Annotated in this window: 59 protein-coding genes and 1 riboswitch (2 of these 60 running past the window's edge); of the genes, 35 read left to right on the forward strand and 24 right to left on the reverse strand. The window is 71.4% G+C overall.

Features of this window, described 5'->3' with window-relative positions:
* A protein-coding gene (locus ABD987_RS14105) for a glycosyl hydrolase family 18 protein (protein WP_345391953.1) crosses the window boundary here: on the reverse strand, positions 1 to 453 show its beginning. The gene continues 1,803 nt to the left of window position 1, outside the view; 453 of the gene's 2,256 nt are visible here — the first part of the coding sequence; the start codon lies at positions 451 to 453; the stop codon falls past the left edge of the window.
* Positions 454 to 619: 166 nt separating this feature from the next.
* Between ABD987_RS14105 and ABD987_RS14110 the strand changes: the two genes are divergently transcribed.
* The 5 genes from ABD987_RS14110 to ABD987_RS14130 are packed head-to-tail and all read left to right on the forward strand — an operon-like array spanning position 620 to position 3,703.
* On the forward strand, positions 620 to 1,243 hold the full coding sequence (locus ABD987_RS14110; protein ID WP_345391956.1) for a TetR/AcrR family transcriptional regulator: 624 nt from the start codon (positions 620 to 622) through the stop codon (positions 1,241 to 1,243).
* 11 nt (positions 1,244 to 1,254) lie between these two features.
* On the forward strand, positions 1,255 to 2,223 hold the full coding sequence (locus ABD987_RS14115) for an oxygenase MpaB family protein (protein ID WP_345391959.1): 969 nt from the start codon (positions 1,255 to 1,257) through the stop codon (positions 2,221 to 2,223).
* A gap of 42 nt (positions 2,224 to 2,265) precedes the next feature.
* Positions 2,266 to 2,757: a hypothetical protein gene (locus ABD987_RS14120; protein WP_345391962.1), complete on the forward strand. Its 492-nt coding sequence runs from the start codon at positions 2,266 to 2,268 to the stop codon at positions 2,755 to 2,757.
* Positions 2,736 to 3,230 carry a hypothetical protein gene (locus ABD987_RS14125; RefSeq protein ID WP_345391964.1) on the forward strand — a complete coding sequence of 165 codons (495 nt, stop codon included), beginning with the start codon at positions 2,736 to 2,738 and terminating at the stop codon, positions 3,228 to 3,230. Before ABD987_RS14120 ends, ABD987_RS14125 begins: the two co-directional genes overlap by 22 nt.
* A complete protein-coding gene (locus ABD987_RS14130; RefSeq protein WP_345391967.1) occupies positions 3,227 to 3,703 on the forward strand; it encodes a hypothetical protein in 477 nt (158 codons plus the stop codon). Before ABD987_RS14125 ends, ABD987_RS14130 begins: the two co-directional genes overlap by 4 nt.
* Here the strand turns inward: ABD987_RS14130 and ABD987_RS14135 are convergent.
* Positions 3,690 to 4,475 (reverse strand): enoyl-CoA hydratase/isomerase family protein, encoded by a 786-nt coding sequence (locus tag ABD987_RS14135; protein WP_345391970.1) that lies wholly within the window; start codon positions 4,473 to 4,475, stop codon positions 3,690 to 3,692. The genes ABD987_RS14130 and ABD987_RS14135 overlap by 14 nt on opposite strands.
* A gap of 2 nt (positions 4,476 to 4,477) precedes the next feature.
* Positions 4,478 to 5,344, reverse strand: coding sequence for a PaaX family transcriptional regulator (locus ABD987_RS14140; RefSeq protein ID WP_345391973.1), 867 nt, complete (start codon positions 5,342 to 5,344; stop codon positions 4,478 to 4,480).
* Between the two features lie 157 nt (positions 5,345 to 5,501).
* Here ABD987_RS14140 and ABD987_RS14145 point away from each other — a divergent pair, with 157 nt between their 5' ends.
* A complete protein-coding gene (locus ABD987_RS14145) occupies positions 5,502 to 7,139 on the forward strand; it encodes an ABC-F family ATP-binding cassette domain-containing protein (RefSeq protein WP_345391976.1) in 1,638 nt (545 codons plus the stop codon).
* Positions 7,140 to 7,142: 3 nt separating this feature from the next.
* Here the strand turns inward: ABD987_RS14145 and ABD987_RS14150 are convergent, their stop codons facing one another.
* The 6 genes from ABD987_RS14150 to ABD987_RS14175 form a co-directional block, all read right to left on the reverse strand.
* Positions 7,143 to 8,744, reverse strand: coding sequence for a hypothetical protein (locus ABD987_RS14150; protein ID WP_345391979.1), 1,602 nt, complete (start codon positions 8,742 to 8,744; stop codon positions 7,143 to 7,145).
* 49 nt (positions 8,745 to 8,793) lie between these two features.
* On the reverse strand, positions 8,794 to 9,618 hold the full coding sequence (locus ABD987_RS14155) for a carbohydrate ABC transporter permease (RefSeq protein WP_345391982.1): 825 nt from the start codon (positions 9,616 to 9,618) through the stop codon (positions 8,794 to 8,796).
* On the reverse strand, positions 9,615 to 10,586 hold the full coding sequence (locus ABD987_RS14160; protein WP_345391985.1) for a carbohydrate ABC transporter permease: 972 nt from the start codon (positions 10,584 to 10,586) through the stop codon (positions 9,615 to 9,617). Before ABD987_RS14160 ends, ABD987_RS14155 begins: the two co-directional genes overlap by 4 nt.
* Positions 10,568 to 11,839, reverse strand: coding sequence for an extracellular solute-binding protein (locus tag ABD987_RS14165; RefSeq protein ID WP_345391988.1), 1,272 nt, complete (start codon positions 11,837 to 11,839; stop codon positions 10,568 to 10,570). The genes ABD987_RS14160 and ABD987_RS14165 overlap by 19 nt, the downstream gene beginning before the upstream one ends.
* Before the next feature lie 128 nt (positions 11,840 to 11,967).
* Positions 11,968 to 14,058: an alpha-galactosidase gene (locus ABD987_RS14170; RefSeq protein WP_378214030.1), complete on the reverse strand. Its 2,091-nt coding sequence runs from the start codon at positions 14,056 to 14,058 to the stop codon at positions 11,968 to 11,970.
* A gap of 78 nt (positions 14,059 to 14,136) precedes the next feature.
* Positions 14,137 to 15,084, reverse strand: coding sequence for a methionyl-tRNA formyltransferase (locus ABD987_RS14175; RefSeq protein WP_345391991.1), 948 nt, complete (start codon positions 15,082 to 15,084; stop codon positions 14,137 to 14,139).
* 134 nt (positions 15,085 to 15,218) lie between these two features.
* Here ABD987_RS14175 and ABD987_RS14180 point away from each other — a divergent pair, with 134 nt between their 5' ends.
* On the forward strand, positions 15,219 to 16,559 hold the full coding sequence (locus ABD987_RS14180; protein ID WP_345391994.1) for a lysine N(6)-hydroxylase/L-ornithine N(5)-oxygenase family protein: 1,341 nt from the start codon (positions 15,219 to 15,221) through the stop codon (positions 16,557 to 16,559).
* 127 nt (positions 16,560 to 16,686) lie between these two features.
* Here the strand turns inward: ABD987_RS14180 and ABD987_RS14185 are convergent, their stop codons facing one another.
* From ABD987_RS14185 to ABD987_RS14195, 3 genes are all read right to left on the reverse strand, one after another.
* On the reverse strand, positions 16,687 to 18,432 hold the full coding sequence (locus ABD987_RS14185) for an ABC transporter ATP-binding protein (protein ID WP_345393369.1): 1,746 nt from the start codon (positions 18,430 to 18,432) through the stop codon (positions 16,687 to 16,689).
* A 14-nt stretch (positions 18,433 to 18,446) separates the two neighbouring features.
* Positions 18,447 to 20,129 (reverse strand): ABC transporter ATP-binding protein, encoded by a 1,683-nt coding sequence (locus tag ABD987_RS14190; protein ID WP_378273123.1) that lies wholly within the window; start codon positions 20,127 to 20,129, stop codon positions 18,447 to 18,449.
* Positions 20,130 to 20,253: 124 nt separating this feature from the next.
* Positions 20,254 to 21,123 carry a DMT family protein gene (locus ABD987_RS14195; RefSeq protein ID WP_345392000.1) on the reverse strand — a complete coding sequence of 290 codons (870 nt, stop codon included), beginning with the start codon at positions 21,121 to 21,123 and terminating at the stop codon, positions 20,254 to 20,256.
* 193 nt (positions 21,124 to 21,316) lie between these two features.
* Between ABD987_RS14195 and ABD987_RS14200 the strand changes: the two genes are divergently transcribed.
* The 7 genes from ABD987_RS14200 (at position 21,317) to ABD987_RS14230 (ending at position 27,903) form a co-directional block, all read left to right on the forward strand.
* Positions 21,317 to 21,844, forward strand: a complete 528-nt coding sequence (locus ABD987_RS14200; protein WP_345392003.1) for a DinB family protein — start codon at positions 21,317 to 21,319, stop codon at positions 21,842 to 21,844.
* Positions 21,845 to 22,051: 207 nt separating this feature from the next.
* Positions 22,052 to 23,170, forward strand: a complete 1,119-nt coding sequence (gene srmL / locus ABD987_RS14205) for a PheS-related mystery ligase SrmL (protein ID WP_345392006.1) — start codon at positions 22,052 to 22,054, stop codon at positions 23,168 to 23,170.
* Between the two features lie 9 nt (positions 23,171 to 23,179).
* Entirely contained in the window at positions 23,180 to 23,890 is a 711-nt protein-coding gene (locus ABD987_RS14210; protein ID WP_345392009.1) for an MBL fold metallo-hydrolase, read from the forward strand.
* Between the two features lie 330 nt (positions 23,891 to 24,220).
* Positions 24,221 to 25,042: an ABC transporter permease gene (locus ABD987_RS14215; protein ID WP_345392011.1), complete on the forward strand. Its 822-nt coding sequence runs from the start codon at positions 24,221 to 24,223 to the stop codon at positions 25,040 to 25,042.
* Positions 25,027 to 25,743, forward strand: coding sequence for an ABC transporter ATP-binding protein (locus ABD987_RS14220; protein WP_345392014.1), 717 nt, complete (start codon positions 25,027 to 25,029; stop codon positions 25,741 to 25,743). Before ABD987_RS14215 ends, ABD987_RS14220 begins: the two co-directional genes overlap by 16 nt.
* Positions 25,730 to 26,752 (forward strand): ABC transporter substrate-binding protein, encoded by a 1,023-nt coding sequence (locus ABD987_RS14225; protein ID WP_345392017.1) that lies wholly within the window; start codon positions 25,730 to 25,732, stop codon positions 26,750 to 26,752. Before ABD987_RS14220 ends, ABD987_RS14225 begins: the two co-directional genes overlap by 14 nt.
* Positions 26,749 to 27,903 (forward strand): LLM class flavin-dependent oxidoreductase, encoded by a 1,155-nt coding sequence (locus ABD987_RS14230; protein ID WP_345392020.1) that lies wholly within the window; start codon positions 26,749 to 26,751, stop codon positions 27,901 to 27,903. The genes ABD987_RS14225 and ABD987_RS14230 overlap by 4 nt, the downstream gene beginning before the upstream one ends.
* A 41-nt stretch (positions 27,904 to 27,944) precedes the next feature.
* Here ABD987_RS14230 and ABD987_RS14235 read toward each other — a convergent pair whose 3' ends face one another.
* Complete coding sequence (locus tag ABD987_RS14235) at positions 27,945 to 29,471, reverse strand: FAD-dependent oxidoreductase (protein ID WP_345392023.1); 1,527 nt, start codon at positions 29,469 to 29,471, stop codon at positions 27,945 to 27,947.
* A gap of 82 nt (positions 29,472 to 29,553) precedes the next feature.
* On the opposite strand from ABD987_RS14235, the gene ABD987_RS14240 reads away from it, so the two are divergent.
* Entirely contained in the window at positions 29,554 to 30,165 is a 612-nt protein-coding gene (locus ABD987_RS14240; protein ID WP_345392026.1) for a TetR/AcrR family transcriptional regulator, read from the forward strand.
* A 21-nt stretch (positions 30,166 to 30,186) separates the two neighbouring features.
* Here the strand turns inward: ABD987_RS14240 and ABD987_RS14245 are convergent, their stop codons facing one another.
* Positions 30,187 to 30,933 carry an IclR family transcriptional regulator gene (locus tag ABD987_RS14245; RefSeq protein ID WP_345392029.1) on the reverse strand — a complete coding sequence of 249 codons (747 nt, stop codon included), beginning with the start codon at positions 30,931 to 30,933 and terminating at the stop codon, positions 30,187 to 30,189.
* A gap of 41 nt (positions 30,934 to 30,974) precedes the next feature.
* On the opposite strand from ABD987_RS14245, the gene ABD987_RS14250 reads away from it, so the two are divergent.
* Positions 30,975 to 31,871, forward strand: coding sequence for an acetaldehyde dehydrogenase (acetylating) (locus ABD987_RS14250; protein WP_345392032.1), 897 nt, complete (start codon positions 30,975 to 30,977; stop codon positions 31,869 to 31,871).
* Positions 31,868 to 32,908: a 4-hydroxy-2-oxovalerate aldolase gene (gene dmpG, locus ABD987_RS14255; protein ID WP_345392035.1), complete on the forward strand. Its 1,041-nt coding sequence runs from the start codon at positions 31,868 to 31,870 to the stop codon at positions 32,906 to 32,908. Before ABD987_RS14250 ends, dmpG begins: the two co-directional genes overlap by 4 nt.
* Here the strand turns inward: dmpG and ABD987_RS14260 are convergent.
* Positions 32,902 to 33,498 (reverse strand): TetR/AcrR family transcriptional regulator, encoded by a 597-nt coding sequence (locus ABD987_RS14260; protein WP_345392038.1) that lies wholly within the window; start codon positions 33,496 to 33,498, stop codon positions 32,902 to 32,904. The genes dmpG and ABD987_RS14260 overlap by 7 nt on opposite strands.
* Positions 33,499 to 33,589: 91 nt before the next feature.
* On the opposite strand from ABD987_RS14260, the gene ABD987_RS14265 reads away from it, so the two are divergent.
* Together ABD987_RS14265 and ABD987_RS14270 are read left to right on the forward strand one after the other, a co-directional pair.
* The gene (locus ABD987_RS14265; protein ID WP_345392041.1) at positions 33,590 to 34,516 is read left to right on the forward strand and encodes an oxygenase MpaB family protein; all 927 of its coding nucleotides are present in this window, start codon (positions 33,590 to 33,592) and stop codon (positions 34,514 to 34,516) included.
* Between the two features lie 11 nt (positions 34,517 to 34,527).
* Entirely contained in the window at positions 34,528 to 35,553 is a 1,026-nt protein-coding gene (locus ABD987_RS14270; protein ID WP_345392044.1) for an LLM class F420-dependent oxidoreductase, read from the forward strand.
* A gap of 13 nt (positions 35,554 to 35,566) precedes the next feature.
* Here the strand turns inward: ABD987_RS14270 and ABD987_RS14275 are convergent, their stop codons facing one another.
* Positions 35,567 to 36,031 (reverse strand): DUF2599 domain-containing protein, encoded by a 465-nt coding sequence (locus ABD987_RS14275; RefSeq protein ID WP_345392047.1) that lies wholly within the window; start codon positions 36,029 to 36,031, stop codon positions 35,567 to 35,569.
* A gap of 198 nt (positions 36,032 to 36,229) precedes the next feature.
* On the opposite strand from ABD987_RS14275, the gene ABD987_RS14280 reads away from it, so the two are divergent.
* Positions 36,230 to 37,540: an MFS transporter gene (locus ABD987_RS14280; protein WP_345392050.1), complete on the forward strand. Its 1,311-nt coding sequence runs from the start codon at positions 36,230 to 36,232 to the stop codon at positions 37,538 to 37,540.
* Positions 37,541 to 37,607: 67 nt separating this feature from the next.
* Here the strand turns inward: ABD987_RS14280 and ABD987_RS14285 are convergent, their stop codons facing one another.
* The 4 genes from ABD987_RS14285 to mrf are packed head-to-tail and all read right to left on the reverse strand — an operon-like array spanning position 37,608 to position 40,376.
* On the reverse strand, positions 37,608 to 38,693 hold the full coding sequence (locus tag ABD987_RS14285) for a GTP-binding protein (protein WP_345392053.1): 1,086 nt from the start codon (positions 38,691 to 38,693) through the stop codon (positions 37,608 to 37,610).
* Positions 38,690 to 38,848, reverse strand: a complete 159-nt coding sequence (rpmF, locus tag ABD987_RS14290; protein ID WP_345392056.1) for a 50S ribosomal protein L32 — start codon at positions 38,846 to 38,848, stop codon at positions 38,690 to 38,692. The genes ABD987_RS14285 and rpmF overlap by 4 nt, the downstream gene beginning before the upstream one ends.
* The gene (locus ABD987_RS14295; RefSeq protein ID WP_345392059.1) at positions 38,848 to 39,111 is read right to left on the reverse strand and encodes a type B 50S ribosomal protein L31; all 264 of its coding nucleotides are present in this window, start codon (positions 39,109 to 39,111) and stop codon (positions 38,848 to 38,850) included. Before ABD987_RS14295 ends, rpmF begins: the two co-directional genes overlap by 1 nt.
* Entirely contained in the window at positions 39,108 to 40,376 is a 1,269-nt protein-coding gene (gene mrf / locus ABD987_RS14300) for a ribosome hibernation factor-recruiting GTPase MRF (protein ID WP_345392062.1), read from the reverse strand. The genes ABD987_RS14295 and mrf overlap by 4 nt, the downstream gene beginning before the upstream one ends.
* A gap of 92 nt (positions 40,377 to 40,468) precedes the next feature.
* Here mrf and rpmB point away from each other — a divergent pair, with 92 nt between their 5' ends.
* The 6 genes from rpmB (at position 40,469) to cobA (ending at position 43,249) form a co-directional block, all read left to right on the forward strand.
* Positions 40,469 to 40,705, forward strand: a complete 237-nt coding sequence (gene rpmB, locus ABD987_RS14305; protein WP_345392065.1) for a 50S ribosomal protein L28 — start codon at positions 40,469 to 40,471, stop codon at positions 40,703 to 40,705.
* Entirely contained in the window at positions 40,705 to 40,872 is a 168-nt protein-coding gene (gene rpmG, locus ABD987_RS14310) for a 50S ribosomal protein L33 (RefSeq protein WP_345392068.1), read from the forward strand. The genes rpmB and rpmG overlap by 1 nt, the downstream gene beginning before the upstream one ends.
* Positions 40,872 to 41,177 (forward strand): 30S ribosomal protein S14, encoded by a 306-nt coding sequence (rpsN, locus tag ABD987_RS14315; protein ID WP_345392071.1) that lies wholly within the window; start codon positions 40,872 to 40,874, stop codon positions 41,175 to 41,177. Before rpmG ends, rpsN begins: the two co-directional genes overlap by 1 nt.
* The gene (rpsR, locus tag ABD987_RS14320) at positions 41,174 to 41,425 is read left to right on the forward strand and encodes a 30S ribosomal protein S18 (RefSeq protein WP_345392074.1); all 252 of its coding nucleotides are present in this window, start codon (positions 41,174 to 41,176) and stop codon (positions 41,423 to 41,425) included. The genes rpsN and rpsR overlap by 4 nt, the downstream gene beginning before the upstream one ends.
* Before the next feature lie 136 nt (positions 41,426 to 41,561).
* Complete coding sequence (locus ABD987_RS14325) at positions 41,562 to 41,966, forward strand: ankyrin repeat domain-containing protein (RefSeq protein ID WP_345392077.1); 405 nt, start codon at positions 41,562 to 41,564, stop codon at positions 41,964 to 41,966.
* A gap of 53 nt (positions 41,967 to 42,019) precedes the next feature.
* A complete protein-coding gene (cobA, locus tag ABD987_RS14330; RefSeq protein ID WP_345392080.1) occupies positions 42,020 to 43,249 on the forward strand; it encodes a uroporphyrinogen-III C-methyltransferase in 1,230 nt (409 codons plus the stop codon).
* Here the strand turns inward: cobA and ABD987_RS14335 are convergent.
* Positions 43,237 to 44,112, reverse strand: a complete 876-nt coding sequence (locus ABD987_RS14335) for an alpha/beta fold hydrolase (RefSeq protein ID WP_345392083.1) — start codon at positions 44,110 to 44,112, stop codon at positions 43,237 to 43,239. The two genes, cobA and ABD987_RS14335, sit on opposite strands and share 13 nt — an antisense overlap.
* A gap of 117 nt (positions 44,113 to 44,229) precedes the next feature.
* Between ABD987_RS14335 and ABD987_RS14340 the strand changes: the two genes are divergently transcribed.
* The gene (locus tag ABD987_RS14340; protein ID WP_345392086.1) at positions 44,230 to 45,072 is read left to right on the forward strand and encodes a crotonase/enoyl-CoA hydratase family protein; all 843 of its coding nucleotides are present in this window, start codon (positions 44,230 to 44,232) and stop codon (positions 45,070 to 45,072) included.
* Between the two features lie 16 nt (positions 45,073 to 45,088).
* Here ABD987_RS14340 and ABD987_RS14345 read toward each other — a convergent pair whose 3' ends face one another.
* Together ABD987_RS14345 and ABD987_RS14350 are read right to left on the reverse strand one after the other, a co-directional pair.
* Positions 45,089 to 45,451, reverse strand: coding sequence for a hypothetical protein (locus ABD987_RS14345; RefSeq protein ID WP_345392089.1), 363 nt, complete (start codon positions 45,449 to 45,451; stop codon positions 45,089 to 45,091).
* A gap of 62 nt (positions 45,452 to 45,513) precedes the next feature.
* Complete coding sequence (locus ABD987_RS14350; protein ID WP_345392092.1) at positions 45,514 to 46,041, reverse strand: hypothetical protein; 528 nt, start codon at positions 46,039 to 46,041, stop codon at positions 45,514 to 45,516.
* A gap of 311 nt (positions 46,042 to 46,352) precedes the next feature.
* On the opposite strand from ABD987_RS14350, the gene ABD987_RS14355 reads away from it, so the two are divergent.
* The 6 genes from ABD987_RS14355 to ABD987_RS14380 all read left to right on the forward strand — a co-directional run bounded on the left by ABD987_RS14355 (position 46,353) and on the right by ABD987_RS14380 (position 49,863).
* Positions 46,353 to 46,580, forward strand: a complete 228-nt coding sequence (locus tag ABD987_RS14355) for a hypothetical protein (RefSeq protein WP_345392095.1) — start codon at positions 46,353 to 46,355, stop codon at positions 46,578 to 46,580.
* A gap of 119 nt (positions 46,581 to 46,699) precedes the next feature.
* Positions 46,700 to 47,302: a cardiolipin synthase ClsA gene (gene clsA / locus ABD987_RS14360; RefSeq protein ID WP_345392098.1), complete on the forward strand. Its 603-nt coding sequence runs from the start codon at positions 46,700 to 46,702 to the stop codon at positions 47,300 to 47,302.
* Positions 47,303 to 47,404: 102 nt separating this feature from the next.
* Positions 47,405 to 47,788: a glycine cleavage system protein GcvH gene (gcvH, locus tag ABD987_RS14365; RefSeq protein ID WP_345392101.1), complete on the forward strand. Its 384-nt coding sequence runs from the start codon at positions 47,405 to 47,407 to the stop codon at positions 47,786 to 47,788.
* A 149-nt stretch (positions 47,789 to 47,937) separates the two neighbouring features.
* Positions 47,938 to 48,402 (forward strand): glycogen accumulation regulator GarA, encoded by a 465-nt coding sequence (gene garA / locus ABD987_RS14370; protein WP_345392104.1) that lies wholly within the window; start codon positions 47,938 to 47,940, stop codon positions 48,400 to 48,402.
* On the forward strand, positions 48,402 to 49,163 hold the full coding sequence (gene ftsR, locus ABD987_RS14375) for a transcriptional regulator FtsR (RefSeq protein WP_345392107.1): 762 nt from the start codon (positions 48,402 to 48,404) through the stop codon (positions 49,161 to 49,163). The genes garA and ftsR overlap by 1 nt, the downstream gene beginning before the upstream one ends.
* A gap of 226 nt (positions 49,164 to 49,389) precedes the next feature.
* Positions 49,390 to 49,863: a bifunctional nuclease family protein gene (locus ABD987_RS14380; RefSeq protein ID WP_009078856.1), complete on the forward strand. Its 474-nt coding sequence runs from the start codon at positions 49,390 to 49,392 to the stop codon at positions 49,861 to 49,863.
* Positions 49,864 to 49,962: 99 nt separating this feature from the next.
* Here ABD987_RS14380 and ABD987_RS14385 read toward each other — a convergent pair whose 3' ends face one another.
* Positions 49,963 to 50,604 (reverse strand): TetR/AcrR family transcriptional regulator, encoded by a 642-nt coding sequence (locus tag ABD987_RS14385; RefSeq protein WP_345392111.1) that lies wholly within the window; start codon positions 50,602 to 50,604, stop codon positions 49,963 to 49,965.
* Positions 50,605 to 50,907: 303 nt separating this feature from the next.
* Here ABD987_RS14385 and ABD987_RS14390 point away from each other — a divergent pair, with 303 nt between their 5' ends.
* Together ABD987_RS14390 and gcvP are read left to right on the forward strand one after the other, a co-directional pair.
* Positions 50,908 to 51,486, forward strand: coding sequence for a MerR family transcriptional regulator (locus ABD987_RS14390; RefSeq protein WP_345392114.1), 579 nt, complete (start codon positions 50,908 to 50,910; stop codon positions 51,484 to 51,486).
* Positions 51,487 to 51,532: 46 nt separating this feature from the next.
* Positions 51,533 to 51,636: riboswitch (glycine riboswitch) on the forward strand.
* A 429-nt stretch (positions 51,637 to 52,065) separates the two neighbouring features.
* Positions 52,066 to 54,376, forward strand: the 5' portion of a protein-coding gene (gcvP, locus tag ABD987_RS14395) for an aminomethyl-transferring glycine dehydrogenase (protein ID WP_345392117.1). 569 nt of this gene lie beyond the right edge of the window; 2,311 of the gene's 2,880 nt are visible here — the first part of the coding sequence; its start codon is at positions 52,066 to 52,068; its stop codon lies off the right edge, out of view.

The raw sequence follows: 54,376 nt of genomic DNA on the forward strand, positions 1-54,376 counted from the left end.
CGTCGTCTTCGTGACCACAGTCAGCTTCGACGGCGCGGTCGGCGGGGTGTCCGGCGAGCCGTCGCAGTTGGCGTCGTCGATCCGGCACTGGGCGGGTTGAGCCGCCGAGCTGAGCCGGAAGGTCGGGTTGTACGGGAACGTGGAGGCGCCCGGCTGCAGGGTGGCGATGTAGAACGCGGGGGTGAGTGTGACGAGGTTGCCCGCCTGCGTCACGGTTCCGTTCTCGCCGGTGCTGGCGGTGACCCCGGACGGCACCTGGAAGGTGATCGACCAGTTGCTGACGGCCGAGCTGCTGGTGTTCTTGACGGTGTAGGAGCCGTTCGTGCCGTCGAGCGCGAATTGCGCGGTCAGCCGGCCGGCGGCCTGGGCGGGGGCGGCGGCCGCCGCGACGCCGCCCAGTGCGAGCAGTGTCGCGGCGAACGCGGAGCGTAACCGATGGGGTGTGCGTCTCATGCGGTTCTCCCAGTGAGACGGAGGGACGGTAACCCTGTGTTGTCCGGTACCGATCTGTGGTCTAGACCACACAACAATGTAACCCCGCCGTTGTGGAAGGTCTAGACCAAATTGGCCCAACCGACATACTGGCGGTTGTTCCTTCGTCGATGTAGCATTTTCCGACATGAGTGAAGGAACTGGCTCGCGGGCCAGGGCGAGGCATCTCGGGCCGGAGCGGCGGCGTCCGCAGATCCTGGACGCCGCGCTGGTCATCGCGGTGGAGAAGGGGGTCGCGGCCGTGACGATCGGCGCGGTGGCCGACCGGGTCGGGGTGACCCGCCCGGTGGTCTATGCCTGCTTCGCCGACCGCGTCGAGCTGCTGCGCGAGCTGCTGCGGCGCGAGGAGGAGTACCTGCTCGGCGACGCCCTCGCCGCACTGCCGCGCGGGCGGGCCGACGCCGACGAAAGCGTGTTCACCCACGGTTTCCAGGCGCTGCTGGAAACGGTCGCCAAGCGTCCGGACTCCTGGCGGATCGTGTTCGACGCCGATCCGGATCCGGCGGTCGCCGACCTGTTCGGCCGCGGGCGCGGGGTGGTCGCCGAGCACTTCACCCTGCTGCTGCGCCCGACACTGGAGCGCTGGGGGACCAGCGACGCCGAACGCAAGCTGCCGGTACTGGTCGAACACTTCATGTCCGCGAGCGAGGGAGCGGTCCGTTCGCTCCTGCGCGAGGGGGCCACCTGGACCCCGGCCGAACTCGGCGCGTTCGTCGGCGCCGCCGTCTACCGCGCCTTCCGAGACGCGTGAGGAGAACGAACGTGCCCCCATCCCGGATGCTGGCCGGACACGGCTGGCCCTTCGACGCGGACCGCCCGCACGAGGATCACGGGCTCTTCGGCCCGAACTCGCCGACCTGGCGGGTCTGGACCAGCCCGACGGCGTTGATCGCCTTCCTGCGCTCGATCGTCGTGGAGAGCTTCGACCCGTTCCTGACCGCGGCGGTCGACGACTCCGACGGTGTCCGCCACGACCTGCGCGGGCGGCTCGACAGCACGCTGACGTACTTCACGATCGTGGCGATCGGCGACAGCCGCGCGGCGATCGAGTCCGCGGAACTGCTGACGAAGGTGCACGCCCGCGCGACCGGCGTCGAACCGATCAGCGGGCGGCGCTACAGCGCCAACAATCCCGACAGCCAGCTGTGGATCCACGTCACCGGATGGCACTCGAACCTCTACTGCTACGAGCGGTACGGGCCGGGCCCACTGTCCACATCGGACGAAGAACGCTACTGGGCGGACTGCGTCACCGCGGCGGAACTGCAGACCTGCGATCCGGCGAAGGTGCCGCGCGGCCGGGCCGACGTCCGGGACTACTACGCCGACGCGCGCAAGCGGCTCTGCGTGTCCGAACGCGCCGTGGGGCTCATCAAGCACTTTCTGCGCCCGCCGCGCCAAAAGGGCGAGCCGTTGTTCTGGCCCGCGAGCAGGGCGTTGAGCGTCGCGACGGTGGCCACCGTGCCACGCTGGATGCGGCGGCTCGGCGGATTCGACCAGCCCGCCGCGCTCGACGCCCTCGCGCGGCCCGCCGGACGCGCGGTCGTGCGGGCGCTGACGCCGCTGCCCCGGCGGCTGGCGATGGTCGATCGCATCGCGCCCTCGATCCGGCCGGTATGGCAGCAGGCCCTTTCCGGCCCGCCACCGGTGCGGGACGAGGTCCTCAGCCCGGCGCGGGCACGGGAACTGTACGGGCACCAGGGCACCCGATCCGCGAAGGCCGCGGGATAAACCAGATGACCGGCGCCGCGCCGGGCACGGAGAATATTCCCCATGGATGGGGAGGAAGCGCTGTCGCGGTTGCGCGACGCCGTGGCGCTCTGGTACGTGGATCTCGGCCGTTCGGCCGCGATCGTCTACGCCGCCTGCGATCTGCTGGTCACCGGGATCGACGGCCCCGCGGTCGTCGCACTGGCGGCGGTGAACATCGGGGTCGCCGACGAGGAGGTCCCCGGACTGCTCGACGCGGCACTGGTCGAGGTCGGGATCACGCCGGAGGTGAAGGGCAGCGCCGCCGCCGACGAGAAGGGGCTGCGCATGCTCGCGGCGCGCGCGATCGCGGGCGAGCTGACGCCGCGGGCGTTCGTGACCTGGACGCACCGGCGGTTCGACTACTTCGTGAGCGACGTCATCGACGGTATCCACCTGTTCCACGAGAACTACTCGCTCCTCGAAGATCCCTATGTGCGCGACCTGGTTCCCGAGACCCGGGAAGAGATCGACGCGCAGGTGCTCGCCGAGGCATGGAAGCTGGCGGTGCGCTGATGCGGCGGGAGGAAACGCTGTCGCGGCTGAGGGAAACCGTCGCGCGCTGGTACGCCGACCAGGTATCTGCGGGCGACATCGTGTTCGCGGCCTGCGATCTGCTGGTCGCCGGGATCGACGGCCCTGCGGTCGTCGCGGTCGCTGCCGTGGACGTGAGCGCCGCGGACGAGAAGGTCCCGGAGTTGGTCGAAGAGCTCCTTCGCGAAACCGGTTTCGCGGTGCCGGGCCGGGGGAGCGACACCGCCGACGAGCACGCGTTGCGGGTGCTGGCGGCGTTGACGGCGGCCGGTGCGCTGGAGCCCCGCCGGTTCCTGTTCTGGGCGGCGGCGCGCTGTGCCCAGGACGGGATGGTGTTGGCGGATCGTCTGTCCAGCCTCGAGGGCTCCTACGAAGCAATGAGGTTTCTCGGGGGAGATCCCGAGCGCCTCGACGAGCAGGTGCTCGACGAGGCGCACAGGCTGGCGGGCCGATGAAGGGCGAGGAAGCGCGGTGGCGGCTGCGCGAGACCGTCGTCCTGTGGCACGTCCACGAGGCGTCGGCGAGCGACATCGTGTACGCCGCCTGTGATGTGGTGGTCGCCGGAGTCGACGGCCCGGCGGTCGTCGCGCTCGCCGCGGCGAGCGCGCGCTGGGCAGAGGAGGAAGTAGGCGAACTCGTGGACGACGCGGTCCGCGAGGTCGGCTTCACCCCGGCAGGTGGGGCCGCGATCGAACAGGCCTTGTGCCTGCTGGCCACCCGCGCCGTCGCGGGCACGATGACTCCTCCGGATTTCGCCGCGTGGGCCGATGTGTGGTGTGGCTTCGACACACCGCTCGCGGAACGCCTTGTCGCTCTCTGCCGTGAGTACGACGTGTTGGAGTACCCGAGCGAGGCCCGCTACGAGGTCGACGCGCGCGTGCTCGCCGAGGCTCGCAGGCTCGCGGCGGAGTGGTTCAGCGCCCGGTGAAGGTGGCCTTGCCGGGACCGTCGGCAAGGAAGGACTTGACCGCGTTGCGCAGATCCTCGGTCTCGTACAGCTCGGCAGCGATCGTGGTGACGTGCGCGTTCGCCTCCGGGACCCCGCCGTGGGCGAAGTGCCCGAGAATGCGCTTCGTCGCGGCGTGGGCGCGGGTGGGGCCGTCGGCGAGGGAAGCGGCGAACGCGCGCGCCGCCTCGTCGAAGCCGTCGGTGGGGAGCACCCGGTTGACGACGTTCCAGCGTTCGAGGGTGGCCGCGTCGTAGGTGTCGCCGGTGAAGACGAACTCCTTCGCCCGGCCGATCCCGGCGCGTTCGGCGAGCCGCTGCGTGCCGCCCATGGTCGGGGTCAGCCCGACGACCTTCTCCACGAGGCCGAACTTCGCGCGCTCGGAGGCGAGGATGACGTCGCAGGCCACCGCGACCTCGAAGGCCCAGGTGAGGCACAGGGCGTGCGCGGCGAAGACGGTCGGGAACCCCAGCGCCGCGATGCGGTCGGGCAGGGTGAGCATCCGGTCGAAGAGCGCCTTCGCCTCGACGGCCGAATCCTGCGCGTCGAACAGGGAGACGTCGACCCCGCCGCTGACGATCCTGCCCTCGGCCCTGATCAGCAGCGCGCGGGCCGGTTCGGCTTCGAGCCGCGCGACGGCGTCGGCGAACCGGTCGTGCAGCTCGGCGGTGTAGAGGTTCAACGGCGGGGCGTCGATGGTGAGCACGGCGAGGCCGCCGTCGCGTTCGAGCCGGACCAGTGCGTTGTCAGCCATGCTCATCCTGTTTCTTCGGCGTCGAGGAGGACGTCCCAATAGTGCTGGGCGTCGGGACGCCAGTCGACGTGTTTGTGATGGAACAGATCCGCCGCCTCGGCACCGCACCAGCCGGTGGGCAGCAGCTCGGCGGGCAGGCGCGGGTCGAGGAAGGGGAACCGCCGCCATTCGTGCACGAGCTCGGTCTGCGCGCGCAGCGTCGCGCGGCCGCCGGACGGGCGGAGCGCGGCGAACCGGCCGATGAACCGCTCGTACCGCTCCTCGAGCTCGGTGAGGTCCCACGACTGCGCGACCATGGCGTCCTGCTCGCCGATCTCGCCGTAGGCCGCGACGAACGACAGCGCCTGCGTGGTCAGGCCGAGTTCGGCGAGGATGCGGTCGGCCTCGGACTGGCGCGCGAGATCGGCGCTGATCCACACCCCGGCCACCGGCGAGCCGAATCCCGACCAGGTCAGCTGGGTGCGCAGGCGGTGGCGGAGGTCGCGTTTCGCCTCCGGTACCGAGATCAGCAGGATCAGCCAGCGGCCGTCCCAGGCTGGCACGTCCCTGCCGAAGGTGTAAACGCGTTCCGCGGCCTCGGTGAGCAGCCGCCGCCCCGGCGGGGTCAGCGACCAGCGCACCCGGCGGCCGAGCCGTTCGGACACGATCCAGCCCTCCGCCGCGGACCGTGCCAGCGCCTGCCGCGCGGATTTCTCTTCCACGCCAAGGAAACCGAGTACGTCCACCAGCATCGAGGTCCAGACCGGGGTGCCGCGGGGAAGCGCGAACTCACCCAGCACGGTCATCAGGAGTGACCGGGCGCTGGTGTGGCTCACCTCGCGGCGTCTGCTGACTTGCGGCCGGACCGCGGTGGTGCGTGGCTCCGCCATCGTTGGTTCACCGACCTCACTGCTCGGGTCGTGCTGGCGCGATTTCGGAAACCCGATCAGGTTACCGACTCAGTGTGATCGGGACGCTACTCCGCATGGAGTGATGATCGATGCCGCTCCTCGGCCTGACGGCGGCTCTCCTAGAATCGGGGGTCTCATGAGCGCCACACTCGTCGCGAAGGATCTCGCCGCCGCCCACGGCGACCGTACATTGTTCTCCGGTCTGGACCTCGTCGTCGCGCCGGGCGACGTCGTCGGTCTCGTCGGCGTGAACGGCGCCGGGAAATCGACCCTGCTGCGCACACTCGCCGGGCTGAACCGCCCCGAACACGGGGAGATCCGGCTCAACCCACCGACCGCGACCGTCGGGCATCTGCCGCAGGAACCCGAGCGGCGCCCCGGCGAGTCGGTCCGGGCCTTCCTGGCCCGCCGCACCGGGGTCGCCCTCGCACAGGCCGAACTGGACGTCGCGACGGCCGCGCTGACCGAGGGCGCGGCGGGCGCGGACGAGCGGTACGCCGTCGCGCTCGACCGGTGGCTGGCGCTGGGCGGCGCGGATCTGGACGACCGCGCCGGCGAGGTGGCCGCCGATCTCGGGCTCGCGGTGGACCTGGAGCAGCCGATGGTGTCGCTCTCGGGTGGCCAGGCGGCGCGGGCCGGGCTGGCCTCGCTGCTGCTGAGCCGCTACGACGTCTTCCTGCTGGACGAGCCGACCAACGACCTCGACCTCGACGGCCTCGCGCGGCTGGAACGGTTCGTGACCGGGCTGCGGGCGGGCACCGTGCTGGTGAGCCACGACCGCGAGTTCCTCGCGCGCACGGTGGACCGGGTGGTCGAACTGGACCTGGCGCAGCGGCAGGTGCGCTCCTACGGCGGTGGCTACGAGGCCTATCTGGAGGAACGAGCCGTCGCGCGGCGGCACGCGCGCGAGGACTACGAGGAGTACGCCGACACCCGCGCGGCGCTGGAGGCGCGGGGGCGGATGCAGCGTGCCTGGATGGAGAAGGGCGTCAAGAACGCGCGCCGCAAGGCGCCCGACAACGACAAGAACGCCCGGAAGTTCCGGGCGGAGGCCACCGAGAAGCAGGCATCGAAGGCCCGCCAGACGGACCGGATGATCGAGCGGCTGGAAGTCGTCGAGGAGCCGCGCAAGGAGTGGGAACTGCGCATGGAGATCGCCGCGGCGCCCCGCGCGGGCGCGGTCGTGGCGACCCTGCGCGGTGCCCTCGTGCGGCGGGGCGGGTTCACGCTCGGGCCGGTGGACCTGCAGATCGACTGGGCGGACAAGGTAGCGGTCACCGGTGCCAACGGCGCGGGCAAGTCGACCCTGCTCGGCGCGTTGCTCGGCCGGATCCCGCTCGACGAGGGCGGCGCCGCGCTCGGGCCCGGCGTCGTCGTCGGCGAGGTCGACCAGGCACGGCGGCTGTTCCTCGGTGAGCACCCGCTCGCCGAGGCGTTCGCCCGTGAGGTGCCCGAGTTCGCCGACGCCGAGGTCCGCACGCTGCTGGCGAAGTTCGGCCTGAAGGCGGCGCACGTGCTCCGCCCGGCGGCGACGTTGTCACCGGGGGAGCGGACCCGGGCCGCGCTGGCGCTGCTGCAGGCCCGCGGGGTCAACCTGCTCGTGCTGGACGAGCCGACCAACCACCTCGACCTGCCCGCGATCGAACAGCTCGAATCGGCGCTGGACGAGTATCCCGGCACGTTGCTGCTGGTGACGCACGACCGGCGCATGCTCGACGCCGTGCACGTCACCCGCCGCCTCGAAGTGGCCGAGGGCAAGGTCACCGAATCCTGAGTGTCACCGGCGGTTGATGGTCCGGGTGATCCCGGCGACGACCGTGGTGGCGAGTAGCCAGCCCGCGGCGATGAGCCCGTAGGACAGCCACTGGTACCCGCCGTGCGGGTTGACCGCCTTCGCCTGGCCGAAGTCCACGATGGGGAGCAGGAGATCGAGCGTGTAGACGAAGGGGTTGAACACCGGCGCCTTCCCGGCGTCCAGCGCGGGCGGGTGGTGGAGCCCGAACACGAGCGTGCCGACGGCGAGGAGCAGGGCGAGCCAGGCGGCCGCGCGGAGCGGGCGGTAGCCGTAGCCGACCGCGGCGTCCTGCAGGTACCCCCAGGCTCGCGCGTACCGTGGCTGCGTCGAGCGGTGGTGCCGTTGCCGGGCCAAGCCGACTTCGCGCGCGGCGACGTCGTCGCCGACACCGCTGTAGGCGGCGGCGAGTTGTGTGTAGCTTTCCGGGACGAAGCCGTCCTCGGCGCGTTTCAGCAGCGGCAGGCGTTCCCTGGCGGGCAGGTGGGGCGCGAGGGCCGCGTAGCGGAGGCCGTCGAGCTTCACCACCTCCGGCCAGACCCCGGGAGTGGCGACGAGCAGGTCGAACCGCGCGTTCTGCAGGCTGACCAGCCCGCGGATCGGTTCGGCTTCGCGCAGCGAAAGCTCGGCGGCGGTACAGCTGCTGAGGCGTAGGGCCAGAACGCCTTTGTCGTTGGACAGCTCGGCGTGCGCGAGGTCGAGCTGACCGGTGATCGTCGCGCCACGCAGGTCGACACACCCCTCGGCGCGCGCCCGCGTCGCACGCAGGTCGGCTCCGACGGTCAGGTTGTCGGCCCGCACCGCCTTGCCACCACGGCGAACCAGCCGCGCGCCGGTGAGGTCGAGGCTGCCCGTGACACGCGCTCCGGACAGCCGGATTTCCCCGTCGGTGACCAGGCGCGGCGCGACGACCCCGGATCCCACGGTGAGGCCGGTGCCGCTGAGGCAGGTTTCGCCGGGACGGGCCAGCGCGGCGTCGCGCAGGTTCAGCGTGCCGTCGACGCGCGCGCCTTCCATGGTCACCAGTCCGGTGGCACGGAGACCGGGCGCCCACAGGTCGTTTTCGATGTGTGCCGTGTCCAGTCGCAGCGCCGGCCCCTCGGCCGCTTCGAGGTGGGCTTCCTCGGCCAGCACGGGGCCCGCGACGCGGGCGCCCGCCAGGCGCACCGGCCCGGAGAACCGGGAGGCGGTCAGGTGGAGGGCACCGGCCATGCGCACGCGCGCTCCGCGCAGGCCGGGCAGCACCGACGCGGTGAGGTCGAGCTGCCGGGTCCGCGCCGCCTCCACGACGAGGACCTGGTCGAAGTGGCAGGCGTGGAACCGGACCGGGCACGGCACGTCCGCGCCCGCCAGATCCAGCGCGCCGCTGATCCGCGCACCCGACATCCGCAACGCCGGGATCACGCCGTCGTCGGTTTCCCCGGTGAGCAGCAGCCGCCGCAGGAACCCGGCCCGTACCGTTCGTTCGGGCCCCCACGAAGTCCCGTCGGCGGAATCGTCGGCGCCGTCCCGGAAATCGGCGACTTCACCGCGTGTGTAGGCCTCCCGGACTCGTTCCTCGGCCGGGCTCGGCTCGTCCCGTCGCATGATCCGGATCCCCCGTCCGTCGAACCATCGGGGGTTCTTATAGCACTTTTCAGCCCTTGGTCGCTCCGCCGGTCAGGCCTTTGACGAACTGCTTCTGCAGCGCGAGGTAGAAGATCAGCACCGGCAGCGTCGCCAGGAACATCAGCGCGAAGACGCTGCCGAGATCGGCCTGGTACTGGCCGATCGACCGGTAGATCCCGGTCGTGATCGTGGTGCCCTGGCCGGGGCCGAGGATGATCAGCGGGTCGATGAAGTCGTTCCAGATCCACACCCCGAGGAAGATGAGCACGCTCGCGGTCGCGGGCCGCAGCAGGGGGAACACCACCCGCCAGAACACCTGCGCGCGGCTCGCGCCGTCGAGCCGCGCGGCCTCTTCGAGCTCGACCGGGACCCCGCGGACGAACCCGCCGAACACGAACACCCCGAACGGCACGTAGTAGCCGACGTTGAACAGCACGAGTCCCGGCACGGTCGCCATCAGCCCGGTGGCGCGCAGGACGTCGGTGATCGGGATGAGGATCACCTGCGGCGGGATCATCAGCCCGGCCAGCAGGACCAGTGTCAGGACCTTCGTCCACCGTTTCGCCGACCGCGCGAGGTAGTGCCCGAGCATCGCGGAAAGCACGGTCAGCACGAGGATCGACAGCAGCGTCACGAGCAGGGAGTTGGTGAGGCTGACCCAGAACAGCCCGTCCGGGCGGGTCAGCACGGCGTGGATGTTCGCCAGCGTCGGCGGCAGGGGCGGCGACGCCGGGGACCGCGCGATGAGGTCACCGCGTTTGAACACGTTCGCGAGCACGAGGTAAAGCGGCACGGCGAACACCGCCGCGACGAGCACCGCGAGCACCGGCCGCGGCCAGGACGCGCGCTTCACAGGTCCACCTCCCGGCGCCGCAGGAAACGCAGCACGACCGTGGTGAGCGCGGCGACGATCACCAGCATCAGCACCGCCATCGCCGAGGCGTAGCCGACGTGGTTGGCGTCGAATCCGGTCCGCAGCACGTCGAACGCGATCGTCGCGGTCGCCCCGGAGCCCGGTCCGCCGTTGGTGATCACCTTGACGTGGTCGTAGGTCTTGAACGCCGAGATCAGCAGCACGACGGTGTTGATGGTCAGCGACGGGGCGAGCAGTGGCCAGGTCACCGCGCGGAACCGCCGCACCGGCCCCGCGCCGTCGATCTCGGCGGCCTCCAGCAGTTCCGCCGGGACTCCCTGCAACCCGGCGAGGTACACCACGACGCAGAACCCGAGCAGCTGCCAGCACACGATCGAGGCGACCGAGTACAGCGCGAGGTCCGGATCGGACAGCCACCCCGGCGGGTGCTCGACGCCGAGCGCGCGCAACGCGGAGTTCAGCGGTCCCTGATCGTCGAGCAGCCGGGACCAGACGATGCTCACCACCACCGAACTGAGCACCACCGGGGTGAAGAAGACGCCCCGTAACGCGGTGTACAGCCATCCCTTCCGGTCCAGCAGGAGCGCCACACCGAGCCCGAGCACGTTGGGCACGAGCACGACGATCAGCGTGAGGATCGTGGTGACCCCCAGCGCGGTACGGAACTGTTCGTCGGCGAACAACAGCACGTAGTTGTCGAAGCCGACGAACCTCGCGGGCGGGTTGAACGGGTTGTAGTTCGTCAGGCTGTAGCCGAAACTGATCGCGATCGGTGCCAGCACGAAACACGCGTAGACGAGCACTCCCGGCGCGCCGAAGGACGTGAAGTGCCAGAGCCGTCCGGAAATCGGCTCGCGGCGGCGTCGTGCCGGAACGCGCCGCTGCGCTGTGGAGGGGACGGCGATGAGGTCGGTGGCCATGGCGCGGCTCAGCCCGCCTTCGCCCACTCGGCGTCCAGAAAGGCGCACGCGTCCGCGACGCTCCTGCGCCCGGTGATGACGTCCTGGGCGGCCTGGTCCACTTTGTCCTTCATCCCCGGCAGGAGACCGTCGTCCGCGGTCTCCCAGCGGAACGCGTGCACGACGGCGTTTTCCCGCACCGCTCGCCGGTACAGCTCGTAGCCCGCCTTGAAGGTCGGGCCGACATCGGCGGGCGGCTGGTATCCCTTGACGGCGGGGAAGAGCCCGTCAGCCTTGACCGACGCGTCGAGCTGGCCCTTGTCTAGCTGGAATCCGAGGGCGAACTTCTTCGCCGCTTCGAGGTTCGCGGCCTTCGCGTTCACGATCACGCCGCCGCCGGTGTAGGCCGGGACGACGTGTTTCCCGTCCACGGTGGGGAAATCGAACACCCCGATCTCGAAGTCGTGCTTCCTGGCGTCGGCGTTCGCGGCGAACCAGTTGCCCATCGGATACATCGCGCTCTTGCCGTCGAGAAAGGCCTGTTCGGTCGCGGCGTAATCCCGGGAAACGCTGGTCTTGTCGAGATAATCGCGCGCCGCGAGTTCGGCGAGTCTGCCGAAAGCCTGCTGGAACACCGGATCGGTGAACCTGACCTTGCCCGCGCGCCGCTGGGTCAGCCAGTCGGGCGCCGTGGCGTAGACCTCGGTGCTGACGAGTCCGGAAAGGATCATCGACGACGGGAAGCCGTCCTTGCCGCCGCCGATCGTGAACGGTGCGACGCCCTTTTCCTTCAGCTTCCCGGCGTCGGCGACGAGTTCGTCCCACGTCGTCGGCGGCGCGGTGATCCCGGCCTCGGCGAAGAGCTTTTTGTTGTAGTAGACCGGCGGGATGGTCTGGGTGTTCGCGGGCAGCTGGTGGTACGCGCCGCGCACCGGGTTCGCCTCGGGGAACTGGAAGTCCCCGAGCTCCTCGGGTTTCCAGGCGTACAGGTTCCCGGCCTCGGCGAAGCCCGCCGAGTCGACGGCGATCATCACGTCCGGGAACTGTCCGGACTGCAGCAGCTGTTTCGCGTACGAGGTACGTCCGTCCGCGGTGGGGGAGACGAGCTTCCTGACGCGGATGCCGGGGTTCCGGTCGGTGACGCGTTTGATCGCGGCGTCCCAGTAGGCGGGAGTCAGGTTCGGGGTTTCGAAGGTCAGGAAGGAGATTTCCGCGCCGTCGCCGGAGCCGGTGCTCGTCCCGACCGAACACGCGCTCACGGCCAGGAGCAGCGCCGCCCCCAGCGCCAGGGATCTTCTCATGACCGCCGCCTTCCCCGCAGTGTGATACCTGATATACGACGCATTCGATCGGACCTTTATCGGGATGTCAACCGCCGGTTGGCGACAAAACCGGCTCGGGGCAGTCAATACATCAGATCTTTATCGCGCTAGATCCGGTCAAGCCGGATCACCGCGCTCGCGTAGTCGCCTTCGGGGAGCCGGAGCGGCAGGCCGTGGGAGAGCAGGACGGCCCCGCTGTGCTCCGCACCCGAGTCCGGATCGCGGTAGCGGGCGGCGGGATCGAGCCCGTCGAGCCGCAGCGGTGCCGCCGGGGCCGGGAACCGGCCGCGTGGCCGGTAGGCGAACACCACCGCGCACGCGGTGTCCGCAGCCACGTACTGGAGCGCGGTGACGCCGTCGTCGGCGGGCCGCAACCGGTACAGGCGCCCGTGCTGGACGACCGCGCGGAGATCGCGGTAGCGCGCGATCTGCTCGCGGGCGAACGCGAGGTCCTCCTCCGGCCACTTCCCGATGTCGCCGCCGATCCCGAGCACCCCGGACATCGCGACATGGAAGCGGAAACGCAGCGGGACGGACCGGTGCGTGCCGAAGTTCGGGACGTCGGTGACCCACGCCGACATCGTCCGCGCCGGGTACACCTGCCCGAACCCGTGGTGGATGTCCAGCCGGTCGAGGGCGTCGGTGTTGTCCGAGGGCCAGACCTGGTCGGCGCGCGCGAGCATGCCGAGATCGATCCGGCCGCCGCCCCCGGCGCACGCCTCGACGCGCAGTCCGGGGTGCTCGGCCCGCAGCCGGTCCATCAGCGTGTAGACCGCGCGGGTGTGCTCGACCCACAGCCGGTCGGGATCGGCTTCGCCCGGCCAGCCCGCTTCGGTGAAGGGCCGGTTCATGTCCCACTTCAGGAAGTCGATCCGGTTCTCGGCGACCAGCGCGCCGAGCCAGTCGTGCGCCCACGTGGCGACATCGGGCCGCGCGAAGTTCAGCACCAGCTGGTGCCGCAGTTCCGACCGGCGCCGGTGCGGCTGGTGCAGGACCCAGTCCGGGCGTGCGCGGTGGAGATCGCTGTCCGGGCTGACCATCTCGGGTTCGACCCACAGTCCGAACCGCATCCCGAGCCGGTGCACGTGATCGGAGAGCGGCCGGAGGCCGTCGGGAAAGCGCTTTCGGTTGACCCGCCAGTCACCGAGCCCCGCGTGGTCGCCGGTCCGCTCGCCGAACCAGCCGTCGTCGAGCACGAACAGTTCGACGCCGAGTGCCGCCGCGCGTTCGGCAAGCGCTTCCTGGCCGGCGAGGTCGACGTCGAATCCCGTTGCCTCCCAGGAGTTGTAGAGCACGGGCCGGGTTTCGCCGGGATGCGGCAGGACGTGCCCGAGGACGTAGCGGTGCCATTCCCGGCTCGCCGCGCCGAATCCGCCACGCGTGTAGAGGCCCGCGAACACCGGGGTGGTCAGGCGGTCGCCGGGGGCGAGCCGGTGCCGGACACCGTCCTGCCCGAATCCGCCGCTCACCGTGACGCGGCCGGTCGCGGAGCGGGTCGTGGTGATCCGCCACGACCCGCTCCAGGCCAGTGCCGCGCCGTAGACCTCGCCGTGCCGCTCGGTCGCGCTCCCGTCGTCGACCATGACCCACGGATTCGCGTGATGGCCGGTGATCCCGCGCCTGCTGGCGAGGACGGTTTCCCCGTGTGCCAACGGTTCCCGTCGCAGTCGGCTTTCGCCGGCCCACCGGCCGGTGACGTGGCTGAGCCGGTAGTCCGGCCACCGCGGCAGCACCCAGGACGCCGAATCGGCGCGGATCACCTCGACGCCGTCGCCGTCGTTGGCCAGTTCGAGCCAGCGCTCGACGACGTCCGTGCCGCGCGCGATCCGGTAGTGGAGCGCGCACCGCAACGGGAAGTGCCGATCGCGGAACCCGACCCGCAGGTGCGGGCCGTCGATGGTGTACCCGGTGTAGCGCCATTCCAGCGCCCGGGTGTGCTCGGTGAGGCGGACCTGCAGCGCCGGGGGCCAGAACCGGGTCCCGCCGTCGGCGGCGAGCTCGTCGGTGCCCTCGTCCGGATCGTTGAACCCGTCCCACCACGGCCGCGGCCCGGTGCCGAGCTCGGCGATCTGCGCGAGCGTCAGCGCCGGGCCCCAGTAGACGTGCCGGGGGACGTCCTCGTCGGTCAACCGCAGGGCGTAGGACGCGGCGGCGGTGCGCAGCACCCAGGTCCGCGACTGTTCGTCGCACTCGATCACACCGGCGATACTGGCGTGCCCGTCCGGTCGTGGCCATCCCGTTCCCGGTCATCGGGGCAGCCGGTTCCCCGGGTGGCGTCAGGGCCGATCGGTCAGGTAGCCCCCCATCGTGGTGAAGTACTCGGCCGCGGGGAGTTCGACGTCGTCGGCGGTGCGGACGCGCTCGACGAGGAGGCCGGGGGACCGGCCGCGCCGCGCCTCGGGCCCGGCGACGATGACCACCCCGTCGCCCTCCTTGATGAAGATCCGCCCCGGCGTCCCGCCGTAGTGCCCCCGCGACACCGACGCCTTGACGATCCGCAGCGGCTTGCCGCGGTGGTGGGTGAACGCGTTCGGATAAGGATCGGACAGCGCGCGGACGAGCCGTTCGATGTCCTCGGCGGGCCACGTCCAGTCGATCCGGCTGTCGCGCGCGGCGCGCTTGTGGAAGAAGCTCGCCTTCGACCGGTCCTGCGGCACCGGCACGACGGACCCGGACTCGATGAGCTTCAGCGCCTCGGTGACGATCGGCTCGATGAGGTCGACGGTGCGGTGGAACAGATCGGTGGTCGTGTCGGACGGTCCGACCGGGACGGCCCGCTGGAGCACGATGTCCCCGGCGTCGAGTTCGCCGTCCATCATGTGCGCGGTCACGCCGACCTCGGGCTCGCCGTTGATGAGCGCCCAGATGAGTGGCGAGAACCCGGCGTAGGCGGGCAACAGGGAGTCGTGCACGTTGAGCGTGCCGTGCCGGGGCAGCGTGAAGATCTCCGGGGGCAGCCAGGTGCGCCAGTTGTTGGCGACGATCAGATCGAGGTCGGCTTCCTTGAGCGCGGTGAGCAGTTCGGCGTCGTCGGGGCGGGTGCGCAGGAGCGCGGGGATGCCGTGCGCCTCGGCGAGATCGGCCACCGAGTCCGACCAGATGCGCTCGTAGGCGTGGTCGCTCTTCGGGTGGGTGACGACGAGTGCGACCTCGTGGTCGGCGTCGATGAGCGCTCGCAGGGTGCGGTGCCCCCAGGTCTGGTAGCCGAACATGGCCACGCGCATGAGCTGGCCTTTCTGTGGTCGAGGGACGAATATCACCACCAACGTACTAGTTGAGCCTGCCCTAAGTTAGGTTAGGGTTTCCTGAGTTTTCGTCGGTGGAACGAGATGCGGCAGTGCCGCGCTAGGGGACCAACATGGCACCAGCAGCAGCCGGTGAGCGGATTCCGGTCTACGACCTGGTCGGGGTGGGGTTCGGCCCGTCGAACCTGGCGCTCGCGATCGCACTGGCCGAGCACAACGCCGCGCCGGGGGACGCGGGCACGGTGACCGCCCACTTCCTGGAACGGCAGCCGCGCTTCGGCTGGCACCGCGGCATGCTGATCGACACCGCGACGATGCAGGTCTCGTTCCTCAAGGATCTCGCCACCATGCGGAATCCCACCAGCGAGTTCAGCTTCCTGAACTACCTGCACACCAAGGGCAGGCTGGTCGACTTCATCAACCACAAGAACCTTTTCCCGTTGCGGGTGGAGTTCCACGACTACTTCGAATGGGCCGCGGCGAAGGTCGACGACGTCGTGTCCTACGGCACCGAGGTGCGTTCGGTGCGGCCGGTGTTCGACGGCGGGGAGATCGCGTACTTCGACGTCGAGGCGGTCACCGGCGGCGAGCCGGTCGAACTGCGGGCGCGGAACCTGGTGCTGGGGACGGGTTTGCGGCCCAACCTGCCCGCCGGGGTGACGCCGGGGGAGCGGATCTGGCACAACAGCGAGCTGCTGCACCGGATGGCGGCGCTGCGGAGCGCCGGCCCCCGCCGCCTGGTGGTGGTCGGCGCCGGGCAGAGCGCCGCCGAGGTCGTCGCGCTGCTGCACGACGAATTCGCCGACGCCGAGGTGTGCGCGGTGTTCGCGCGCTACGGTTTCAGCCCCGCCGACGACAGCTCGTTCGTCAACCGCATCTTCGACCCGGAGGCGGTCGACCAGTTCTACCGCGCGGGCGAGCCGGTCAAGGAACGCCTCATGCGTTACCACGGCGCCACCAACTACTCCGCGGTCGACCTCGACCTCATCGACGAGCTGTACCGCCGCGTCTACCGGGAGAAGGTCCTCGGGGTGCAGCGGCTGCGCATGCTCAACGTCTCGCGTCCGGTCGACATGACCGACACCGGCTCGGGAGTGCTGGTGACCGTCGAGTCGCTGACCACCGGCGAGCGCACCGTGCTGGAGGCCGACGCGGTGGTCTGCGCCACCGGCTACCTGCCCGCCGACCCGACCCCGCTGCTGGGTGAGCTCGCGGCGGGCTGCCGTCGCGACGAGCAGGGCAGGCCGCGGGTCGAACGCGACTACCGGATCGGGCTCGATCCCGCGCCACGCGGCGGTGTCTACCTGCAGGGCGGAACCGAGCACACGCACGGGATCACGTCCTCGCTGCTGTCGAACACCGCGGTCCGGGTCGGCGAGATCCTCCAGTCCATTGTGGAGCGACGAGCGGCGGCGGTCCCGTCCGCCGACTACGCCGTAAGCGTTTCCCGCTGACCGCCCAGGCGATCTCGCGTGATTGAAGGCGTAACTCGCGTGATGGGACAAGGTCCTCCTCCAATCACGCGAGTTACGCCTCCGGACACGCGAGTTTCGCTTCTGATCACGCGAGATCGCCGCTCGGTCACGTCCGCTGGCCGGACCACGCCGTCCAGAGCGCGGCGTACCGGCCGCCCGCGGCGACGAGTTCGTCGTGGGTCCCGGTTTCGACGACGGCGCCCGCGTCGAGCACGACGATCCGGTCGGCCGTGGCCGCCTGGGTGAGCCGGTGCGCGACGACCAGCCCGGTCCGTCCGGCCAGCGCCGCCGCGGCGGCGGCTTCGAGGGTCTTCGCGCCCGCGCTGCCCGCCTCGGCGGTGGCCTCGTCGAGGATCGCCACCGGCGGATCGGCCAGCACGAGGCGGACGAGGGCGAGCTGCTGCGCCTGGGTCACCGTGAGCTGGTGGCCGCCCTCGCCGACGACGGTGCCGAGACCGTCGGGCAGTGCCTCGGCCCAGCCGAGCGCGCCCACCGTGCCGAGCGCGGTGCGCAGGTCCGCGTCGGAAGCGTCGGGCTTGGCCAGCCGGAGATCCTCGGCGAGTGTCCCGCTGAAGACGTGCACCTCCTGGCTGATCAGCGCGACCGCGCGGCGCGCCGGGATCTCCGAGCCGACTTCGACGCCGCCGACCGACACCGAACCGGCGCCCGGCCGGTGGATCCCCGCGACGAGCTTGGCCAGCGTCGTCTTCCCCGCGCCGCTGGCGCCGACGAGCGCGACACGTTCCCCCGGCGCCACTTCGAGGTCGACGTCACGCAGCACCGGGTGTCCGTCCACATAGGAATGCCCGAGCGCGACCGCCTTGACCGAGGCGTCGAGCGGCCGCGCGGGGTGTTCCGGTTCGGCCGTCGCGGGCAGGTCGGCGACGCCGATGATCCTGGCCAGGCTCGCCGCCGCCGACTGCGCGTCGTCGACGAGCGCGAGGGCGACGTTGATCGGATTGAAAAGGCTGTGGAAGTACAGCGCGGCCGCCGAGGCGACACCGACCGTCGCCGCGTCGGCGCCGACCAGCAGGAACCCGGTGGCCAGTACCGCCGACAGACCGACGAACTCGGCGAGGTTGAGCCGGGAGAAGAACCGCGTCATCAGCCGGACGCCGCGCAGCGCGAGCCGGACCGCGGCGTCCGAGCGGTCGCGGACGCGCTCGACGTGGGCGTCGCCGAGCCGGAACGCGCGGACGGTCCGCGCGCCCCCGATCGTGTCGAGCAGTTGTTGCTGCTGCGCGCCGACGGCCTCGCGCTGGGCGGCGTAGACCGGTTTCGCCCGGCGGACGTACCAGCGGACGGTGTGCAGCTGGATGGGCGCCGCGACCAGCGCGGCGAGCAGGAACCGCCAGTCCAGCACCGCCAGCGCCGCGAGGGTGAGCGCGATGGTCAGCACCGAGCGCGCCAGCTGCGGCAGCGCCCGGCGGACGGCGTCGGCGACCACCGAGACGTCGTTGGTGACCCGGGCGGTCAGATCGCCGGACCCGGCGTGTTCGACCTGCTCCAGCGGCAGGCGCAGCGCGCGTTCGACGAACCGTTCGCGCAGCTCGGCCAGCATCGTCTCGCCGAGCCGGGACACCAGCGACATGCCCAGCGCGGTCGCGATCGCCTGCGCGAGGGCCACCACCACGAGCGCCAGCACCGGCGGCACGAGGTCGGCCGCCGCGCGGTGCCCCGACACGAGGTCGACGATCCGGCCGAGCAGCGGCGCGGTGAGCAGTCCGATCGCGGTGGCCCCGGCGAGCACGGTGAACGAGCCCGCGGTCAGGAGCTTGGCGCGCCCCAGGAGTTCGCCGGTGACGGCGCGGATCCGCCGCCCGTTCGCGGTCGGCAGCAGCTGTCCATCCACTGTGGACGAGTTGGTCACGAGAGCACCGCCGCCCGGTAGTCGGCGCGCCCGGCCAGCGCGGCGTGCGTGCCCTCGCCGGTGACACGGCCGCCGTCGAGCAGGAGGACGCGGTCGGCCGCGGCGAGCAGCGCGGGGCTCGTGGTCACCAGGATCGTGGTCCGGTCGCGCCGCATCCGGGCCAGGCCCTCGGCGATACGTGCCTCGGTGACAGTGTCGACCGCCGTCGTCGGATCGTGCAGCACCAGCACCGGGGCGTCCGCGGCCAGCGCCCGCGCGAGGGCGACCCGTTGCCGTTGGCCGCCGGAGAGCGACCGCCCGCGTTCGGACACCGCCGTCGCCGCTCCCGCCGGGAGCGCCGCGGCCACCTCGTCGGCCGCGGCGGCCGTCATCGCCTCCGCCGTCCGGGGGCCGCCCGCGCGGACGTTCTCCGCGAGCGTCCCGGCGAACAGGTCGGCGTCGTGCGCCGCGACGAGCACCGCCTCCCTGATGCGCTCGGGGTCCACTGTGGACAGCGACACCGCGTCGACCAGTACCGTGCCGGACAGCGGATCGGCCGTCCGGCCAAGGCAGTCCAGCAGCGCGGTGGCGTCGGCGGGGTCGGTGGCGACCACGCCGAGCAGTTCGCCGGGCCGTGCCTCCAGGTCGACCTCGCGCAGCGTGCCGTGGGTGACCGCGGCGAGCCGGACGTGCCCGGCGGCGGTGGTGGGCAGCGTGCCGGGGCCGCCGGTGACGGCGGGCGGCGCGGACAGCACGGCCGCGATCCGGCCCGCCGAGGCGCGGCCCTGCGCGAGATCGGAGTTGACCTGGGCGAACACCGAGAACGGCGTGATGAGGTACTGGGCGAGCCCGACCGCCGCGACGAGGTCGCCGACGCTCAGGTGCCCGTCGAGCGCGAGGTTCCCGCCGACGAGCGCGACCACGGCGATGAAGATCCCGGTCAGCGCGAGCAGTGCCCCGTGGTGCCAGGACTGCGCCCGCGCCGCCCGCAACGTCGCCAGCAGCGAGGAGCGGCTGGTGCGGCGATAGCGTTCCACGGCCGCGGTTTCGGCGCCGATGCCCTTGAGCACGCGCAGCCCGGTGACCAGGTCGGTGGCGACGCCGGAGGCGTGCGCGGACCGCGCCTGCTCGGCCTCGCTGCGCCGTTCGAGCGGCTTCCCGATCAGATGTGCCAGCACCAGGATCGGCGGCGTGCCGAGCAGCACGAGCAGGCCGAGCGGCACCGACATCCGCAGTAGCAGGACCGCGCTGACCAGCAGCCCGGAGAACGCGGCGACGCCGAACGGGATGATCGCGTCGACCACGCCGACGCGCCGGGCGTCCGCGGTCCCGATGCTGACCAGTTCCCCGGCGAGGTTCCCGGTTTCGGCGCCGCCGCCGGGATGCAGCACGCGGCGGCCGAGATCCAGGCGCAGCTCGTGCGCGCTCCGTTCGGCCGCCTGTTCCGCGGCTCGCGCGCCGAAGCGGTAGCAGGTGGACAGCACGGCGAACACGGCGCCGAGCACGACCAGCCAGCCGAGCAGGACCCAGGCCGAACCGCCGGCCACGGCCCGGTCGATCACCACACCGATCACCACCGGGACCAGCGCTTCGCCCGCCTGGTGCCCGGCCGCCAGCACGGAGGCGAACGCGACGGGGCGCCGCTGGCCCGCGATCGCGCGCCGGAGCACGGTTCGGCCGGTGATCACTGCTGCCGTCACCGGCACCTCCGCACCACAGGAACTGAGTCACAAGATTAGGTAAGGCTACTCTAAGCTTCTGTCTCGGTGGCGGCGGCGATGGTCGGCTCGCGCAGGGTCCTGCCAGCCCGACGTCGTGATCAGGTCAGGAGGGGGTGTGCGCCGGAGTGTCCGCTTCGGACCCGGCAGGGGCGGGTTCGCCGAAGCGCGCCAGCGCCAGCGCGGCCGCCACGGCGAGGACGAAGCCGGCGACGGCGACGACCGCGAAGCCCGGCCGGGTCCGGTCGCCGAGCGCGAAGATCCCGACCAGCGAGGGGAAGACCGTCTCGCCGAGCACCATCATCGCGGTCGAGGTGGTGACGCTTCCCCGTTGCAGCGCGGTCGCGTAGAACAACATCGCCATCGGCCCGGCGACCACCACGGTGTAGGTGGCCGGGTCGGTGAGCAGGTCGAGCGGCGCCAGGCTCGGGATGACGCGGCCGGCGATCGCGACCACGCCGAAGCACAGCCCGGCCACGAGCCCGAGCGCGGGCGTCCGCACCCGGCGTCCCGCCTTCCCGGCGGCGAACCCGCCGATCCCGAGCACCACGACGGCGCCGACGAGCCCGAACCGGAAGCCGAGCCCGACCGGATCCGAACCCTCGCTCTCCGCGGACGTCCCGAGCAGCGCGAGCCCGGCGCAGACCAGCCCGACCGCGGTCCATTCGCGGACGCCGAGCCGGATGCCCAGCACCCGCGCGGCCACGGCGGTCACCGCGAGGCTCGCGGCGAGCGCGGCCTGCACCACGAACAGCGGCAGCACGTGCAGTGCGGCGATCTGGGCGACGAAGCCGAGCACGTCGAGGCCGACGCCCACGACGAACCGCCACTGGCCGAGCACTCGCACCAGGAGGCGGGGATCGACGCCATCGCCGTCCTCGCCGTTGTCGGCGGCGCGAGCGGCCACCGCCTGCATCACCGAAGCGACGCCGTAGGCGCACGCGGCGCCGAGCGCGCAGAGCAGTCCCCACCACATGTGATCAGCCTAGGCCCGGTTCGCTGTCCCCGGGATTTCAAGGTGCGCTGGACGGTCCTCCGACGCGGCCGGCACGAGGTGTAAAGGCGGCCGCACTGTCCAAACTGGACGAAGCGGCTGGAAGGCCGTCGAGGTCGCCGCGCCCGGCCCCGGCCGATGATCGGGCACCAGGCCGCGCGCTAGGGTACGGGTCATGTCGAACGAGCGTTCGAGTATCGCCGAGCCGGTCGCGAGGTCGTGGCCCGGGGGCGTGGCCGGGGACGAACTGCGGCTGCAGTGGGAGTTCCTGGCGTTCCTGCGCGCCACCGCGGTCACCAAGGTCGCGGGCCTGACCCGCGCCCATGCCGCCGCGACCCCCTTGGCCACCTCGCCGCGGATGAGCGCACTGGGGGTGCTCAAACACCTCACGGCGGTCGAGCGGTGGTGGCTTTCGATCAAGGCGGGCGGTGCCGACCTGCCGTCGCTGTGGGCCGGGACGCCGGACCCGAGCTGGGAGCTGGCTCCCGGCGACGACCCCGCGTCGGTGGTGGCGGCCTATCGCGCGGAGTGGGCGCTCGCCGAGACGTCGACCGCCGGACTGGCGGCGGGGGACCGGGCACGCCGGTCGCCGGAGGAGTTCACCGTGCGCTGGATCCTCGCGCACGTCGTCCAGGAGACGGCCCGGCACGTCGGGCACCTGGACCTGCTGCGGGAGCTCGCCGACGGCGAAACCGGCGAATAACGCGCGAAATCCGGTGGCGCGCGCCGGTATCCTTGGTTTGTGGCCGTCGTAGCGGAAACCCGCCGATTTACCGGCCCCCTGGCCCCCAACGGGCGCCGCGGGGAACCGGTGCCGTCACCCGCGCGCTGACCCTGCCTCGCCGAGCGCTCCGGGGCCAGGGGGAGTCCATCCCCCATCCGGCACCCGTTCCGCTCAGGAGGCTTCGTCATGTCCGCGCTCAGTCCCGCCCAGCTCACCCGCGATCTCGCCGTCCGCGACCTCAGTGATCCCGCCGCCGGTCCGCACGCGCTCCAACTCGTCGTCGACCTCGCGGTCGGCGCGCTGGCGGCGCGGTGGGACTGCGCGGTCCGCTGGTGCCGCGGCGACCGGATCGTCACCGTCGAGGACAACTACGACAACCTCGGCTACGACCCCGCCGACGTCACCCGCGACGCGCGCTACACCCGCTACGTCGACGAGCGCCGCATGCTGCGCAGTCATTCCACCGCGACGGTTCCCGCCGCGCTGCGGGCGCTGGCCGAGGACCCGGCCGACGACGTGCTGCTCGTCTGCCCGGGCGTCGTGTACCGCCGCGACAGCATCGACCGGCTGCACACCGGCACCCCGCACCAGCTCGACCTGTGGCGGATCACCCGGGGCGCGCCGATGGACCGGACCGCGCTGCACGGGATGATCACCGCGCTGCTGGCCGCGCTCCTGCCCGGCAGGCCCGAGCGCCGGGAGCCACGCCGTCACCCCTACACACTCGACGGCGTCCAGGTCGACGTCGAGCACGGCGGCGAATGGGTCGAGGTCGCCGAATGCGGTGTCGCGCATCCCGAGGTCCTCGCCAGGGCCGGGCTCGGCGCCGGGTGGTCGGGACTCGCACTCGGCATGGGCCTGGACCGGATGCTCATGCTGCTCAAGGGCGTCCCGGACATCCGCCTGCTGCGCTCCGCCGAGCCCGCCGTCCTCGCCCAGCTGGGCGACCTGGCGCCGTACCGCCCGGTGTCGGCGATGCCGCCGGTGCGCCGCGACCTGTCGATCGCGGTCGGCGCCGACGAACTCGCCGAGGACCTCGGCGACCGGGTCCGAGAAGCGCTCGGCGCCGACGCGGACAGCGTCGAATCGGTGGAGATCCTGGCGGAAACGCCCTGTGCCGCGCTGCCGGAGCGGGCACTGGCGCGTCTCGGCGCGCACCCTGGGCAGAAGAACCTGCTCGTCCGGATCGTGCTGCGGTCGCTCGGGGCCACGCTGTCGGATCACGAGGCCAACCTGCTGCGGGACCGGGTCTACGCCGCGCTGCACCGGGGCACCGTCGCGCAGTGGGCGGCGGGCGGGTCCTAGGGTGGACGTATGGCAGATCGGCTGTACTTCCGGCAACTGCTCGCGGGCCGTGACTACGCGGTGGGCGATCCGGTGGCGACCCAGATGGTCAACTTCGCGTACCTGATCGGCGACCGCGAGACCGGAGACGCGGTCGTCGTCGACCCCGCGTACGCCGTGCGTGATCTGCTCGACGTGCTCGCCGCCGACGGCATGCGGCTGACCGGCGTGCTCGCCACGCACCACCACCCCGACCACGTCGGCGGCGAGATGATGGGCTTCTCGCTGCCCGGGATCGCCGAGCTGCTGGCGATCGAGCAGGTCCCGATCCACGTCAACGGCGCGGAATCGGAGTGGGTGCGCCGGGTCACCGGTGTGTCCGGCACCGACCTGCGCGCCCACGACCACGACGAGGTCCTCGAGGTCGGCGCGATCCCGATCCGGCTGCTGCACACGCCAGGGCACACCCCGGGAAGCCAGTGCTTCCTGGTCGAGGACAAGCTCGTCTCGGGGGACACGCTGTTCCTCGAAGGCTGCGGTCGCACGGACTTCCCCGGCGGCGACGCGGACGCGATCTTCCGCAGCCTCCAGTGGCTCGCCGGGCTGCCCGGGGACCCGGTCGTCTATCCGGGGCACCAGTACTCGGCCGCGCCCTCGGCGGCGCTGTCCGAGGTGAAGTCGACGAACTTCGTCTTCCGTCCGCGCTCGCTCCAGGAGTGGCACCAGCTCTTCGGCGGCTGAGCACGGTCCGGCACCACTGCCTCTGAAGGCCACCTTGAGGGAACCAGAGTCCCTCAAGGTGGCCTTCAGCGCGTCCCAGGGCGACCTCGAACCCCGGCGCGCAACCGTTCTCACGGATTCGTTCACATTCCGGGACGCACCGTCCACTGGTTGACGCGGTGCCGCGCGGGACACGATGCTCGGTGGCATGAAACGCGGCGCGCTCCTGGTCGCCCGTCTGCACGTCGATCTCCGGCAGCAGGCGAGCGCGGTCTGTCCGGCCCGCTGAGCCACCTCCCGGCGCCCGCCGGTCAGTTCTCCCGTTCCCCCTGACGAAATCCGGAGAAATCCGTGTCCCTTTCCACGGGCGTGCTCACGCGCGCCGAACCGGCCGCGCCCGGTGCGCCGCCGCGCCGCACCCGGTGGCGGCGGCCGAACCTGCGCCGCTGGATCAGCCCGATCGCGCTGCTCGCGGTGTGGCAGATCGCCAGCGCGACCGGTCTCCTCCCGCCGGACAAGCTCAGCTCGCCCTGGACGGTGGTCCAGGCGGGCGCGGAGGTGATCCGCAGTGGCGAGCTGGGCACGGCGTTCGCGGTGTCGATCGGCCGGGTGGGCGCGGGTTTCGTGCTCGGCGCGGCCGTCGGGATCGCGCTCGGTGTGCTCGCCGGGCTGTCCCGCTGGGGTGAGGCACTGGTCGACCCGCCGGTGCAGATGCTGCGGACCCTGCCGTTCCTCGGCCTGATCCCGCTGTTCATCCTGTGGTTCGGCATCGGCGAGCAGACCAAGATCCTGCTCGTGGCGCTCGGCGTCGCCTTCCCGCTCTACCTCAACGTCCACTCGGGAATCCGCGCCACCGACGAACGTCTCGTCGAGGCCACCCGCGCGCTGGGCTTCACCCGCGCGGAACGGCTCTGGCACGTCGTGCTGCCGGGCGCGCTCCCACCGGCCCTCGTCGGGCTGCGGCAGTCGCTCGGCCTGGCCTGGCTCGCGCTGATCGTCGGCGAGACGGTGAACGCGGACGCCGGGGTCGGCTACCTCATCAACAACGCCAGGGACTTCCTGCGCACCGACGTCGTGGTCGTCGGTCTCGTCGTCTACGCGCTTCTCGGCCTGGCCACCGACGCCCTGGTCCGGCTGCTGGAAAGGAGGGCACTGCGATGGCGCGCCCGGTGACGGTCTCCGGACTGACCAAGCGGTTCGGCGACCGCACCGTCCTCAATGGACTGGAGCTGACCATCGAACGCGGCGAGTTCGTCGCGCTGCTCGGCCGCAGCGGCTCCGGCAAGTCCACCCTGCTGCGGGTGCTGGCGGGGCTCGACGACGACATCGAGGGCACCGCCGAGGTCGAGGGCACGGTGTCCGTGGCGTTCCAGCAGCCGAGGCTGCTGCCCTGGCGGCGCGTCTGGCGCAACGTCGTGCTGGGCCTGCGCCGGGACGGCGCGAGCCGGGCGAACGACCGGGCACTCGCCGAACGCGCGCTGGGGGAGGTGCGCCTTGCCGACCACGCCGACGACTGGCCGCTGACGTTGTCCGGCGGTGAGGCCCAGCGCGTGTCGCTCGCCCGCGCGCTCGTGCGCGAACCCGATCTGCTGCTGCTCGACGAACCCTTCGGCGCCCTCGACGCGCTCACCAGGATCGCGATGCACGGCCTGGTGGAAGACCTGTGGCGCCGCCACGAACCGGCCGTGCTGCTGGTGACCCACGACGTCGACGAGGCCCTGCTGCTCGCCGACCGGATCCTGGTCCTCGGCGAGGGCCGGATCGTCTCCGAACACGTCCTCGGCCTGCCCCGGCCGCGGGCGCTCACCGACCACGTCGAGGTCCGCGCGCGGGTGCTCGAAGACCTGGGAGTGACCGAAAGTGCGTTGGCGTAAGAGCATCACCGCGGCCGTCGCGGTGCTCGCCCTCGGCGGGGCGAGCGCCTGCGGCTCCTCCGCGGGCACGACGGCGAAGGCCGCGGTACCCGGCCCGGTCTCCGCCGCCGACCTGGCGAAGGTGACACTCAAGGTGGGTGACCAGAAGGGCGGGGTGCAGGCGATGCTCACCGCGGCGAACTTCCTGGGCGACCTGCCGTACAAGATCGAATGGGCGACCTTCACCTCGGGACCGCCGCTGCTCGAAGCGGCGTCGGCGGGCGCGATCGACCTCGGCCGCGTCGGGAACACGCCGCCGATCTTCGCGGCGGCGGCGAAGGCGAAGATCGCCGTGGTGAGTGTCGCCACGAGCAATGTCGAACGCGAGGCGCTGCTGGTGCCGTCCGACTCGCCGGTCCGGGACATCCCGTCGTTGCGGGGCAGGACGATCGGGGTCGCGAAGGGCAGCTCGGCACACGGCCAGTTGCTGAACACCCTGCGCAGGGCCGGACTGTCCACCAAGGACGTCCGGTTGTCGTTCCTGCAGCCGTCGGAGGCCTACGCCGCGTTCACCCAGCATCGGATCGACGCCTGGGCGATCTGGGACCCGTACACCGCGCAGGCCCAGCTCGACGCCGGCGCCAGGACCATCGCCGACGGCCGCGGCAGCTCGAACGGACTGAGCTTCCAGGCCGCGAGCACGGCCGCGCTCGCCGACGCCGGGAAGAACGCCGCGATCAAGGACTACCTGTCCCGTGTGGTCAAGGCGCAGAAATGGGCGGACACCCACCGCGCGGAGTGGGCGAAGTCGTGGGCACAGGTGACCGGCCTTCGCCTCGACGTCGCGCAGAAGACGGTCGAAGCGGGCCGTGACCTGCCCGCCCCGCTGGACGACGCGGTGGTGGCGTCCGAACAACAGCTGGCCGACGCGTTCGGCGAGGAGGGGACCCTGCCGGGCAAGGTGGACTTTTCGTCCTTTGTGGACCGCCGGTACGGGCCGGAGCTGGAAGCCGTGAGGAGCAACGGATGAGCGTCACCCTGCACTGGTTCCTGCCCACCAGCGGGGACGGCCGGACCATCGTGGAACGCTTCCACGCCAACAAATCCGCCGGACCGGCCGCGCAGCGGGACCCGGACATCGGCTACCTCGCGCAGGTCGCCCGCGCGGCCGAGAGCCAGGGGTTCACCGGCGTGCTGACGCCCACCGGCACCTGGTGCGAGGACGCCTGGCTGACCACGGCCGCGCTGATCCGGGAGACCGAACGGCTGAAGTTCCTGGTCGCGTTCCGGCCGGGTGTCATTTCGCCGACGCTGGCCGCCCAGATGGCCGGGACCTTCCAGCGGCTTTCCGGCGGCCGGACGCTGCTCAACATCGTGACCGGCGGCGACGCGGTGGAGCAGCGCCGCTTCGGCGACTGGCACGACCACGACCAGCGCTACGCCCGCACCGACGAGTTCCTGTCCATCGTGCGCGGGGTGTGGTCGGGCACGCCGTTCGACTTCGCAGGCGAGCACCTGCGGGTCGAGGGCGCGACGACGCTGGCCGTGCCGGATCCCCTGCCGCCGCTGTATTTCGGCGGTTCTTCGCCCGCGGCGCTCCCGGTCGCGGCCCGGCACGCCGACGTCTACCTGACCTGGGGCGAACCGCCCGCACAGGTGGCCGAGAAGATCGCCAAGGTCAGGGAACTCGCGGCCGCCCACGGGCGGGCGCCGCGGTTCGGCGTGCGGCTGCACACGATCTCACGCGACACCTCGGCCGAAGCGTGGGCGGAGGCGCAGAAACTCCTCGACGCGCTCAGTCCCGAACAGGTCGCGAAGGCGCAGAGCCAGCTGGCGGCCAGCGAGTCGATCGGCCAGCAGCGGATGGTCGCGCTGCACGGCGGACGTCTCGACGGCGGCGTGCGCGGGCTGGAGATCCATCCCGGCCTGTGGGCCGGGATCGGCCTGGTCCGCGGTGGCGCGGGCACCGCGCTCGTCGGCAGCCACGCCGAGGTCGCCGACCTGATCGAGGAGTACCACGCGGCCGGGGTCGAGGAGTTCGTCCTGTCCGGCTACCCGCACCTGGAGGAGGCCTATTGGTTCGGCGAAGGCGTCCGGCCCGAACTCGCCCGGCGCGGACTGCTCGCCGATGTTCCCGCGCTGCGGCCCGCCCATCCGGAACGCACCGTGGCGGCGCTCTGAACGAGGCCTGCGACACCGTCCGAATCGGACCTTCGGCGGGATCAGCCGAGCGCGGCGAGATAGCGTGACACCGCCGCGGCCTCGCCCGCGTCGGAGATCAGCCCGATATGGCCGTCGGGACGGATGAGCACGAGGGTGCGGCCGGTCGCGCCATAGGCGCGGGCGAGCAGGCCTTCGGTGTCCGCGAGTTCGCCGGGGCCGGTCGGTCGTCCGGTGACACGGAGAGTCCCGAGAACGGACGGAGCGGCTTCGATCGTCGTCGTGGCCCCGAAATCCAGCAGGGTGAAGCGGCCGCCGCGCGTCAGGTCGAACAGCCGGTGTTCGCCGTCCACCGTCGTCAGCCCGGTCGCGTCGGGGGCGCGGTCGCCCGCGCGGAGAGCGGCGGTCTCGTCGCGGTCGTCGCGGGCCAGCGCGGAGCCGCGGTAGTTCACCCCGAGCTGGAGCGTGCTCGCGTCGCGATCGGTAGAGATGCCCTTCTCCTCGATCGTTTGCCGGAGACGCGCGTCCGAGAGCGCGAGCACTTCGGCGGCGACCGGTCGCCGTTCGGCCTCGTAGCTGTCGAGCAGTGCCGGTGCGGCGCCCCGGACGACCGCCGCGAGTTTCCAGCCGAGGTTGTGCGCGTCCTGGATGCCGGTGTTCATCCCCTGGCCGCCGGCGGGGGAGTGGATGTGCGCCGCGTCGCCAGCGAGGAACACCCGGCCCTCGCGATAGCGGTCGACGAGGCGGACGTTGGCGCGCCACAGCGACGACCACTCCGGCTCGTGGAGGCGGAGGTCGGTGCGGCCGGTCCGCTGTTCGAGGACCGCCCGCAGGTTGGCGAGGCCGAGGTCGGGATCCTGTCCCGGCGCGAGGACGGCCTGGTACTGGAAGGCGGTGGTCGAGGGCAGCGGGCAGAGGGCGACGAGACCGTCGGCGTGCTGCCACAGATGCCAGGCGTCGCGATCGAGGCCGTCCACCCCGACATCGGCGACGAGCATCCGCACCTCTTCGCGAGTTTCGCCCCGGAAGGCGATACCGGCCTGCTTGCGGACGACACTGTGGCCGCCGTCGCAGCCGACCAGCCAGCGCGCGGAGACCGTCTCGGTCTCGCCGTTCCGGACGACTACCGCTGACACGTCTTCGCCGGACTGTTCGAAGCCCGCGAGCGCGGTGCCGAACTCGACCGTGCCGCCGAGGTCCGCCAGCAGCAGCCGGAGTGCTTCTTCGACGCGCCATTCCGGGGTGATCAGGCTCGTTGTGTAGGGGATGTCGGGGCGATTCCGCAACGCCGCGGGCTCCCCGCCGCCCAGCGTCACCTGGCCGTCGGGAGCGGTGGAACGCATCGGCATCGCCAGCCGGCCGTTGGCGAGCACCCGGTCGATGATGCCGAGATTCTCGAACACCTCGAGGGTGCGCGGCTGGATGCCCTTGCCACGGGAGCCGGGCTGTGGGCCGGGAGCGGCCTCGATCAGGCGGAAGGAGACCTCGCGGCGGGCGAGCTCGCAGGCCAGCGTCAGCCCGGTCGGGCCGGCACCGACGATCAGCACCGTCGGCGCGTCCGGCGTCGGCGGTTTCGGTGTGGCGGTCATCTGGTCACCCCTTTAGAAAGTAATCCCTTTCTTAAAGTTAGGGCGCCTTGCTAAGAAAGGCAAGTCTTTCTATCGTGGAGAGGTGGTCCCCGAGACGCCCGAACCCGCCCGCCGCCGGCACGGCGCGCAGCTGGAATCCGCACTGCTCACCGCGGCGTGGGACGAGCTGGTCGAGGTCGGCTACGCCCGCCTGACCATGGGCTCGGTCGCGGTACGCGCCCGCACCAGCGAGCCCGTGCTGTACCGCCGCTGGGCCAACAAGGACCAGCTCGTGCTCGCCGCGATCGAGCACCACCGGAAGGCCGATCCGGTCGCCGTCCCCGATACCGGCACCCTGCGCGGCGATCTGCTCGCTCACCTGACGGCGGTGGGCGAAACCCTCTCCGGCTTCTTCGGCGTCGTCATGGCCGCCGCGTGTTCGGGGCTGCTGTCCGACACCGGCCTGACCCCTTCGCAGATCCGTGAGCAAGTGATGGCTGCCCAACGGCTCCCGCCGGTCCGGACCATCTACCGGCGAGCCCACGACCGCGGCGAGCTCGACCTCGAACGCGTCCCCGCCGCGGTGCTCGCCATGCCGTTCGACCTGGTGCGGCACGATCTGCTGATGGACATGGGGCCGGTGCGGCCCGCGCGCGTCCGATCGATCGTCGACGACCTCTTCCTGCCCCTCGTGCGGGATCACCGAACAGGCTGAAACGGACGCGACCGTCCGGTCTCAGAGGTTGCGGGACAACGCCAGCGCGACGGTGCGGACCGCCGGGGCGACCCGTTCGGTCCGCATCCGGTTGGCCCAGCCGGAGATCGACACCGCGGCGACGGCGGAGCCGGTGGCGTCCACGAGCGGGCTGGCCGCGCACACGACGCCGACGCCGGATTCCTCGCGCTCGAAGGCGATCCCCTCCTGCCGGATGCGGGTGAGCTGACGCCGCAGCAGCCCGGGCGCGGTGATCGTGCGGGTGCTGATCCTCGGCAGGCCCGCGTCGATCACCGCGGCGACCACCGGCTCCGGCGCGTGGGCCAGGATCGCCTTGCCCACGCCGGTGGCGTGCGCGGGGAACCGGCCGCCGATGCGGGAGGGCAGCGACGGCGCGTCCGGCCCGCGCAGGATGTCGAGATAGACGACCTCGGTGCCTTCGAGGACCGCGAGATGGACGGTGTTGCGGGTGGCCTCGCGCAGATCGGCCAGGTACGGCCGCGCGGCTTCGACGAGACCGCGGCGGCGGACGGCGAGCTGCCCGATCTCGAACAGCCGCAGCCCGAGCCGCACCGCGGTGCCCTCGCGTTCGAGCAGACCGGTGCCGACGAGGTGCCCGGCCAGCCGGTGCACGGTGGTCTTCGCCAGTCCGGTCCGCCGCGCCAGTTCGGAGACGCCGAGCGCGTCGTCGCCGGGCCGGAAGGCGCTGAGCAACGCGGCTATCCGATCGGCGATCAGCCCATCGCCGTTCCGCCCAGTGGTACGCATGGGTTGAGTATGGACCACCCCGGCGAGGACCGTCACCAGGCATGGGACGCAAGGTGGTGGCCGCGATCGTCGGCCCCGGCAACATCGGCACGGACCTGCTCGCGAAGTTACGCCGGAGCGAGCGGATCGAGGTCCGCTACATGGTCGGCGTCGACCCGGCCTCGGACGGGCTGGCGAAGGCGGCGAAGCTGGGCCTGGAGACGTCGGCAGACGGCGTGGACTGGCTGCTCGCCCGCGACGAGCTGCCCGAGCTGGTTTTCGAGGCCACGTCGGCGAAAGCGCATCTGGCGAACGCGCCGCGCTTCGCGGACGCGGGCATCTGGGCGGTGGACCTGACGCCGGCGGCGGTCGGGCCGTTCGTGTGCCCGGCGGTCGCGACACCGGAGCAGCTCGACGTGCCCAACGTCAACATGATCACCTGCGGGGGACAGGCCACGATCCCGATCGTGCACGCGGTTTCGCGGGTGACGCCGGTGCCCTACGCGGAGATCGTCGCGTCGGTGTCCTCGCGCTCGGCGGGACCGGGGACGCGGGCGAACATCGACGAGTTCACCGTGACCACCGCCCGCGGGATCGAGGAGGTCGGCGGTGCGGAGAAGGGCAAGGCGATCATCATCATCAACCCGGTCGAGCCCCCGATGATCATGCGGGACACGGTGTTCTGCGCGATCGACCCGGACGCCGACTTCGCCGCGATCACCGACTCGATCCAGCGGATGGTCAAGGAGGTACAGCAGTACGTGCCGGGCTACACGCTCAAGGCCGAGCCACAGTTCGACACCCCGCGCCCGGACTGGCGGGGCCTGGCGAGGGTCGGCGTGTTCCTCGAAGTCGCGGGCAACGGCGACTACCTCCCGCGCTACGCCGGGAACCTGGACATCATGACGGCCGCCGCCGCGCGGGCCGGGGAACTGCTGGCGCGGGAGGTGGCCGCGTGAGCTGGGACGACATCGAGCGCGAGGTCCGGCTGGTCGACACGACCCTGCGCGACGGCAGTCACGCGATGGCGCACCAGTTCACCGAGCGGCAGGTGCGTGACACCGTGCGCGCGCTGGACGACGCCGGGGTCTCGCTCATCGAGGTGACCCACGGCGACGGGCTGGGCGGGTCGACCTTCAACTACGGATTCTCCCTTGTGGACGAACGGGAGCTGATCTCCGCCGCCGTCGACGAGGCGCGCCGCGCGAAGATCGCCGTGCTGCTGCTGCCGGGTCTCGGCACGGTCGAGGACCTGAAGGTGGCGGCCGATCTCGGCGCGGGCGCGGTCCGGATCGCGACCCACTGCACCGAGGCCGACGTCTCGGAGCAGCACTTCGGCGCGGCTCGCGAGCTGGGCATGGAAACCGTCGGATTCCTGATGCTCTCCCATATGTCCACACCGGACGAGCTGGCGAAGCAGGCGAGGATCATGGCCGACGCCGGCTGCCAGTGTGTGTACATTGTGGACTCCGCGGGCGCGCTGATCCTGGAGGACGCCTCGGTGCGGGTCGAGGCACTGGTCGCGGAACTGGGGGAGCGGGCCCAGGTCGGCTACCACGGGCACCAGAACCTCAGCTTCGGCGTCGCCAACTCCGTGCTCGCCTACCGTGCCGGGGCACGCCAGATCGACGGGTCGCTGACGGCGCTCGGCGCGGGCGCGGGCAACTCGCCGACCGAGGTCCTCGCGGCGACGTTCGAGCGGCTCGGCGTCACCACCGGCGTCGACAAGGACGTGCTGATGGACGCGGCCGAGAACGTCGTGAAGAAGTACCTGACCCGGCTGCCGGTGATGGACCGCTCGTCGATCGTGCAGGGTTTCGCCGGGGTGTACTCCAGTTTCCTGCTGCACGCCGAACGCGCCGCCGAGCGCTACGGCGTCCCGGCGCACGAAATCCTCTACCGGGTGGGTGCGGAACGGTACGTCGGGGGACAGGAGGACATGATCATCGACATCGCGCTGCGGCTGGCCGCCGAAAAGGAGGCGGCGGTTCAGTGAGCGAGGTCGTCCGCGCCGAGCACGAGCCGGACGCAGTGCGCGACGAGCCGTTCCCGCGACACCGGGAGCGTCCCGTCGAGGTAGGCGATGAAGACGTTGCTCAGCGCGCCGACGAGGCCGATCGAGACCAGCCGTCGTTCGGTCTCGTCGCCGCGCGAGAGCTGTTCGCCGACCAGCGCCGCGAACGCGGGCAGCAGATGCAGCCCCTTGCGCGTCAGCGCGGGATCGGTGAGCGGGGCGAGCAGCAGGACCCGGCCCTTGCGCGGATCGTCGACGATGAGCCCGGCGAACGCCTTGACCGCGTTCTCGGCGCGCTCGGCGGTGCTCGGCGCGTCGCGGACGGCGTCGAGCAGCACCTGCCGGGCCTGCTCGCCGACGTGCTCGTAGACCGCGGCGACGAGCTCTTCGCGATCGGCGAAGCTCTCGTAGAAGTACCGTTCGGTGAGCTTCGCGTGGCGACACACGGCGCGCACGCTCACCGCCGTGCTGCCTTCGGAGCCGAGCAGGTCGAGACCCGCCTCGAGCAACTGCTCCCGGCGCAGCGCCCGGCGATCGTCGAGCGTCGTCCCGGCCCAGGTCCGCCCCGGCATGCCCACCTACTCCTCGGTTGACTACACGCGTTGTCACATTCTAGCCTGACAACAGGTGTGGTCAGTTGGACGACTCGACGAGGAGCGGACGATGACACGGGCAGAACCGACACCGCTGGGGCCGGATTCGCTGACCTGGAAGTACTTCGGCGACTGGCGGGGCCTGCTGATCGGGCTGTGGGCCGGGTCGATGCAGAACATGCATCCCGGGCTCGGCGCCGCCGTCGAGCAGCATTCGCGGTTCTTCGAGGAACGCTGGCAGCGGCTGTTCCGCTCGCTCTACCCGATCGGTGGCGTCGTGTTCGACGGTCCGCGGGCACACCGGACCGCGCTCGAAGTGCGTGGCTACCACGACCGCATCAAGGGCGTGGACGCGAAGGGGCGCCGCTACCACGCGCTCGATCCCGAGACGTTCTACTGGGCGCACTCGACGTTCTTCATGAGCACGATCCACATCGCCGACCACTTCATGGGCGGTATCGGCGAGGCGGAGAAACGGCGGCTGTTCGACGAGCACGTCCAGTGGTGGCGGATGTACGACATGACCATGCGGCCGGTACCGGGCACCTGGGAGGAGTTCCAGCTGTACTGGAAACACATGTGCGCCGAGGTGCTGGAGGACAACAAGGCCACCCGCGACGTGCTGGAGATCGGCGACCTCGCGAAACCGCCGTTTCTCCCGTGGCTGCCGGACTTCGTGTGGCGCCGGGTGCGGGGCGTGATCGCCCGCGACTTCGTCCGGCTCACCGTCGGCATGTACGAACCCGAGGTACGCGAACTGCTCGGGTTCACCTGGACCGCCGCCGACGCACGCTGGTTCCGGCGGTTCGGGTGGGCCGTCAAGACGGTGTTCGGGTTCGTCCCGCACGACCGCCGCTACCACCCCCGTGCCCGCGCGGGCTGGCGGCGGGAACGGGGGCGGCTGGCGCCGGACGCGCCGGTGGTCGACACTCCACGCAGGAACCTGCCGCCGGTGTCGGAACGCGGAAAACCGGAGCACTACTCACCGAACGTCTGATGGGAGCGGGTATGAAGCTGGGCTATCACCTCGGGTACTGGTCGGCCGGGCCGCCGCCGGGCGCGCTCGACGCCGTGAAACGCGCCGAGGAGCTGGGCTTCGACTCGGTGTGGACGGCCGAGGGTTACGGCTCCGACGCGTTCACCCCGCTCGCCTGGTGGGGCGCCGCGACGAGCCGGATCAGGCTCGGCACCAACATCGTCCAGATGTCGGCGCGGACGCCGACCGCGACGGCGATGTCCGCGCTGACGCTGGATCACCTCTCCGGCGGCCGGTTCGTGCTCGGGCTCGGCGCGTCCGGTCCGCAGGTGGTCGAGGGCTGGTACGGGCAGCCGTACCCGAAGCCGCTGGCCCGCACCCGGGAGTACGTCGACATCGTTCGCAAGGTGATCGCGCGGCGGGAGCCGGTGACCCACGACGGCGAGTTCTTCCAGCTGCCGCTCAAGGGCGGGACCGGGCTGGGCAAGGCACTGAAGCCGACCGTCCATCCACTCCGGCCCGAGATTCCGATCTTCCTCGCCGCGGAGGGGCCGAAGAACGTCGCGCTGGCGGCCGAGATCTGCGACGGCTGGCTGCCGTTGTTCTTCTCGCCCAGGAGCGACGCCTTCTACCGCGGTGCGTTGCAGGAAGGTTTCGGCCGGCCGAACGCGCGGCACACCCTGTCCGACTTCGAGGTGGCCGCGTCGGTACCGGTGCTCGTGCACGACGACGTCGAGGAGGCGGCGAGCTGGATCAAGCCCTCGCTCGCGCTCTACATCGGCGGCATGGGCGCGAAAAGCGTCAACTTCCATCACGACGTGTTCGCCCGCATGGGCTACGCCGACGTCGCGGACAAGGTCCAGGAGCTGTACCTCGCCGGGCGCAAGGACGAGGCGACCGCGGCGATCCCGACCTCGCTGGTCGAGGACACCTCCCTGATCGGCCCGGCGGCGAAGATCCGCGAGGAGCTGGCGCGGTGGGAGGAGACCGTGGTGACGACCCTGCTGCTGCGCGGCGACGCCGACACGCTGTCGAAGGTCGCCGCCGCGCTCAGCTGAGGCCTGGCCCGGCTCAGGTCGGGTTGCAGCGGGCCAGCACCGTCCTGGCGTAGCCGACGTCGGGGCGCCACTGTTCGAGGTTCCAGCTCGGCTTGTCCGGCGCGCCGATCCGCGCGAAGTCGTAGTGGCACAGGAACTGGTCGCGCATGTTGTTGTGGTTCACGCTCGGGGCGAGCTTCACGACCTCGGCCCAGGCGTCGAGCCGCGCGCTCGCCGGTGCCTGGCGGCGCCCGTACTCGGTCGGGAAGACCGCCAGGCGCGGTCCCTTCGGATCCGGCAGCCACGCCGTGTGGTCGATGATCGCCTGACCGGTCGCCGCGGGCAGCGCGGTGGCCGGGCCGCCGGGGACGATGCCCGCCGTGGGGATGTCGTCGGGAGACGTGGCGGGAGCGGCGCTCGCCGTGCCCGCGGTGGCGAGGGTGGCCGCGGTGCACAGCAGCGCGGCCACACCCAGCCGGGCCGTACTCGGGGATCTCATCCGATTCCTCCTCGATGCCGGAAGATCCTTACCGGGATCCACTGTGGCACAGATACCTCCGCCGGGAGCCGTACTCGCCGAAGTCGGCCCGGTACCGCCCGCGCATCACGACGGTGGCACGATTCCTCCCGACCACTACCCGGTGCGGGCAGGGATCCAGTACTGAATCGTTCGCCGGGAACGTTCTACAGGAGGATCATGGCGACACTGCCCCGCCGGACGAGGTACACCTACTCGCTCGGTTCGTTCGTGACGGGATCCTTCGGCACCGTGCCGGGCCTCCTGTTGCTCCCGTACCTGACCGACACGATGGCGGTGCCCTCGGCGGTGGCCGGGGTGATCGTGTTCGTGCCGAAGGCGTGGGACGTGCTGTTCAACCCGGTCGCCGGTCGCCTGTCGGACGCGAGCCTGGTCAAGCGCGGCAGCAGGCGGCTCTTCCTGCTGTACGGCGGGATCGGTGTCGCGGTGCTCTTCGCCGCGCTGTTCGCGCATCCCGGGTTCGGCTCGCCGCTCCCGGACGCCACCTATGTCGTCGTCGCGTTCTTCCTGTGCGCCACGGCGTACGCGTTCTTCCAGGTGCCGTACAACGCGCTGCCCGCCGAACTCACCGCCTCCGCGGACGAGCGCACGAGACTGACCAGCGTCCGGATCGGCTTCCTCGCGGTCGCCATTCTCGTCTCCGGCGGCGGCGCGCCCGCCATCACCGGGGCGATCGAGGGCGTCGCGGGCTATCGCGTGATGGGCGCGGTGATCGGCCTGATCGTGCTCGCCGCGACGTTCGGCGTGTACTTCGGGCTGAAGGACGCGCCGGTCGGCTCGCTGCGTCCCACCACCGTGAGCTTCCGCGAGCTGGTGGCGACAATGCGGGAGTGGCGGCCGTTCCGCTGGCTGCTCGGCGTCTACTTCGTCCAGGCGCTCGGGATCGGTGTCGTGCTCGCGGCCATCAGCTACTACGCGCAGCACGTCCTGGGCGATCCCGGTTACCGGACGCTGTTGTTCGTCGGGGTCGTGGCCCCCGCGCTGCTCACCATGCCGCTGTGGCCCCGCGTCGGGAAGCGCTGGGGCAAGCTCACCGGCTTCCGGATCGCGACGGTGTCCTTCACGGTCGGGCTGGCCGGGATGGCCGGCGGCCAGGCGCTGCCGCTGCCGGTGACGTTCGTGTGCGTCGCGCTCGGCGGCGTCGGGTACGCGGGGATCTCGGTGTTCCCGCTGTCCATCCTGGCCGACCTGATCGGCGAGGAGGAGGAACGCACCGGCGCCACCAGGGCGGGGATCGCGGCCGGGGTGTGGACCGCGTCGGAAACGCTGGGGCTGGCGCTCGGTCCCGGCGTGTTCGGGATCGTGCTGGCGCTCGGCGGCTATGTGTCCGGTGTGGACGCCACGACCGTGCAGCCGGGCAGCGCGGTCACCGCGATCCTGCTCGGGTCCAGCGTGCTGCCCGCCGTCCTCGTCCTGCTCGGTATCCCGCTGCTACGCCGTTCCGTCCTGCGGGCCCGCGTCCGCGCCTGAAGCGTCGAAGGTCCGTGGGGGCCTCCTTGAGGGACCTAGAGTCCCTCAAGGAGGCCCCCACGGACCGTCAGTGGACGTGGACGGCGTCCCAGGCGGGGAAGGGATCTTCGGTGGCGGGGGCGTCGGCCAGGCACGCGGTGAGCGCGGCGGTCAGCGCCGGGGCGGCCAGCTCGACGCCGATGAACACCAGCTCCTGCCGCGGCGCGTCCGCGACGCCCTGCGGTTCGAACCGGGCCACCGACCCCGCCTGCGACCACAGCCCGGTCACCCCGGGCCGGGACGACAGCGCGAAGAACCCCTTGGAGCGCAACACCGTCCCGAACTCCCCGGAGTCCAGCCGCCGCGCCACCAGATCCCACAGCCGGACCGGGTCGAACGCCCGCTCGGCCCGGAACACGACGCTGGAGATCCCGTACTCCTCGGTCTCCGGGACGTGGTCGCCGTTCAGCTCGGCGACCCAGCCCGGCGCCTCGGCGGCGCGCTCGGCGTCGTACCGGCCGGTGCCGAACACCCGCGCCGGCGGGACCTCACCGAAGCTCGACGTCAGGACGTCCGCCGCCGGATTGAGCCGTCGCAGCACGGCGGCCAGCCGGTCCAGCTCGTCCGCCGGGACGAGGTCGGCCTTGTTCAGCAGCAGGACGTCGGCGAACTCGACCTGGTCCACGAGCAGGTCCGACACGGTCCGCTCGTCGCCGGAGTACTGGTCCAGCCGCCGGTCCGCCAGGGAGTCGCCGCCCGCCAGTTCGCGGCCGAAGTTCACCGCGTCCACCACGGTGACCATGGTGTCCAGCCGCGCGGCGCCGAGCACCGGGACGCCGTCCTCGCCGGGGAAGGAGAACGTCGCCGCCACCGGCATCGGTTCGGAGATCCCGCTCGACTCGATGAGCAGGTGATCGAACCTGCCTTCGCGGCACAACCGGCCGACCTCGTCGAGCAGGTCCTCCCGCAGGGTGCAGCAGATGCACCCGTTGGTCAGCTCGACCAGCCGTTCCTCGGTGCGGGAGCGGACGAGCGCGGCGTCGATGTTGATCTCGCTCATGTCGTTGACGATCACCGCGACCCGCACGTCCTCGCGGTTGGCGAGGATGTGGTTGAGCAGTGTCGTCTTCCCGGCGCCGAGGAATCCGGAAAGGACGGTGACGGGGACGCTCACCTTTCCAGCCGCTGGAAGTGCTTGATCAGGCGGCGCGGGACGAGCTTCGTCTCACCGTCCACTTTGATCGGTACCAGGTCCGGCACCGCGGCCTTCCACTGCGAGCGACGGGAGCGGGTGTTGCTGCGGGAGGTCTTCCGCTTCGGGACGGCCATCAGCGGGCACCTCCGGTCCCGCGCTGCCCGTAGCGGCGGTGGAACTTCTCGACCTGGCCCGCGGTGTCCATGATCCGCCGGTTGCCGGTCCAGAACGGGTGCGACGCCGAGCTGATGTCGACCAGCACGAGGGGATAGGTGTTCCCGTCGCTCCATTCGACGGTCCTGTCGGAGGTCATGGTGGAGCGGGTCAGGAACGCGTCGCCGGTCGACGAGTCCTTGAACACCACCGGGTGATAGTCGGGGTGGATACCGGGTTTCACTGGTTTTCGTCCTTTCGGTCCGGCGCGTCGGTGTTCCGCACCGACACGTCGTGCTTGGCGGGATCGATCTCGGTGTCGTCGCACGGTTCCTCGTGCCACTCGCCGAAGGGATCCGGGTAGTGCCGCCAGACTTCCTGCCCGGCGGCGAGTTCCTCGTCGGTCAGCAGCGCGCCGGTGAGCGCCGCCTCGACCTCCTCGGGCGTGGTGTGATCGGTGACCACGACGATTTCCTGCGCCCGGTCGCCGTGGACCGGGTCCCAGCGCAACGAGGCCAGCGTGCGGCGTTCGGCGGAGACGTCCGTCCACTCCGGACCGCCGGGGGAGGCCAGCCATGGCCCGGCGTGGCCGATCCCGAGGCCACCGCCCGCCGACTCGATCCAGAACGCGACGTCCGGTTGGCTGGCCACCCAGGCACGGCCGCGGGTACGGACGACGCCGTCCAGGAGCACGTCGATGGCCTCGTGCAGGCGTTCCGGGTGGAACGGGCGTCGCGCGGTGAACGTCATCAGCGCGATCCCGCAGTCGGTGTGCAGCGGGGGCTGACCGCGCAGCAACGCGCCGTGCATGTCGGTGATCTCGCCCCTGCGGGCGGCCGACGGCACGGCGTCGAGCACGCTCGAACCGTCCACATGGGACAGTTCGACCCTGGGTACCGAGGGCGCCACCCGGTCGAGCACCGCGGCCTCTCGTGCCGCCGCCCACGCGTCCGGTGCCGTGCCCGCGAGCACGAGCGCGTCGGCGAACTCCACCTGGGACAACGCGACCTGCGCGACCGTCCGCTCGTCCTCCGGGCTCGCGCGCAGGTCCCGTTCGGCCAGCAGCGCGTCCCCGGTCGCGTCGTCGAGCCAGGTCGCGCGGTCGAGCACGGTCAGCACGGCGCGCGGCTCGACGTCGTCGAGCACCGGCCGGTCGCCGACCAGGACGTTGCGGATCGCCCAGCAGACCGGTTCGGGCTCCATCGCCTCGTCCAGCCGCAGCACGATTCGCCGCACACCCGGCGTACCGGCGAGGCGGCGCAGCAGCGGCAGGAGGTCCTCGCGGAGCGTGCAGGAGACGCAGCCGTGCGCGAGCTCGAGCGCGGTCAGCTGGTCGCGCTGGCCGAACTGGACGCGGCGCCGCACGACGCCCGAGCCGATCTGCCGCAGGTCGTGGTGCACGACGGCGGTGCCAGGCTCGGCGCCGCGCAGCAGGGCGGCGAGGGTGCTGTTCGGGCCGGGGGCGAGGCCGCTGATCAGGATGAGGGGCACACGCGGGTGATCGGTCACTGGGGCTCCAGAACGGACGGGGTCGTCGGGCGAACGGGTACGGCTGTGTAGAGTAATTGACAACGATTATCACTACCAACTTGGGAGGGCAGATGTCAGCCGTGTGCCAGGTCACCGGCCGCAGACCGGGCTTCGGGAAGCAGGTGTCGCATTCCCATCGCCGGACGTCGCGCCGGTGGGACCCGAACCTGCAGACGCGCCGTTACTTCGTGCCCAGCGAAGGGCGCTGGGTGAAGCTGCGGGTGTCGGTCAAGGGCATGAAGACGATCGACAAGCGCGGGATCGACGCCGTGGTCGCCGAGCTGCGGGCGAAGGGAGTGAAGCTCTGATGGCGAAGGCCACCGACATCCGGCCGATCATCAAGCTCCGGTCGACGGCCGGCACCGGCTACACCTACGTGACCAGGAAGAACCGGCGCAACGACCCGGATCGCATGGTGCTGCGCAAGTACGACCCCCTCGCCCGCAGGCACGTCGAGTTCAAGGAAGAGCGCTGATGGCCAAGAAGTCCAAGATCGCGAAGAACGAACAGCGGAAGGTGGTCGCCGCCCGCTACGTCGAACGCCGCCGCGAGCTGAAGGCCGTCATCGCCTCGCCTGCCGCGTCGCCGGAGGAGAAGGCCGCGGCGGTTTCGGCACTCCAGGCCATGCCGCGCGACGCGAGCGCGACCCGGATCCGCAACCGCGACGCGGCCGACGGCAGGCCGCGCGGCTACCTGCGCAAGTTCGGGCTCTCCCGGGTCCGGATGCGGCAGGCGGCGCACAACGGCGAGCTGCCCGGCGTCACGAAGTCGAGCTGGTGAGCCGGATGCCGAAGCCGAACCGCGACCGCCCCGGCCGTCGCAAGGTGAACCCGCTGCACGCCGCCCGGGTGACCGAGGTCGACTGGAAGGACGTCGACCTGCTCCGCAAGTTCATCTCCGACCGCGGCAAGATCCGGGCCCGCCGGGTCACGGGATTGACGCCGCGGCAACAGAAACAGGTCGCCACCGCGATCAAGAACGCCCGCGAGATGGCGCTGCTCCCGTACCCCGGCCCCGCCAGGGGCTGAGCCGCCCGGCCGACGAGCGCCCCAATGTGGCGTTCGGTGCGTCAGACGCACCGAACGCCACATTGGGTGCGTTGAGCGCACCCAATGCCACATTGGGGCGCGGGAGCCCTGCCCGGAAATGTGGGAAACTCGCGGGATGAGTGAGAACCCGGAGGAGATCGACCCCGAACTGCTCCAGTTGTGGGCCAAGGTGTTCGGCTTCGCCCGTGCCGGACGGACCGCCGAGCTGGCGGCCTATGTGGACGCGGGGATCTCGGCGAACCTCACCAACGACCGGGGCGACACGCTCGTGATGCTCGCCGCCTACCACGGCCACGCCGACACCGTCACGGCTCTGCTCGATCGCGGCGCGGATCCCGGCCGTGTCAACGATCGTGGGCAGAGCCCGCTCGCGGGCGCGGTGTTCAAGAACGAACCGGACGTGGTGAAGGCATTGCTCAAGGGTGGCGCGGACCCGGCGGCGGGGCAGCCCTCCGCGATCGACGCGGCCAGGATGTTCGGCAACGAGGACCTGCTCACCCTGCTCGAACCGGGGGAGTGAGGGAAAGCACGCTCGGCTAGCGCGAACGGAGCGGGTCAATAGACTCTCCGCGCATGGACGACCCGCACTATCTCTCCGGCCTCCAGCTCACCGGCCGCCGCGTCGTGGTGGTCGGCGGCGGCACGGTCGCGCAGCGCCGGCTGCCCCGGCTGATCCGCGCCGGCGCCCGCGTCGAGCTGATTTCCCCGCACACCACCCCTTCGGTGAGCGCGATGGCCGACGCCGGCGAGATCGTGTGGCACGAGCGGCGCTACGCCGAGGGCGATCTCGCCGACGCCTGGTACGCGCTGGCGTGCACCGACGACCCGGAAACCAACGCCGCGGTGTGCGGGGAGGCCGAGCGCGCCCGGGTGTTCTGTGTACGCGCCGACGACGGCGACCTCGGCAGCGCCGTCACCCCGGCGTCCGGCCGCTACGGCGGGCTGCTCGTCGGTGTCCTGTCCGGCGGCGAGCCGCTGCGCTCGGCGGCGGTACGCGACAGCGTCCTCGACGGGCTGCACGCGGGCGTGGTCGAGGACGGCCGCGGTCCCCGGCCGGAGGACACCTTGCCGGGCGTCGCGCTCGTCGGCGGCGGCCCCGGCGACCCCGACCTCATCACCGTGCGCGGACGGCGGCTGCTCGCGCGTGCCGACGTCGTGGTCGTCGACCGGCTCGGCCCCCGGGAACTGCTCGACGAACTCGCGCCGGAGGTGGAGATCGTCGACGCCGCGAAGATCCCCTACGGCCGTGCCGCCAGCCAGGACGTGATCAACAGCACGCTCGTCGACCGTGCCAAGGCCGGCAAGTTCGTCGTCCGCCTCAAGGGCGGTGACCCGTACGTCTTCGGCCGCGGGTTCGAGGAGGTGCTCGCGTGCGCGGAGGCCGGGGTGCCGGTGACGATGGTCCCCGGGATCACCAGTGCCTTCGCCGTTCCCGCGGTGGCCGACGTGCCGGTGACGCACCGGGGTGTCGCGCACGAGGTCGTGGTGGTGTCCGGGCACGTGGCGCCGGGGCACGACACCTCGCTGGTCGACTGGTCGCTGCTGGCGCGTATGCGCGGCACGATCGTGCTGATGATGGGCGTGGAGCGGCTTCCCCTGTTCGCCAAGGCATTGCTCGAAGGCGGCCGTCCCGCCGACACACCGGTCGCGATCGTCGAGGACGGCACCATGCGCACCCAGCGGGTCCTGCGGTCCACTTTGGACACCGTGGTGGCGGACGCCGCGGCCGCGGGGGTCCGCCCGCCCGCGGTGATCGTGATCGGGCCGGTCGCCGGGTTGCCCCGGCCGGGTCAGGCTGCGTAGCAGCGCTCGGCGAACTCCGTGATCGCGGTGGTCAGCCGTGTGGGGTCGAAGCGCAGCTCGACCGGGCTGCGCGCCTGGACGAACTCCGCGCCGGGCATGTCGGCGGCGAGCGTGTCGGCGTCGCCGAACGGGTGAATCGGGTCGCGTTCGTGCCCGATCACCAGCGCGGCGGCGGTGATCGTCCGCCGGATCGACTTCGGCGGCGCGATGCGCCCGAACAGCACGCCGTGCAGCAGCGCCGCCATCGGCTCCGGGCGCTGGGACAGCGTGTCGGTGACGACGTCCACCCACTGGTTGCCGTGCGGCACCAGCGCGGCGGCCAGTGCCACCCCGCGCACGGTCGCCGGCAGGAAACGGGCGGCCAGCAGCAGCGGGGCGAAGGTGACCAGCCCGGCCACGATCGCGTTGTCCAGCACGGGCATTTCGACGATCAGCCCGCGCACCCGCTCGGGCGCGGTGACGGCCACTTCGAGCGCGACGTTCGCGCCCAGCGAGGTCCCGCCGACCACGGCCCGCGCCACGTCGAGGTGATCCAGCAGCGCGACGGTCTGCTCGGCGAACGCCGTCATCGAGTAGCGCCACGACTCGGTCGGCCGGTCGGAGTCGCCGTGGCCCAGCAGATCGAGGGTGACCACCCGGAACCCGGCCCGCGCCAGCCGCCGCGCCAGCGGCGCGTGCATCCGGCGCGTCAGCATGATCCCGTGGGTCAGCACCACGACGCGGTCGCCCTCGCCGAACTCGGTGTACCAGAGCCGGTGACCGTCGTGGCCGAACGAGCCGGACAGCTCGATCGGCCGGGACGAACGCCGCGCGGGGGCGGCCTCCGGCAGCGGCGCGAGGCCGTCGATCGCGGTCGCGGCCATGGCCACCGTCCTTCCGCTCGTGAGGATGGGTCCGTCCAGGAAAGCATCCCAGGGCGGAATTGGCACTCTGTCAATCCGGGTTGGCGGGGTCCGGCGGGCATGCGCGAAGATGACCCCATGACCGATACCGCTGACACCCTGTCCGACCTCGTCGCGCTGAAGGTCGACGTCGACGGCCATGTCGCCGAGGTGACCCTGCTCGGCCCGTCCAAGGGCAACGCGATGGGCCCGGACTTCTGGCGCGAGCTGCCCCTGGTCTTCCGCGCGCTCGACGCCGACCCGGACGTGCGCGCCGTCGTGCTCACCGGGAGCGGCGCGCACTTCTCCTACGGCCTCGACCTGCCCGCGATGATGCCCGGCTGGGCGCCGATGCTGCAGGGCGACGCGCTCGCCGCCCCGCGCACCGCCTTCCTCAACGAGGTCCGGCAGCTGCAGGACGCGGTGAGCGCGGTCGCCGAATGCCGCAAACCGGTCGTCGCCGCGGTGTCCGGCTGGTGCATCGGCGGCGGTGTCGACGTCATCGCCGCCGCCGACGTCCGGCTGGCCAGCGCCGACGCGAAGTTCAGCGTGCGCGAGGTCAAGGTCGCCATCGTGGCCGACCTCGGCAGCCTCCAGCGGCTGGCCTCGATCATCGGCGAGGGGCACCTGCGGGAGCTCGCGCTGACCGGCAAGGACATCGACGCGGCGCGCGCGGAGAAGATCGGCCTCGTCAACGACGTCCACCCCGACCAGGACACCGTGCTGGCCGAGGCGCGCAAACTCGCCGCGGAGATCGCGGCGAACCCACCGCTGGTCGTCCAGGGCACCAAGGACGTGCTCAGCGTCAACACCGAGCGTCAGGTGGCCGACGGGCTGCGGTACGTCTCGGCCTGGAACGCGGCCTTCCTGCCGAGCAAGGACCTCGCCGAGGCCGTGCAGGCCTTCCTCGCCCGCCGCCCGCCGGAGTTCACCGGCGAGTAGCCGGGAGACGGCGGGGTCAGCCCGCCGCGGTGGCACTGACCTGGCGGTCGTCCTCGGTCGAGCAGATCGTCACCGGGTCGCCGGGTGTGCTGCCGCAGGTCCAGTCGCCGAGCGCGACCGGACCGCTCGCCGCCTCCGGGGACACCTTGGTGAAGTAGTCGGTGAACACCCGGACCGCCTGCGCGCAGTCGGCCTTCCCGGACGCGACCACCTTCGCCGCCTTCCCGCTGGGTGTCCTGACCTCGCCGCAGGCGGTCCCGGGAAGCGCCGGGCCCACCGCGGCGGCCTGCCGGGCCGGTGCGGCGGGCGGTGCCGAGGGGGCGCCGGCGCCACACCCGGCGAGCAGTCCGGCGGCCGCGGACAGGATGGCCAGTAACATGGGGGGTCGTGCGCGCATGGGCCCTTCTCGAACGGTTCGTCGGTAGTCGGTTTTCGGCTGGGTCATTCGGACGGGACGACGGAGGCGAACACCGTCCGCTCGCCCTTGCTGCACGTGGTGCCGCCCTGCGCGGCGGGCGCGCCGGAAACACACAACCAGCCGTCGACGGTGTCGTTCACCGCGTCGTTGGAGCCGGATCCCTGACGGCCGGCGATCTTCCGGTGGAACTCGGTGACCAGCTTCGTGGCCTCGGCGCAGGCGACCCCGGTGGCGGCGCCGTCGAGGACGTTGAGCGTCAGCCCGCTGGCGGCGGTCACCGCGCCGCAGGAACCGGCGGCGGGTGCCGCGGCGGGCGCGGTCGTGCCCGGCGGGCTCGCGGACGGCGACGGCGACGGCGGCGTGGTCGTGCCGGTGTCCGGCAGCGGCGGCGGCGCGTGGGTGGCGGCCGAGGACGGCGCGCCCGGCACGGCGCTGGGCGGGGACGGGGCGGGCGGTGCGGCCGGGTCGCCACCGCAGGCGGCGAGGGCGGGGACGGCGAGACAGGCCGTCAGCAGCGCGCGCCACGCTCGCGGGAGGGTCGGATGGGGCACCCGCATTCCTTTCGTCCGGCGGTCGGCCCCATTCTCGCTCACCGCGGGGCACCCGGCAGGGATCGACACCCGGCGAGTCCGCCGGAGGTTATCGGCGCGCGCCGTCACCCGTTCGCCGCCCCCGCCTTCCCAGTGTCCATTGTGGACGATTAATATCCCGTTCACGCAGCGGCACAATGGACTGCCGTCGCGCATCGATCGGTGGAATTCCCGGTGCGGTGGTTAACATCCGCCGCCCCGCTGCCGAAGATCCCCAGGAGTGCTCCGGCACTTTCCCGTCCCCGTGCACCCGTCCCCGAATCGTGAGACCGATGACCAGCGAATCAGCATCCGGCCCGGCCGGTGAATCAGAAAGCTCTTCCAGCGGCGCACTGCCGACCGTTCCTTCGAGTGTCGTCTGGTGCGGCGGACGCCCCTACGTGCTCGAAATCCGGCCGGGCCGGGCCCGCTGGATGGGCACCGACGAGCGCGGCAGGCCCGAGGCGCTCAGCGGCGCCGAACTCGAACGGCGAGGCTGGAGCCCGCGCCGCGCCTGCTGACTCGATTCACCCACCGCCACCACCCTCAATGGAGAGGCTGCGCCTCACTGATTAGTCCATCCATGCCCCCGCCACCACCCTCAGCGGAGAGGCTGCGCCTCACTGATTAGATATTGGCCGTGAGTACCGCCCCGGATCAGAGCGCGGAGCCGTCGCTGCTGCGGCAGGCGCTGAACGTCCCGAACATGCTGTCGCTGCTGCGGCTGGCCGGTGTCCCCGTCTTCCTCTGGCTGCTGCTGGGCCCGAAGGAGGACGGCTGGGCGCTCGCGATCCTCGTGTTCAGCGCGCTCACCGACTGGCTCGACGGCAAGCTGGCCCGCTGGCTGAACCAGATGTCGCGGCTCGGACAGCTGCTGGACCCGGCGGCCGACCGGCTCTACATCCTCGCCACGCTCTTCGCGTTCCTGCTGCGCGAGATCATCCCGTGGTGGGTCGTGGTGCCGCTCGTCCTGCGCGAGCTGGTGCTCGGTGTCTGCGTGCTGCTGCTGCGGCGGCGCGGGTTCGCCCCGCCCGAGGTCACCTACATCGGCAAGGGCGCGACGTTCGTGCTGATGTACGCGTTCCCGTTCCTGCTGCTCACCCAGGGTGGTTCGGACATCGCCGCGATCGCTCGGCCGATCGGGTACGCCTTCACCATCTGGGGTGGCGTCCTCTACGTCTGGTCCGGCGTGCTGTACGTCGTCCAGGCCGCCCGCGCCCTGCGCGCGGCCCCGACCGGCTGAGGGCGAGGCCGTTCGGGGGGAGTGGCGGGCGCCGCCGCGGGCCTGGTGGAACACTTGTGCGCGACGAGATCGTTAGTGAGGGCACCAGAAAGGGGAGCGGCGTTGTCCACTCCGGAAGAGCTGCGCTACACCGAGGAACACGAGTGGGTCGCCACGCGCGAGGGCACGCTGGTGCGGGTGGGTATCACCGAGTACGCGCAGGAACAGCTCGGTGACGTGGTGTTCGTCGACCTGCCCTCGGTGGGCAAGCAGCTCGGCGCCGGGGACGCCTTCGGCGAGGTGGAGTCCACCAAGAGCGTTTCGGAGCTGTTCGCGCCGGTCGCCGGCGAGGTCGTCGCGGTCAACGAGGCGGTGTCCCAGTCGCCCGAGCTGATCAACAGCGACCCCTACGGCGAGGGCTGGCTGATCGAGATCCGGCTGGACGACCCGGCCGGGCTGGAAGCGCTGCTCGAAGCCGAGGCCTACCAGGCGCTCATCCAGGGCTGAAACCCTTTCACGCGAGGGGTTCCCGCTGGCCGTGGCGTTCCCGCGGCCGATAGAGGGAGCCCCGAGCCGGAGAATCGATCAGACACGGTACGTTGAGCGCTACACGTTCTTTGAGTACTGGCAACATCATGTGTGAGGAGAGAGCTCAGGTGAGCACGAACGACGGGCCCGGCGTTCCCCCGGAGCAGTCTCCGGAGCGGACCTCTGTCTTCCGGGCCGACTTCCTGGCCGACGTGGAAGGCCATGAGCCCGCGCCGGCCGCCGAGGCGCCGGTACAGGGCGTCGACGCCCTGCCGCCGGGTTCGGCACTGCTGGTCGTGAAGCGGGGCCCCAACGCGGGGTCGCGGTTCCTGCTCGACCGGGACACCACCAGCGCCGGACGGCACCCGGACAGCGACATCTTCCTGGACGACGTCACCGTCTCCCGCCGGCACGCCGAGTTCCGGCGTGAGGGTGGCGAGTTCGTCGTCATCGACGTGGGCAGCCTGAACGGCACCTACGTCAACCGCGAGCCGGTCGACCAGGCGGTGCTGGCCGGTGGCGACGAGGTGCAGATCGGGAAGTTCCGCCTGGTCTTCCTGACCGGACCGGGGCACGGTGGCCAGGGGGCATAGTGACGGCGGCCGGGCGGCCCGATCGCTCTTCGGCACAGCGCGACGGGTTGAGCATCGGGGCGGTACTGGCGCAGCTGCGCGATGACTTCCCCGATGTCACCATCTCCAAGATCCGGTTCCTCGAGGCGGAAGGCCTGGTCCAGCCGGGCCGGACGCCCTCGGGATACCGGCAGTTCGCCGCGGCGGACGTGGAGCGCCTGAGGTTCGTGCTGTCCGCCCAGCGGGATCACTACCTCCCGTTGAAGGTCATCAAGGAACAGCTGGACGCGGCCGACCGGGGCGCCGAGCCCGCACCGGGCGCGCCCCGGTTGCCGCGCAAGCTGGTCCCGATCGACGCCCCCGCCGACCCCGGCGGGCTGCCCGGCCCGGACGACTTCGCGTCCGGCCGGGATCTCCGGCTGACCCAGGAGGAGCTGCTGGAGCAGGCCGCCATCGACGAGGCCACCCTCGCCGAGCTGCGGCAGTACGGTCTCGTCCGGCCGGGGCCCTCGGGTTTCTACGATCCCGGCGCGGTCCAGATCGCGCGCACCGTGCGGGCGATGACCGAATTCGGTATCGAGCCGAGACATCTGCGTGCCTTCCGCGCCGCGGCCGACCGCGAGGTCGGCTTGCTGGAACAGATCGTGACCCCGGTGTACCGGCATCGTGACGCCGACGCGAAAGCAAGGGCCGACGAGGTGGTTCGCGAGCTCGCGGCGCTGTCGGTGACCCTGCACACCCTGCTTGTGAAAGCGGGAATCCGCGGCGTCACCGGTGGTTGAGACCCGAGCGGGGCGCGCGGGCGCCGAGAACCCCTGCGACGCCGGATGTCAATGCCTGAATGTTGGCCACCCAATGCCGTACCGTGAGAGCAGGGTTTGCCCCGCGCGAACCGAGAAAGTCCGCCACTAGCGAGCACAGCGCTCGGATCACGGGTAGCGTCGAGGATGTCGGCGCCGACGCCGGGACAGCGTTGCGGCCCGTGCGCACGAGAGGAGGCGAAGCCCGATGAGCGAGATGCGCGTCGTCGGCGTGCGGGTGGAGCTACCCGCCAATCAGCCGATCTTGTTGCTGCGGGAGACCGAAGGCGAACGGTACCTGCCGATCTGGATCGGCTCGGTCGAAGCCACCGCCATCGCCTTGGAGCAACAAGGAGTCCGCCCCGCCCGCCCGCTCACCCATGACCTGCTGAAAGAGGTCATCGGAGCGCTCGGCAGGGAACTCGAGCAGGTCGTCATCACCGACCTCAAGGAAGGCACGTTCTTCGCCGAGCTCGTCTTCGACGGCGACATCAGGGTCTCCGCCCGCCCGAGCGACTCCGTCGCGCTCGCGCTGCGGATCGGTGTCCCCATCCACGCCGTCGACGCCGTCCTCGAGGAAGCCGGCCTGATCATCCCGGACGAGCAGGAGGACGAGGTCGAGAAGTTCCGCGAGTTCCTCGACTCCGTCTCCCCGGAAGACTTCCGCGGCGCCGACACCTGACCGGTGTGGCCCCGTCCAGCACGGGCCGCGCTCGCGCCCATCGATTCCGATGAGCGCGAACGCGGCCCGTTGTCATGGTCCCGCCTTCTTCCCGATCGCTCACTTCGCGGCGGGAGCCGTGGCGCGTTCGAAAAGGTCGGCCAGCTCCCGGCCGTAGCGGTCGATGTCGAGCGTGGGATCCGCCTTGAACTGGGCCGCGACGCCGTCGATCGCCTGGGCGATGGACATCGCCATCACGTCCGGGGCGAAGTCGCCGAAGGCGCCCTCGGCCTGGCCCTGCTTCAGCTGCCGGTACACGGCCCCCACCCGGAGGTCGTTCAGTACCGGCCCGGCCATCGTCCAGCCGTCCTCGTCCTCGGCGTTCGCCGTCATCTCGGTCAGTACCCGCACGCAGTCCGGGTAGTCGCGCAGGAACGCCACCGAGGTCTCGATGTGCGCCCGCAGGTTCCCGGCGCGGTCCGCGGCGCCGACCCGGCCTTCGGTCCGCTCCGCGAGGAAGTTGGTCTTCGTCTCGATCACTGTGCTCAGCACCGCCTGCATCAGCCCGGCCTTGCTGGTGAAGTGGTACGAGATGAGCCGGGTGCTGCTGAGCCCGGCACGCTCCTTGATACGGGCGAACGTCGTCTTCCGGTACCCGACCTGGGCCATCGTCGCGATCGTGGCTCCGATGATCTGCGCTCGGCGGGCGGCCTCGGTCACCGAGAGGCCCAGTTCCGCCTGCGTGTCCGTGTTTACTTGCATGAGTAAAAATTAACACAGCTGAGTAAAACTGTCCAGTATCGGCCCGCCACCCGTCCGCTGCCCGATCGCTCGTACGGCGAACGGACTAAAGCCTCAAGACGAACTTGAGGCCAGCCGCGCGTCGCGTTGACCGGCACCTTGCATGCGCTTACCGTCAAAGGCGGTAAATCGCCACGATGTGATTCGACGCGACGCGATGTTTCGCGGGCGCGGGGTTCGTGGCGGTTCATCCCGGCCGGTCCACTCCTGGGTCCGACCGGCTTGTCGTTCGCCGGCCGCCAGGTCGGGCGAGGGGAGGCACGCGTGGTCGAGGCTGGTCCTGAGAAACAGCCTGTTCAGGTCGCCGGCGGTGAGCAGGGCGAACTGTTCCCCGACGCCTCGCTCCCGGACGAACTGGTCGGCTACCGGGGCCCCGCCGCCTGTCAGATCGCCGGGATCACCTACCGGCAGCTCGACTACTGGGCCAGGACGAAGCTGGTGGCGCCGAGCATCCGCACCGCCCACGGTTCGGGTTCGCAGCGGCTGTACTCGTTCAAGGACATCCTCGTCCTGAAGGTCGTGAAGCGTTTACTGGACACCGGGGTCTCGCTGCAGAACATCCGGGTCGCGGTCGACCACCTGCGGGTCCGCGGAGTGCGTGATCTGGCGAAGGTGACCCTGTTCTCCGACGGCACCACGGTCTACGAGTGCACCTCGCCGGAGGAGATCGTCGATCTGCTCCAGGGCGGCCAGGGCGTCTTCGGCATCGCGGTCAGCGGTGCCATGCAGGAGATCAGCGGCACGATCCACGAGTTCCCCGCCGAGCGCGCCGACGGCGGCGAGATCGAGCCGATGGTCCCCGACGAGCTGACACAGCGGCGCAACGCGCGTCGCACCGGGTGATCACGACCCCCGGGTGACGGCAGGGTAGGCTCTGTCCCGCGGTCGACGAATCCGCGCGGGAGAGTCCGAGCCGTCAACAACCTTGAGCTCGGCGCCGAAGGAGCAAGTCCTCCCCGGAACCTCTCAGGCACCCTGGACCGCGCGGACGAGACGCCTCTGGAAAGTGGGTCACCAGGACACAGCCTGGTGACTCCGCCGAAGGTGCAAGCCCGGCTCAACACACGGGTGAAACTCTCAGGCGCCTGCGGGCACGGACAGAGTGGGGAGGAGTTCTTCGGGGTTGGGCGAGCCCTGCTCGCGGCACGCGCTCGCCGGACCCCTCCGGAGTATCTTGTGGGGAGCGACCCCCACACCCCCGCCAGTGGGGGTTGGGCGAGCCCTGCTCGCGGCACGCGCTCGCCTGAACCCTCCGGAGTGTCTTGTGGGGGTGCAACCCCCACACCCCGCCCGGCGGGCTTCGCCCCCGGACCCCCGCCGTGGTCGCCTTCCTGCCGGTCCTGCGTCTTCAGGAGGCCAACCGTGGTCACCTTCAGTTCTAGAGTCTGGTTGGGCAGGCACGGCCTTTCGGAGGAGGCAGCCATGGAACCGTCGCTTGCCGAGCTGGAGGCTGGAATTCCCTTCGCTGACCGGCACATCGGGCCCGGTCCCGAAGAACTCGCCCATATCCTTGACGTGGTGGGCGTGGCCTCGCTCGACGAGCTCGCCGAACGCGCCGTTCCCGCCTCTTTGCGGGACTCGGCTCGGCCTCCGGAGCTGCCGCCCGCCGCGACCGAAAGCCAGGCACTGGCCGAACTCCGCGCACTCGCCGCGCGCAACCGGCCGATGATCCAGATGATCGGCCTCGGCTACCACGACACCGTCACGCCGCCGGTGATCCGCCGGAACCTCTTCGAGAATCCCGCCTGGTACACCGCCTACACGCCCTATCAGCCCGAGATCTCCCAGGGCAGGCTGGAAGCGCTGCTCAACTTCCAGACGATGATCGCGGACCTCACCGGGCTGCCCGTCGCCAACGCGTCGCTGCTCGACGAGGCGACCGCCGCGGCGGAGGCGATGACGCTGGTCCGCCGCGCCGGGAACCCGCGGTCCGCCCGCTTCGTCGTCGACGAGGACACGCTGCCCCAGACCATCGCGGTGCTGCGTACCCGCGCCGAGCCGCTCGGTATCGAGCTGGTGGTCGCCGACCTCTCCCAGGGCATCACCGGCCTCGGCCTCGGCGGGGACTTCTTCGGGATCCTGCTGAGCTGTCCCGGCGCCTCGGGCGCGGTGCGCGAGCTGGCGCCGGTGATCGCCGAGGCGAAAGCGCTCGGCGCCGCCGTGGTCGTGGCCGCCGACCCGCTCGCACTGACCCTCCTGCCCCCGCCGGGGGAACTCGGCGCCGACGTCGCGATCGGCTCGGTGCAGCGCTTCGGCGTCCCGATGGGCTTCGGCGGGCCGCACGCCGCGTACCTCGCCGTGCGCGCCGGGCTGGAGCGGCAGCTGCCGGGCAGGCTCGTCGGCGTCTCGGTGGACGCCGACGGCGCGCGGGCCTACCGGCTGGCGTTGCAGACCCGCGAACAGCACATCCGGCGGGAGAAGGCGACGTCGAACATCTGCACCGCACAGGTGCTGCTCGCGGTGATGGCCTCGATGTACGCGGTCCACCACGGTCCGGACGGACTGCGGGCGATCGCGCGCCGCGCGCACCGGATGGCGACGGTGTTCGCCGCCGGGCTCGCCGAAGGCGGCGTGGAGATGCGTCACGGCGAGTTCTTCGACACCGTGATCGCGGTCGTGCCCGGCCGTGCCGCGGCGGTCGTGGCGGCGGCTCGTGACCTCGGGGTCAACCTCCGGCTGGTGGACGCCGACCACGTCGGCGTCGCCTGCGACGAGACCACGACCCGTGAACGGCTTTCGCTGGTGTGGAAGGCTTTCGGCGTCAGTGTGTCCGATGTGGACTCGCTGGACGCGGACACCGCGGACGCGCTGCCCGTGCCGCTGCGGCGGACGGGGGACTACCTGACCCACCCGGTGTTCCACGCGTACCGTTCGGAAACCGCGTTGCTGCGCTACCTGCGGACGCTGGCGGACCGGGACGTGGCGCTTGACCGGAGCATGATCCCGCTCGGGTCCTGCACCATGAAGCTCAACGCCGCCGCGGAGATGGAACCGGTGAGCTGGCCGGAGTTCGCCGGCCTGCACCCGTTCGCGCCCGCCGGGGACGCCGCCGGGCTGCTGTCCGTGGTGTCCGATGTGGAGGGCTGGCTCGCCGCGATCACCGGCTACGACGCGGTGTCGTTGCAGCCGAACGCGGGCAGCCAGGGTGAGTTCGCGGGGCTGCTGGCGATCCGGGCCTATCACCGCTCACGGGGTGAGGGCGCCCGCGAGGTCTGCCTGATCCCGGCCAGCGCGCACGGCACCAACGCGGCCAGCGCGGTGCTGGCCGGGATGCGGGTGGTGGTCGTGCGCTGCGACGAGCGCGGCGACATCGACCTCGCGCATCTTCGGTCCACTGTGGACGAGCACGCGGCGGACCTCGCGGCGATCATGATCACCTACCCGTCCACGCACGGCGTCTACGAGGACACCGTCGGCGAGGTCTGCGCAGTGGTGCACGACGCGGGCGGCCAGGTGTACGTGGACGGGGCGAACCTCAACGCACTCATCGGGCTGGCGCAATTCGGCCGGTTCGGCGCGGACGTCTCGCATCTCAACCTGCACAAGACCTTCTGCATCCCGCACGGCGGAGGCGGGCCGGGCGTCGGCCCGATCGGCGTGCGGGCACACCTCGCGCCGTTCCTGCCGAACCACCCGCTGCAGCCCGCCGCCGGTCCGGCCACCGGGATCGGCCCGGTCAGCGCGGCACCGTGGGGCAGCGCGTCGATCCTGCCGATCACGTGGGCCTACGTGC

This window comes from Amycolatopsis samaneae (assembly GCF_039541975.1).
GTDB lineage: Bacteria > Actinomycetota > Actinomycetes > Mycobacteriales > Pseudonocardiaceae > Amycolatopsis > Amycolatopsis samaneae.

What these genes read in the sequence shown, in the direction of transcription:
- ABD987_RS14110 (WP_345391956.1), top strand. Translation starts at nt 620, where the DNA reads ATGAGTGAAGGAACTGGCTCGCGGGCCAGGGCGAGGCATCTCGGGCCG.
- ABD987_RS14120 (WP_345391962.1), top strand. Translation starts at nt 2,266, where the DNA reads ATGGATGGGGAGGAAGCGCTGTCGCGGTTGCGCGACGCCGTGGCGCTC.
- ABD987_RS14125 (WP_345391964.1), top strand. Translation starts at nt 2,736, where the DNA reads ATGGAAGCTGGCGGTGCGCTGATGCGGCGGGAGGAAACGCTGTCGCGG.
- ABD987_RS14130 (WP_345391967.1), top strand. Translation starts at nt 3,227, where the DNA reads ATGAAGGGCGAGGAAGCGCGGTGGCGGCTGCGCGAGACCGTCGTCCTG.
- ABD987_RS14135 (WP_345391970.1), bottom strand. Translation starts at nt 4,475, where the DNA reads ATGGCTGACAACGCACTGGTCCGGCTCGAACGCGACGGCGGCCTCGCC.
- ABD987_RS14140 (WP_345391973.1), bottom strand. Translation starts at nt 5,344, where the DNA reads ATGGCGGAGCCACGCACCACCGCGGTCCGGCCGCAAGTCAGCAGACGC.
- ABD987_RS14145 (WP_345391976.1), top strand. Translation starts at nt 5,502, where the DNA reads ATGAGCGCCACACTCGTCGCGAAGGATCTCGCCGCCGCCCACGGCGAC.
- ABD987_RS14150 (WP_345391979.1), bottom strand. Translation starts at nt 8,744, where the DNA reads ATGCGACGGGACGAGCCGAGCCCGGCCGAGGAACGAGTCCGGGAGGCC.
- ABD987_RS14165 (WP_345391988.1), bottom strand. Translation starts at nt 11,839, where the DNA reads ATGAGAAGATCCCTGGCGCTGGGGGCGGCGCTGCTCCTGGCCGTGAGC.
- ABD987_RS14175 (WP_345391991.1), bottom strand. Translation starts at nt 15,084, where the DNA reads ATGCGCGTGGCCATGTTCGGCTACCAGACCTGGGGGCACCGCACCCTG.
- ABD987_RS14180 (WP_345391994.1), top strand. Translation starts at nt 15,219, where the DNA reads ATGGCACCAGCAGCAGCCGGTGAGCGGATTCCGGTCTACGACCTGGTC.
- ABD987_RS14195 (WP_345392000.1), bottom strand. Translation starts at nt 21,123, where the DNA reads ATGTGGTGGGGACTGCTCTGCGCGCTCGGCGCCGCGTGCGCCTACGGC.
- ABD987_RS14200 (WP_345392003.1), top strand. Translation starts at nt 21,317, where the DNA reads ATGTCGAACGAGCGTTCGAGTATCGCCGAGCCGGTCGCGAGGTCGTGG.
- srmL (WP_345392006.1), top strand. Translation starts at nt 22,052, where the DNA reads ATGTCCGCGCTCAGTCCCGCCCAGCTCACCCGCGATCTCGCCGTCCGC.
- ABD987_RS14210 (WP_345392009.1), top strand. Translation starts at nt 23,180, where the DNA reads ATGGCAGATCGGCTGTACTTCCGGCAACTGCTCGCGGGCCGTGACTAC.
- ABD987_RS14220 (WP_345392014.1), top strand. Translation starts at nt 25,027, where the DNA reads ATGGCGCGCCCGGTGACGGTCTCCGGACTGACCAAGCGGTTCGGCGAC.
- ABD987_RS14230 (WP_345392020.1), top strand. Translation starts at nt 26,749, where the DNA reads ATGAGCGTCACCCTGCACTGGTTCCTGCCCACCAGCGGGGACGGCCGG.
- ABD987_RS14235 (WP_345392023.1), bottom strand. Translation starts at nt 29,471, where the DNA reads ATGACCGCCACACCGAAACCGCCGACGCCGGACGCGCCGACGGTGCTG.
- ABD987_RS14245 (WP_345392029.1), bottom strand. Translation starts at nt 30,933, where the DNA reads ATGCGTACCACTGGGCGGAACGGCGATGGGCTGATCGCCGATCGGATA.
- ABD987_RS14250 (WP_345392032.1), top strand. Translation starts at nt 30,975, where the DNA reads ATGGGACGCAAGGTGGTGGCCGCGATCGTCGGCCCCGGCAACATCGGC.
- ABD987_RS14260 (WP_345392038.1), bottom strand. Translation starts at nt 33,498, where the DNA reads ATGCCGGGGCGGACCTGGGCCGGGACGACGCTCGACGATCGCCGGGCG.
- ABD987_RS14265 (WP_345392041.1), top strand. Translation starts at nt 33,590, where the DNA reads ATGACACGGGCAGAACCGACACCGCTGGGGCCGGATTCGCTGACCTGG.
- ABD987_RS14270 (WP_345392044.1), top strand. Translation starts at nt 34,528, where the DNA reads ATGAAGCTGGGCTATCACCTCGGGTACTGGTCGGCCGGGCCGCCGCCG.
- ABD987_RS14275 (WP_345392047.1), bottom strand. Translation starts at nt 36,031, where the DNA reads ATGAGATCCCCGAGTACGGCCCGGCTGGGTGTGGCCGCGCTGCTGTGC.
- ABD987_RS14280 (WP_345392050.1), top strand. Translation starts at nt 36,230, where the DNA reads ATGGCGACACTGCCCCGCCGGACGAGGTACACCTACTCGCTCGGTTCG.
- rpmF (WP_345392056.1), bottom strand. Translation starts at nt 38,848, where the DNA reads ATGGCCGTCCCGAAGCGGAAGACCTCCCGCAGCAACACCCGCTCCCGT.
- rpmB (WP_345392065.1), top strand. Translation starts at nt 40,469, where the DNA reads ATGTCAGCCGTGTGCCAGGTCACCGGCCGCAGACCGGGCTTCGGGAAG.
- rpmG (WP_345392068.1), top strand. Translation starts at nt 40,705, where the DNA reads ATGGCGAAGGCCACCGACATCCGGCCGATCATCAAGCTCCGGTCGACG.
- rpsN (WP_345392071.1), top strand. Translation starts at nt 40,872, where the DNA reads ATGGCCAAGAAGTCCAAGATCGCGAAGAACGAACAGCGGAAGGTGGTC.
- ABD987_RS14325 (WP_345392077.1), top strand. Translation starts at nt 41,562, where the DNA reads ATGAGTGAGAACCCGGAGGAGATCGACCCCGAACTGCTCCAGTTGTGG.
- cobA (WP_345392080.1), top strand. Translation starts at nt 42,020, where the DNA reads ATGGACGACCCGCACTATCTCTCCGGCCTCCAGCTCACCGGCCGCCGC.
- ABD987_RS14335 (WP_345392083.1), bottom strand. Translation starts at nt 44,112, where the DNA reads ATGGCCGCGACCGCGATCGACGGCCTCGCGCCGCTGCCGGAGGCCGCC.
- ABD987_RS14340 (WP_345392086.1), top strand. Translation starts at nt 44,230, where the DNA reads ATGACCGATACCGCTGACACCCTGTCCGACCTCGTCGCGCTGAAGGTC.
- ABD987_RS14345 (WP_345392089.1), bottom strand. Translation starts at nt 45,451, where the DNA reads ATGTTACTGGCCATCCTGTCCGCGGCCGCCGGACTGCTCGCCGGGTGT.
- ABD987_RS14355 (WP_345392095.1), top strand. Translation starts at nt 46,353, where the DNA reads ATGACCAGCGAATCAGCATCCGGCCCGGCCGGTGAATCAGAAAGCTCT.
- ABD987_RS14380 (WP_009078856.1), top strand. Translation starts at nt 49,390, where the DNA reads ATGAGCGAGATGCGCGTCGTCGGCGTGCGGGTGGAGCTACCCGCCAAT.
- ABD987_RS14385 (WP_345392111.1), bottom strand. Translation starts at nt 50,604, where the DNA reads ATGCAAGTAAACACGGACACGCAGGCGGAACTGGGCCTCTCGGTGACC.